The sequence below is a fragment of the Deltaproteobacteria bacterium genome, from assembly GCA_016933965.1.
Classification (GTDB): Bacteria; Desulfobacterota; Syntrophia; order Syntrophales; family UBA2210; genus JAFGTS01.
Genome location: JAFGTS010000013.1, coordinates 1 through 57,671, shown reverse-complemented (window position 1 = coordinate 57,671; position 57,671 = coordinate 1). Strand labels below are relative to the sequence as shown.

Below are 57,671 nucleotides of genomic sequence, written 5' to 3'. Positions count from 1 at the left end.
CGTGAAGGATTCTGGAACACCGGAAGGGACGAGGGTCCGAACCTGGGATATAAACCCCGGTACAAAGAAGGCTATTTCCCCGTTCCACCCACGGACAGCCTGCATAACCTCCGGGCCAGGATGTCAAAGGTCATGAACGATGTGGGCATCCCTGTTCTCCTCCACCACCACGAAGTGGCAACGGCCGGCCAGTGCGAGATCGGTGTCAAGGTCAACACGCTGGTCAATACCTGCGACGTCCTCATGAAATACAAGTATGTCGTCAAGAACGTGGCCCGGGCTCACGGCAAAACGGTGACCTTCATGCCCAAACCGATCTTCATGGACAACGGCTCGGGCATGCACGTTCATCAGAGTCTCTGGAGGGCCGGAAGGAACCTCTTTGCCGATCCCGGGGGATACGGCGGCCTGAGCCGCATGGCGATCAATTATATCGGCGGCCTGCTTCATCATGCGCCGTCGCTTCTGGCGCTCACATCGCCCACGACGAATTCATACCGTCGTCTCGTCCCGGGGTACGAGGCTCCAATCAATCTCGTCTATTCACAGAGGAACCGCAGCGCCTGCGTCCGGATACCCATGTACTCCCAGAGCGAAAAGGCGAAACGGATCGAGTTCCGTCCCCCCGATTGTTCCTGCAATCCCTACCTGGCCCTGGCCGCCATGCTCATGGCGGGACTGGATGGAATCGAGAACGGCATCGAACCCCCTCCGCCCATTGAAACGGACATCTTTGAACTGGCGCCGGAAGAGAAGAAACATTTGAAATCCACACCGGGGTCATTGTCGGAAGCGCTCGACAACCTGGAACGGGACCACGACTACCTGCTCAAGGGCGATGTTTTCACGAAGGACATCATCGGCATGTGGATCGAATATAAACGGAAACGGGAGGAGGACCAGATCCGCCTCCGTCCCCATCCGTACGAATTTGCACTGTATTACGACATATAAGGAGGTTATGACCATGCAGATGGGAATTATCGGTATGTTTCTCGGCGCGGTGGTGCTCATGATCCTCGTCATCTATATCAAGGCGAATATGAAGATCTGCGCCCCCAATGAAGTGATGATATTCTCAGGAAGGCGCTTCAAGGCCGGTGATGGCGGCGCCGGATATCGGGTTATCCGCGGCGGCAGGGCTTTGAGAATTCCGCTCATCGAGACGGTACACACCCTCTCATTGAACACGATGCCGATCGAAATGAACGTCACGGGGGCCCTGACGCGGGGGACCATTCCGGTGAACGTGAAGGCGATGGCGAACGCAAAGATAGCGGGGTCCATGAAGGAAGGCCTGGGAAACGCCATTGAACGGTTCCTCGGCAGAAACCCGGGTTCCATCGGAACCACGGCACGGGAGATCCTTGAGGGGACCCTTCGCGGCATCCTGGCGATGATGGAACCGGAAGAAGCGAATGCTTCGCGGATCGAACTGGCGCGGCGGGTCGCCGCGGAGGCACGCGAGGACATGGAACGGATGGGTCTGCTTCTTGACACGCTCAAGATCCAGGACATCACCGACGACAAGGGATATCTGGAGGCGATCGCCCGGAAGAAGAACGCCGAAGTTCACCGTGATGCCAGGATCGTTGAGGCCCAATCGAATGCCGAAGCAAGCCGGAAGGAATCGGAAGGACGGCGGATCGCCGAGATTGCCGAGATCGAATCACGGCGAGCCGTGGTGGAATCCGAAATGGACTTCCGGGTCCAGCAGGCCCGGTGGGCGGCGGACACGAACCGGGAGGAGGAAAAGGCACGGCTGGCCGGGGAGATATCACGCATGGAGGAAATGACGGTCCTTGAAGGGGAGAAGGTCAACGTTCACCGCCTGAAATACGCCGCAGAGGTCGTTGTGCCCGCCGAAGCCGAGGAACAGGCCATGAAGATGAAGGCTGCCGGAGAGGCGGCTGCCACGCTTGAAGAAGGAAGGGCCAAGGCCGAAGCGATCCGCCTTCTCAGGGAGCAATGGGAGAAGGATGACGGCAAGGACCTCTTCATGATACAGCTTCTTCCCGAAATCGTGGACAAGGTGACCGATGTGATCGGGAAGAATCTCTCCATAGAGCGGCTGACCGTGGTGGACGGCGGAAACAACGGGGGAGGTGTTCCCCATCTCGTGGGAAGCCTGGCGGGCTCGGTACATAGCTTCTTCGAGGAGATCAGGACCCTGACGGGGCTTGACTTGGCACGCATCATCGACGAACGAAGCACCGGCAGCGACAGGAAAAAAGAGGTCTCTCTCCTGTAGGAACCATGGCGCGCGACCCTCCCAGGGTTCGCGCGCCGCACCTTCTTTTTACGAGGTCCCATCATCCTCGGCAGTTCGAGGCCTTTATGATACAGGCCCCGGCACCCGATGTGAACCGGAGGCCAGCAATGAGAATCAGGGCAAGACGGTCCTGATGAAGCAGCCGTCCCCTTCGTCATTTCCACTCCGCACACGGAGCTTCGTTGAAACCATGTTGTCGTCGGCATTCCCCTCGCCCGGTCTTGATCGGACAACGGCATATAATGTGTGTGTTCCCGCCTTGCCGTGCGTCGAGTAGGGAACCTGCACCTGACAGGATCTGCCACCGAACAGGAAGGGGACCAGTTCAATGTCAAAGAGTGTTCCCCCTGACGCGGGGTGCCCGTCATAGAACAACACCAGCGCACGACCCGTTCCATGATCCTCTTCCTCCGCCTTGATCATGAAGGTCACCATCACGGTATCACCCTGGGTGACATTGTCGTCGGAAAGCGCGAGAGGCTCAAGGGCGACAACACCCAGCTCTTTCGATGCCGTCATATCGTCGGCACTGACCACGGCAAGGGGGATACCGAAATACCCTTCATTATTACTGTATTTTTCGCCCAGGTTGTGCCCCGTCACTTCTTTCACGGTATCACCGGGATCGACGATAACCCATAACCGATAATATTTCCCGGCCTTCCCGCTCGTATCAAAGGTTACCTCCGCGAACTTCCAATTCGGTATATCCTGAGGGTTCTGAAAGGCGGGAAGTTCCGCTATCGTATCCTTGTCGATCGTGAAGCGTTGTCCCCAGTTCCTGTTGTCGTCGCTCGCCTGCGCCTCGAAGGCAACTGTCACCTGGTCGGCATCGACGAAGCTGTAATTGTATACCCGTGCCCTGAGCGTGACCAGGTCTCCCTCCTTCACCATGTAACCGATCTCACTTCCTGTATTGTCAAACAGAAAGAGTCCCTTCATCATCTGCAGGTTGTAGCTGCCCTCATTATATTCCCAGGTGACGCCGCCGTCCTTTGATACCCAGCGATAGGGAAGATTGAGGGCCGGATCGGCATTGTCTCCGTAGCCGGAAATATCCGTCCACCACTGCGCGGCCGCCGTGGAAACGGGATCCACGGTGTATCCCACTTTCAGCGCTCCCGTCGGTTCTTTCACCGTGGTCCCGTCTTCCGTGACGTCATGGACGCCCGTGGAAAATATGAGGGGGGTGAATTCGTAGGAACAGGAATCATCCATGTCCGGTTTGGTAATGGTGATGCCCTTTGATTCAGTGCACTCCGTTTCCGATGTGGTCAGCTGCGACCACGTCCGATCATAACTTTCCTTGACCGTAATGGACGTCTTCATATCGACCACCTTTACCGAGCCGGTAATGGAGGAATCCTGCTCGAATTTATGTTCCGTTGACACTTCCTCTTCCTGCTCCTCCGCCTTCGTCCATTCTATGTGAAATTCCGCCTGTCCCCCGCCAACGGCAAAGGTCTCCAGGCCGGTCAGGATCTCGCCCCGCGCAAGGTCTCCGATCTGTTCCTTTTCCCAGGGATAGGAAAAAATATTCCCATTCTCGTGAACCGGCTGATACCATTCCACGGTCCTCCCCTCAAGGTTGCCCTTTGTTTCATCCGAGGGAAGGCTTATCTGAATGTACAGCTGGCCCTTGTTGCCGGTTTTCTGATTTACGATGAGCTTGTCCGCATCTTCCACCATGAAATATGCTGCGGTACCGTCGGTGATTTTCCATCCACCGTCAATCGTTGAAAGAACGGCGTCGGGAGAGAGCGGGTGTCCCGCATCGGTGAACGCCGTCTTCAGTTCCCCGGGAATTATGCCCTGCTCCAGTTCGTATTTCATCTCGTCGCTCAGGTCCATGCCGAAAAGTGACGCCATGGTATCCACATAATGACCCAGGACGGGGTATCGCCAGACATGGACATTCATGATCTTGGCCACCAGGAAATCGTCGCTCGATGCCCGCAATCCCACCCCCATTTCTGTCTTGGTGTAGTTCTTGTTCATTTCTTCCTTGTGCTGGTCGTACTCATAACCCGCGGTGTTTTCCAGCTTGACGCCGACGCTGCCGATCAGGGGCATTTCAAAGTCATCCTCTATGTCCACGCTTACTTTTACCCCGAGACTCCAGGAGCTGGTGGCCGTATTCGACGTAGTGATCACCGTTTCGTTCTCGTCCTTGAGCACTGTCGAGAAGTAATCGTCAGGTGGAAACCATGTGCGGCTGACATTGTACTCCCTCAGATCTCCTTTGGGGTCCTTGATATAATCGATGTGTTTCGGCGGTTCCGTGATGATGGCAGAGGGCTGGTGGTGCTCCTCCGCGACCCAGTGCACGGGCTCTCCCAGATAGAGGCTGTCGCCGTCGAAATCGCCGCTGGCCAGGGTTATCCGCCTGCCCCCCGCCAGAACCAGGCTGCTGTCCTTGCCTTTTGCGGTCAGGATGTCCAGGGTTTTGCTCGGCTGGTATATCCGTACAACACCCTTGTTGTTGTCACCCTGCCAGACCGCCGCTATTTCGTTCCTGAAATCCAGAGTTCCATCGAAATTCCCGACTGCCAGATTCATGTACTGATTGCCGTAAACGGACACTTCGCTGTAACCCTTGCCGGATATGGCGTATTCCTCGCTGATGTCGAACATCTTGATGTATGATTCCGCCACACCGTTCCAGAGCCCCGCCGACCAGCACAGAACGGCCTCATCCGTTCCGTCGCTGTCAAGGTCGCCCACGGCCATGTGAATTCCCGTCGTGTCAACATCCACCCAGGCCCACTGAACGGCATGTCCTTTTTCCACAAGATTGAGATCGGCATCGACGGTGAATACTTTCATGGCTATCTGTTCATCGGAAGCCCCTTCATCGGTCAACTCCAGAGCGGCAGCAATGATATCGTCCCCCGGCTCCCCGTCGAAATCGCCCACGGCAATGGTCTTGGTCTGGCTGTGTCTGTCAATCGCCAGCAACGACACGACAGACCGGCTCTGATAAGTAATGGAAAAATCTGCCGCTACGTCGTAAAGCCGCACCGCGACATAATACCAGGGAACATATCCCGGGCAGTCATCGCCACAGACAACGGCTATTTCAGCCGTTCCGTCATCGTCCGCATCGAGAGCGGCCGTATCGAAATCCTTCACGAGGCCGTCACGAAATTCGAACGTTGTATCCAAAAAATGTGTTTTTTTCTCAAATCCCGATCCCGTGCCATCAATGACGAGGAGATTGAGATAATCACCTCCCCCCTGAAAGCCCACCAGGAGTTCATCCGTTCCGTCACCGTCGAAATCGGCGGCGTCACAGGTCACGTGTTTGTCTCCCGTGGCCGTGATCCCGGACCATGAGGCAGGCCCGAAGTGGCTTCCCGTAGCCGGGTCCCACCCTTCCACAACAATGGAGCCATCGGTCGCAAGAAAAACGACGAAATACTCTTCGTTGCTGGTTGTATGCATTTTGCCCGTAGCAACGGCCACGTCGTCGGAGGCATCCATTGCTTCAGTCTCCGTCGTGTGGGCGGGACCGAGGGCAAGATCTGTATCGGGATAATACGCATTGTTTGAAAAAAAGCCGTCTGATGTGAAGGTGACAACGATCTCATCGTCCGGCAGGCGGCGATCACCCGCCAGCGGTTCCTGTGAAGCCGACTGCCCGGCGACCGCCTGTGCCGGCTGAAGACAGAGTATACCGCACAGGCAGAGGCAAAAAAGACAAATCACAGGCACAACCTCGACATGTTCAGCCATTCTTTTCATAAAAACGACCTCCTTTTCTAATGGATCACAAAACGTACTTATTTTACGATGCTGATCGCTTGATGCGGCAATGTTATATCTGACAGACGTGGGAAAAGCGGGCGAGGTCATCTTCCTGGCCGAGAGCGATCAGCTTGTCCATTTTTTCAATGGGGTAGGATGCCTCCGGGTTGAATATCATCTTTCCCGATTCCTTTTTGATGGCAACGACGATGATGCCGTATTCATGGCGAAGCGCTGATTCAGCGAGGGTCTTGCCCACTATCGGCGACTCTTCACAGACCGTCAGTTCCTCCATGCGCAGCTCCAGGCTCTGCCGGCTCGTGGTCAGCTCGATGAAGTCGAGTATATCAGGTTTCAGTATGGCCAGGGCCATTCTCATGCCGCCTTCCTTGTAAGGTGACATGACCCGGTCGGCGCCGATCTTTGTTAATCGATGCTCGGACGCTTCATCTTCGGCCCGGGAGAGAACGAACACGGAGGGATTGATCTCCTTAGCGGCGAGGATCACGTAAAGATTATGAGCGTCGGTGGGAAGCGCGCAGACAACGCTCGCGGCCCGCTCGACTCCCGCATCCAACAGGGTCTTGTCTTCCGTCGCACTACCCAGGATATGGAGGTACCCGTCTTTGATGATCTCCTGGACCACGGCGGCGTCGTTCTCGATGACGACGAAATCGACCGCCTCGCGGGCGAGTTCCCTGCAGATAAGCCGGCCGATCTTCCCATACCCGCAGATAATATGATGATGGGACAATTTCTTTAGCTGGCGTTCCATCTTTCCCCTCCCAAGAACCTGCTCCAGGCGGCCTTCCAGAAAATATTCCATCGCCAGGGCAAACGTATAGGCCATGGCCCCCACGCCGGTAACGATCAGAAAGACGGCGAAGAGCCGTCCCTCTATGGTGACCGGATAGAAATCGCCGTACCCCACCGTTCCCAGGGTAACAATAGTGGCATAAAAAGACTCAAGGATCGGCCATCCCTCGAGCAAATGATACCCGATCGTTCCGGCGACAATGATCAGGAGGAGCAGAACAAAGGCATATCTGATTTTCCGGGTCTGTGTCACAGGTCTGTCCTTGTGAACCCGGCGGCGTCCGGCGGTCTGACCGCCCGGGTAACGGCCGTCATAGCCGCCGTCAGTCTCCCGCCTCGACCCCTGCAAGTTCAAGGGCGATCTCACTGACCTCCATGGCCGGTGCCGGGAAAACCAGCATGAAAGGAATGCTCTCGCCGGCGGGGATGTTCCTGTTCGAGTGCGTGCTTCCTTCGGGACGCATCAGTTCACCGAACGTTTCTTCGCGGGTGAGGTTGGTCAGTTCATCTTCGCTGAGAATATTCCCGCAGTAGCTGTGCTCTTCCGCCAGTACAGCCCCGTCCCGGTCGAGCAGTTTCCCCCGCACGCTGATCTCCGAAACGAGACCGCTGTTGTTGTTCTGTGCCGATCCCTCGACGACCAGGATGGTACCGATGATCCAGTTTTGAACATACCGCTCCCTGATGTCGGTAAAATCGATGTTCACCAGGGCATCCGCTACGGAAGCGGTCCCTTTCTGAGGCATCAAAAGCGATGAGAGGTATGAAGGAAGCCGGACACGGCTCAGAACATCCTCCCGCAGATCGGGAAGAAGCCACAGGGAAACACCACCCATCAGTACGAGGACCAGCAGAACACCGGCGATCAGGCTGAGTACGAAGCCGACCCTCCTTCCGGATCTTTGATCGCGCCTGAAAACCACCGGTTGAGCGACTTTTTCTTCAGCCACCGGCACAACGGTTTCGGGATGCATCTCCTCTGTTTCATCGACAACGGACCCGCCGGAGTCATCACCGATACCGACTTCCTCGAGCAACCGCGCCAGGTCCTCAATATCTTCCGAGCCGGCATGGATATTATTTTCGCTCAACTCGGCCCGGATGTCGTCGAGAGAGATCTCCTCCACCGCCGGCGTGGGAGGCTCAAGAAAGAAAACACGCCCGCACCGGCTGCACCGCACCCATACACCTTCACCGGTGATCAGCTTTTCATCGAAGCGATAGGTTGTTTTGCAGTCAGGACACTCAACGATCACGCGCACCCCCCTCAAAATGACCGCCTTCAGCGGCCGTTACAGGTCTTCAATAACACAGATATCCGGAAGATACCGGTATTGCTCATCAAAATCAAGTCCATAGCCGACGATGAATCCATCATCCATGACAAAACCGACGTAATCGGCCGGGGCAGGCATCTTCCGTCTGCCCCGTTTATCGATCAAAGTGCATATCTCTACTGAAGCGGGGCCCTGGGCCTCGATCCGCTCCCGCAGAGAGGAAAGGGTCAATCCGGAATCAATGATATCCTCCACAATAATGACGTGCCTGCCCGCAAGAGGAAGCTCGATATCCTTCGTCACCGTCACGGTCCCGGAACTTTCTGAACCGCACCCGTAACTGGCCAGCCTGACGAAATCGATCGCGTGAGGGACTCGCACGTGTCTTACCAGATCGGCGAGAAACATGAAGGCACCCTTGAGAACGCAGATGAACACGATCTCATCACCCTCGTGGCGCCGGGAGATCTCTTCGCCGAGTGATTCGACCCTCTCTAGAATTTCTTCCCTTGAATAGAGTATCCGTCTTCTCTGTTCCTTCACTCGGCCCTCCTGCTCGCCCAAACCTAACGGAAACGGCCAAACCTGTCAATACGGATGAAGCCTGTCGGGCACCGCATATGGACTTTTTACGAAGTCGTCAGCAATTTACGCCTTCAGTGCAACGGCTTCGTAAAAAGCTCCAGAGGCAAGGCGCGCGAATCCTGAGGAATGAGGCGTACTTTTCCGTACGTCGCAGTGACGAAGGATAAAGCGCAACGCCGCATATGGACTTTTTACGAAGTCGTCAGCAGTTCTCACGGTAGCACCCGACAAACTCATCAATATTCGCCTGTATCAGCGCCTCGGCATCCCTGATCTCACGGACGGAGTCAAAACATGATGTCAGGCTGAGAAATATCTTATCGAAACGCGAACGGACGCAACCCATTCCCTCATAATCGATATGACTGATCATGTATTGCGAACCGTCGAAATAGTATTTGCCGAACCGGTTTGTCTCGGGGGAACGGAAGGGCCAGGAGATCTTCATGGAAAAGAAGCGGTGTGCGATATCCTTCAGAGGCCCTTCCCGCAACATTTCCGAACGGGGGACGGCGCCGAGTTCGTCACTGATGAACCGGAAGTATTCCTTGACAAGATCGATGTCGGTAACGCACAGGCCGTACAGATACCAGTCGTCGATGACATTGATGACCGATCGTTTTTCCTCAGCCGTGAGAAAATGATAACTCGGGCAGAAATGACCGTCGCAGAGCTCACGCCCGTAAAATGACACATCCCGCAGGTCCACGCCCTCGTTCTGCATGGGATGGAGCAGACACCCGACTCTTCGCTCTTCCTCGTCGAGAAACCCGAGGTACTCACAACAGTAAATGACCTCGTAGAGCTTATCCGACGGTTCCACTTCCCTGACGGCCCGTGAAAAGCCCGCCAGGTCGTCAGCCCCGCGAACAGTTGCGTGGAACAGGGATGTCCGGTGTCGCAGCTTTTTCAGAAGCGTTTCCCGGCTGCTGTCCGCATAGTTGTACAGACCGCAGCAGGCTCCGCAGGACTTGCCGGCACCGGGTTGGCAGAGATGGATGAATGATCGTTCTTTCACGGTCAGTTCCTGTCGGTCGGTAAATCAGTCTTCTATAGTGAAGGAGGCGTCAAAAGGCAAGAACTATCACGGCAGTGCCGGCACACCTGCAAAGCAGTGAAAAAGTCTTGACATTTTTGAAGAAAGGCAGATAAAGCTTTTTTTTATCTTACGACGAGGGACATAAAAAATGCTCGTACTTGAGAATTTACAGGTAAAAATGGGTGACCGGGAACTCCTCAGGAATATCAACCTCGAGATTCGTCCGGGACAGACCCACATCCTTTTCGGACCGAACGGATCGGGGAAGACATCCCTTCTCATGGCCATTATGGGATACCCCCAGTATCAGGTCACTTCGGGGAAAATTTACTTCAAGGACAAGGACATCACTTACCTGCCCGTCAATGAACGCGCCCGCATGGGCATCGGTATGTCCTACCAGCGGCCGCCCAGCATCCAGGGACTCAAGACCAAACAGATGGTAAGCATCTGCAGCGGCGATCACGTCGATGTCGAGGCCCTGGCCAACCAGATGAACTTTGCCCAGTTTCTCGACCGGGACATCAATGTAGGCTTTTCGGGCGGGGAGATCAAGCGCTCAGAACTGCTGCAGCTCATGGCACAGGACCCGGAGCTCCTCCTGTTCGACGAACCGGAGTCGGGTGTCGACCTGGAAAACATAGCCCTGATCGGCCAGACGATCAGCCGGTTGCTTCAGAGAGATATCCATCCGCGGCCGGGAGAATCAAAAAAGGACGCGATCAAGGAACGGACGAAAATGGGGCTGATCATCACTCATACGGGGTTCATACTGGACTATGTCACCGCCGACAAGGGACAGGTGCTCTTCAACGGGGTCCTGGCCTGCAAGAGCAACCCCACGGCGATCTTCAAGCAAATAAAGGATGAAGGATACGAGCAATGTGTGCGATGCGTGATCTAGATAAAAAGGCCGCTGCGGCCCGGGACAAACAGGCAGCCATCGGCCCCGATATAGATATAGATTCCTTCACGGAAGAATCCCCCCGGCACGAAACCGTGAAACGGGCGGCTGACATCCCCGAGGAAGACCGGGAACAGTTGCTCATGGCCGGTATCGATACCAGCGAGCAGGAAAAATCCGGCACCTATATCCAGAAGGATTCCGTTGCCATTTACTCATTCTCACACGAAGAAGGGCTGGAGGTCATACCCATCCGGGACGCCCTGGAACACCTCCCGTGGATACGGGATTACTATGGAAAGCTGGTGCCCGTCGATCTGGACAAGTACACTTCCCGTGCCCATACGGACCTCCAGGACGGCTATGTGATCCGCGCATTGCCGGGGAAGGCCATATCATTCCCCGTCCAGGCATGCCTCTATTTCCACAAGGACGGATCCGTTCAGAACGTACACAACATCGTCATCGCCGAAGAGGGCTCCGAAGTTCACGTCATTTCAGGGTGCGCGGCGGCGGCACATGTCAGCCGGGGGCTGCACATCGGCATCTCGGAATTTTACGTCAAGAAGAACGCGAAGCTGAGTTTCACCATGATACATCACTGGGCCGACAACATGATCGTACGGCCCCGCTCGGTCACCTGCGTCGAAGAAGGCGGCCTTTTCCTGAGCAACTATGTCAGCATGAAACCAATCCAGTCGATCCAGGCATACCCGACGACCCGCCTCGAGGGCAAGGGATCCGTGGCTCGCTTTTACAGCCTTCTTGTGGGAGCACCCGGGTCCGAGATCGACATCGGCGGCAGGGTACTGCTCAGAGCGGAGGATACCCGGGCGGAGATCGTTTCCCGTGCCATCACCAACGGCGGCACCATCATCGCCCGGGGCGACATCGTGGGTGAGGTACCCGGGGTGCGGGGACATCTCGAATGTCACGGCCTCATTCTCAACGGCGGCCTGATGCACGCCATTCCGGAGCTGAAGGGCATGGTGGACGGCGTTGAAATGTCCCACGAAGCAGCGGTGGGCAAGATCGCCCAGGATGAGATCCTCTACCTCATGTCGAGGGGTCTGACGGAGGAAGAAGCAACGGCGACGATCGTCAGGGGTTTTCTCAGTGTCGACATACCCGGCCTGCCTCCGCGATTGAAGGCCGAAATAGACCGCGCCGTGGAACTCAGTCAGCAGGAAATGATGTAGCAATAGTATTGTGCGATATCCAAACAGCAAGTTCGGATATCGCACATATCGTGCTATAACCTTACAAATAAACCGACCGCATTCATTAAACACAGGAACAACGTTCGATATTCGCACTTTTCTGAAAAGAGCCTCTCGGGCCGAGCGATCCCACATCGGGTGTAGTTGAATCGTCACAAGCATAACCATTCGTTTTTCCGAACTAATTCAGAACATGCTCCCTTACCTGATGCCTTCAGCATCCCTGGCATTTTTCTTGCGAACAAAAAACGGATTTATGTAACACGGGCCTTCAGAAGCACCACATGGATTCCATTCGAAACCGACCCTGTGCGCCCCGAACGGGGACATACGGCCCCATTACAAACACCGCCCACAGATCTTTTATATGAGGAGAAGGAACATGAGTACGTACAGCTATAACGAGGATGCCCTCAGGAACCTCAAGATCGAGGACACCTCGATACTGGATCGTCTGGTGGATTTCGAATCCGCACGGGCAGCCCACCTGAAAAAGGAACGCGGCAAAATCGACAAAAGAATGGATCTGAAAGAAGCGATCGCCACCTTCGTGGATGACGGTGACGTTCTTTCCGATGCCGGATTTGCCTATGTCCGCACTTCCCACCAGGCGTATTTCGAGATAATGCGTCAGGGCAAAAAGGACCTGCAGGTCATCGGTGCACCCAACACGAATCAGAGTTACATGATCAATTACGGTACCGTCCGCTACTCTCACAATTCCTATATAGGCGCCGAGATGCGCGGGACCGACCGTAATTATTCCCGGCAGTTGAAGAACGGCAAGGTGGGCATTTTATCGGAATGGAGCCACGGCGGCGTGGCACTGGCCCTCAAGGCCGCCCAGCTGGGAGCCCCGGGCCTGTTCAGCAAGCAGATGCTCGGCTCGGACATCATCAAATACAATCCTTATGTAAAAGTCATGCAGAACCCCCTGCGGGATGACCCCGACCCGGTGGCCTTTATTCCCGCCATATACCCGGATATCACCATCATTCATGCTCACGCGGCCGACAAATACGGTAACGCCTTTATTTACGGGCCCGTGGTGAATGACACCGCCCTGGCGATCGCCACGAGAAAACTGATCATTACGGCGGAAGAGATCATCCCTGAAAGCTCCTTTCGACACAACGGAAGGAAGGGCGTCGTCATCCCCTTCTTTTACGCCGACGCCGTTGTGGAGCTTCCTTTCGGCGCCGTCCCGGGCAACATGCCGGGATATTACTACTGGTCGCGCCAGTGGTGGGAAAAGACCATGCGCCTGGCCAGTCCCGACGAAGAACGATTCATTGATCATTTCAACTACTGGGTCATGGAGTCAAAGGATCAATTTGATTTCGTCGAAAAACTCGGCGGCGCGAAGTGGATCGCCGAAGCGCGGCGCCAGACCAAATCTGCCGAAGGGGACAACGAGGACATCGATTTCTCATATAAGGAATATAACATCAATGATGACCCGGGCATCTATTATTAATCACCCGGGGACAGAGGAGGAGATAGGACATGAAACAGCAGGGACCAGCAAATCTTCTTGAAATGCTTACATATATCATAGCTGTACAGATCCGGGACCATTCGATCGTCTATGTCGGCACGGGACTTCCCATGGTGGCCGCAATCCTGGCGCGCAAAACCCACGCGCCGAACATCACGCTCGTGTATGAATCGGGAGGACAGGACCCCATACCGGGAGATATGCCCTGGTCGGTGGGCTGCCCGCTGACCTGGCGGAAATCACCGGTTCTGATGGAAATGGCCTATTCTTTCGGACAGAGCTTCAACGGGTACGTTGACATGGCGTTTCTCGGGTTCGCCCAGATCGACATGTACGGCAATGTCAACACCCATCAGATCGGGAAGGACCTTTTGAACCCCACCGTCCGCCTGACCGGTTCCGGGGGGAACAACGACCTTTCTTCGCTGACGGAGAACATGGTCCTCGTCGGCCTGCAGACACCGGAACGATTCCCCGAACGGGTCGACTTCATCACGTCCGTGGGACATCTCGACGGTGGAAACAGCAGGCGGGAGGCGGGTCTTCCCGGGAACGGCCCCATAGCCGTCCTGAGCCAGTGGGGCGTCTACGATTTTGAACCGGCATCAAAGCGCATGCGCGTCAAATCGCTGACACCGGGCGTCAATTTCGACATCGCGCAGCAATCGACGGGCTTCGAACTCCTGCGGCCCGAAGGCGAGATCCCCGCTTCGCCCATGATACCTGACGACATCCTGAACATCCTGAGATCGGAAGTGGACCCGCGGGGTGTTTTCACTACCATGCCCAGCTAAGGGGACCTTCATCGGAGCCGCATAGGGCGTATCCGATTCTTTGCTCTTTAACAGACGAACCTGAGTTGCACACCGATCCGGGGAGCCCGGGCGCCGAACAGCGGTGTCACCCCCAGACCTTCTGAACCCATCCGACAGCAGATCCATTGTGATAAAAAACAAGAAAGAAGGGAGGTTTTCCATGGAGTACGCTGAAACGTCTATCGCTGGAATATTTCACAACAGGGCGGAAAAATACCGACACGAAGCCTGTCTTCGCTGCAAGGAACAGGGAACATACAGCGATATCAGTTGGGATGAAATGCAAAAGAGGGTCGTCGATCTCGGATGCGGTCTGATTACCCTGGGGGTCCGGCCGGGTGATATCGTCTCGATCTTTTCGGAGAACTGCTGGCAGTGGCTGGTGGCTGACCTGGCCATCCTGTCGATCGCGGCGGCCGACGCGCCGATATACGCGACGAACTCCGGAGGAGAGGCCGCCTACATCATCAGGGACTCGGGGTCAAAGATCGTCCTCGTTTCCGACCGGGATCACCTCGAGCGGGTCCTGAGCGTCAGGAACAAAATGGATGGGCTCACAAAGATCATCACCTTCGACCCCATTGCCACCGATGACGCGGACATTCTGTCCCTCGATGAGGTAATGAAACAGGGGGCCGCGGCAGGCAACAGGGAGGAATTTGAGAATCGTCTCAGGTCCATCAGGGGTGATAAGCTGGCAACACTGATCTACACCTCGGGAACAACGGGCGACCCGAAAGGCGTCATGCTGACCCATGATAATTTCGTCGCCAACATCAAGCAGAGTTTCGGCACCCATCCCATGATCGGGCATCATGACACGGCCCTGTCATTTCTCCCCTGGAGCCATTCGCTGGGCAGGACCATCAGTGTTTATCTGATGATCCATATCGGCGCCGTCAATTATCTCGCCGAGAGCTTTCAGACCATACTGGAGGACATGACAGCGGCCCGGCCGACCCTGGTGGTGAGCGTGCCGCGCCTCTTTGAAAAGATCCATTCGGGGATCCTCTCCAAACTGGAAAACGCTCCGCCGTCGAAAAAGAAGCTTTTCGGCTGGGCGACGTCGGTCGCCGACAGGGCGGTCGATTACCGGGTGCAGCACTCGGCGATGCCGCTGGGATTGAAGATACAGTATGGTATTGCGGAAAAGGTCATATTCTCGAAACTGCGGTCCGCCCTCGGCATGGATCGGATTAATATCTTTATCAGCGGCGGCGGCGCTCTCGCCCCCGAGATAGACCGATTCTTCAACGGGATCGGCATCAACGTGCATAACGGATACGGCCTGACGGAAACGTCACCGGTCACGAACGTGAACACCTTCGACGTGTTCCAGTTCGGGTCCGTCGGCCCCGTCCTTCCCGACACGAAAGTCCGGATCGCCGACGACGGCGAGATCCTCATCAAGGGCCCCCAGGTCATGAAAGGCTACTTCAACAAGCCCGACGCGACGGCGTCCGCCTTTACCGATGACGGATGGTTCATGAGCGGGGACATCGGGTTCATCGACGACACGGGATGCCTGCACATCACGGACCGGAAGAAGGACCTGATCGTAACGGCCGGCGGAAAGAACATCTCCCCCCAGAATATCGAGAACACGCTCACCCAGGACCTTTTTATCGAGCAGGCCGTCACCATCGGTGAGGGCAAAAAGTATCTCAGCGCCCTTATCGTTCCCAGCTTCGCCGAGCTGTCATCCTACGCGAAGAACAAGGGCATATCATTTGCCGACAATGAAGAACTGATAAAGAATCCCGAAATAGTCGCGTTCTACGACGGCAGGATCAAGGAACTCATGAAGGATTACGCGCGGGTCGAGCAACTGCGGAAATTCACTCTGCTCCCCAATGAATTCACTATCGAAACAGGAGAGCTCACACCCACACTGAAGCTGAAGCGGAAGGTCATCAATTCAAAATTCTCCCGGGTAATCGACGGCATGTACGAAGGTTGAAACACCCGCACGTACGAAAAAAAAGGCCCGTTCCTGTTCGGGCCTTTTTTTTTGTACGAATAACGAATTGCGAAACCCCAGCGAACCTGCTATGGTTCCCTCGCTTCACAGACCAGCATTTCAGGGGTGATCATGGAGGGTATTCCCGCCGGTATTGTTGATTTTCACGTTCATCTCTTTCCCGACAGGCTTTTTGACGCCATATGGCACTTCTTCGAATCGGACTATGGAATACCTATCATCCACCGGCTTTATTACCGGGAATGCATAGAATACCTGCACGAACGCAATGTCGAGTATATCGCCTATTCGAATTACGCCCACCGTCCCGGTGTCGCCCGCGGCCTCAATGAATGGAACCTGAGCGTGCTGGAAGAATTCCCCCGGCTCTTCTGCTTTGCGGCCTATCATCCCGACGACCGGGATAATCGGTCAATGGTCGCATCTCTCCTGGAACATCCGCGGGTGCTCGGTTTCAAGCTCCAGCTCCTGGTACAGGAATTCCATCCTCTCGATGAGCGGCTGTTTCCCCTCTACGAGCAGGTCATTGACGCCGACAAGCGGATCCTCTTTCACGCGGGAACGGGTCCGGTGGGAAATCCCTACGTGGGTATCGATAATTTCAGAAAGCTTCTGCTCCGCTTCCCGCGGCTGCCGGCTACGATCGCCCATATGGGAAGTCTGGAATACCGGGAATTCATCGACCTGCTCGATGAGTATCCCGACATCATCCTCGACACCGCCTGGGCCTTTCTGCCTGAATCTCCCTTCATGTTCGATCAGCCGCCGGAACTCATCGAGCGCTACAAGGACCGGATCGTCTACGGTTCCGACTTCCCGAACCTCATCTATCCCCGGGAAGACGAGATCGACTGCCTACTGAGCTTCAACCTGTCCGGGGAGTGTTATGAACGGATATTCAGGGAAAACGGCATGGCCCTCCTGAGACGCCACGGGACCGTTTCGCCGGCATGACCGGCGCTTTCGCCGGCGACGCGCGGATGCGCTCCCGGCACGGTCATTCACTGTAATGAAGGGTCAGGTAGTAGTTTATCTTGTCATAGAAAAATATGATCCGGTTGTTCAATTCCAGGGCCGCATAAATTTCCAGCGGCGTGTTGAGTATCTTTTTCCCGACCACGTGCGTCCAGATCGCCTTTCTGCTCAGGGCGGTCGCTGTGAGAATGTCGGACAGAGCGACGTGCTTTCCCCTCAGGATGGGCCCCCTGTCGGCATATTCCATGAAGTCAACGGCGTCGTCACCGCCCTTGAGCCACAGCCTCGCCGATGAAAGTATCCGACGGTTCAACTCCTTCAGGGGTTTCAGGCGCGGGCCGAGATTCGGCCGGATGCTTTGCATGTCCTCCAGCCATCGGCGGGATATCTCCTCACGGTCGCGGTGCAGTACCTGGACGAGGACATTGGAAAGAAGAACGGCCTGCTTCGCATCCTGTGAGTTGAGGTCTTCAAGAATGCTCATTTCGGGAAAGAGGCGACGGAACGAATCTATCATTGCCCAGGTGTCCCGGTACAATCCGACATAGATGTCCACGGCCTTTTCATTGGACGTCCAGGCCAGTTTCGGAAGGTCCGTCACGGGAAAGTAGGATGCTTCCTCGGCATCGTCGCCGGGGCGGAGCTTCCCGCCCGTCTTCCGCACCTCATAGGTGACAATGGCCAGGGGACCATAGAAATAGTTATCCACGGTATCTACATCGATGAGACGGATGACATCCCCCTTCAGGCCCGCCTCTTCCTTCAGTTCCCTGAGAGCGGCATCCCGGATCCCCTCCCCCGTCTCGGCAAATCCCATGGGAAGACACCACATGCCGCGGTAAGGCTCTTTTTTGCGCTTCACCAGCAGCACTTCACGGTCATCATTGACCACCAGGCTGCACGCCACCGGCAGGGGATTCTCGTAGAACACACTGTCGCAATCGATGCAGTAATCGCGATGCTTCCCTTCAACGGGAAGCCTGACAAGTTTTTTCCCGCAATAGGAACAGTACTTCTTCAGCTGTTTCATGCGCCACCCTCTGCAACGGTCAATGCCGGTAACATCGAAATATCCCGTCGTCCTTCGTTACCCTGATCCCGCTGTCCTGAAGAGACTTTTCAAGGATCTTTTTATAAAAACAGTTTCTCACCTCGTCGATCTTCCCCGGAAACCTGTCAAGAACATCTTTCATAATGAGAAATTCCTTCCCCCGGAGATATTCGATGAAGGAATCGATCTCCGAGGGGGAAAAGGTCAGATAGTTGGGAAAGGGAAGCATCTCCACCTGCTTGAAGTGGGGTCTGAGCAACGATTCACCGTTTTCAAGAGAAAAAGCGTCAAAAAGACGGTTGATCGCCATCTCATCCGGCCGCTCGATACCGGCCCGCTCCATGCAGTCCGGGATGAACTTCATTATTTCCTTCAGGGAATGACGGCTGTGGGTGATGGCCACGAAGATCCCTCCCGGCTTCGTGATCCTGGCTATTTCCCCGATCAGGTGGGGAAAGAAGTACAGTGAGTAACTGGCTATGACGAGATCGAACCGGGCGCTTTCCATGTTTCTGATACTCTCAGAATTTCCCGCATGGAATTCACCCCGGCAGCCGATGGAATCAAGGGTTTCGAGAAATGCTTCCCGGTTGCTCTCGACCAGGTCGATGCCGACGATATGGGGATCACCGGCAAGCAGCCCGCCGAGATGTTCCGTAAAGTACCCATACCCGCACCCCAGATCGAGGACCGTTCGCATTCTTTTCAGAGGAAGTCCCTCAAGGGCGACGCTCCTCACATCGGCGGGGTTGTATGAATGCCTCAGGATGATATGCCGTGAACGCTTGTGCTCCCCGATCCTGCGGTAGGAATGTTCAATATCGGTGGAAGTATAAAGATTTCTCTTTTTCATTACCCCCCTCGATCCCCCCGGCAGATGCGCTATTGTACCTCCTCCCACCGGAGAAAACCAGAGCGGAGTGAATGGTCCGGGCGGATGCCCCCGGACGGAGCACTACCGGCTGCCGGCTTGAAAGAACGGGGAAACGGGCCTGCGAGCCACTCGGCCCGACGACGCAGAGGTTATTCGAAAATGATCGTTTTCTTTCCGTACACAAGGATCCGGTTATCCAGATGGAGCCTCAGCGCTCTGGCCAGCACGATGCGTTCCAGGTCTTTACCTTTCAGCATCATGTCGTCCGGGGTATCCTTGTGGGTGATCTTTATCACGTCCTGTGCGATGATCGGTCCCTCATCGAGTTTTTCCGTCACATAATGACTTGTGGCGCCGATGATCTTGACGCCTCGTTCATAGGCCTGCCGGTACGGTTCGCGCCCGGCGAAGGCCGGCAGGAAGGAATGGTGAATGTTGATGATCCGGTTCTGATACCGGTTCACAAAGTCGGCCGTCAGGACCTGCATATAACGGGCAAGGACGACCAAGTCGATCCGGTGACGTTCCAGTTCCCGGATCTCTTTCTTTTCCTGTTCGGCCTTGTTGTCCTGTGTTATCGGGCAGTGGCGGAACGTCAGCCCCAGTTGCTCCGCCAGTGCCTTCAGCTCGAGATGATTGCTGATGACCAGGGGAATCTCCGCCGTGAATTCCCCCATGCGATGCCGCAGAATGATGTCGTGAAAACAGTGAACGTGCTTCGACACGAAGATGGCGATCCGGGGAATATAATCGGAGAAGCGGACCTCCCAGTCCATCTGGAATTCGTCCGCCAGGGGCTTGAAGGCGCTGTTTATCTCTTCACGGGGAATGTGAAACCCGTCGAGGTCCCATTCGATCCGCATGAAGAGCATGTTCTCCCCCTGCGGTGAGTGCTGTTGGGCGCGTATAATATTTCCGTTGTTTTTAAAAATAAAATTGGATATGGATGCCACGATACCCTTTCGATCGGGGCATGAGAGCAGGAGAATCGCATTTTCTTTTTCCATGCCTGTCGGTCCTCGCACCGCGTTATTACCGGAGGGTTATATATCACGAGCATCGAAAGTCAAGCAATAAGCTGAGACAGAAAAGATAACGTTGTGAAAACCGCTGAATGACGCCATGAATCTCATCGAGGAAATATCCCTGCCGAACTCATTGACCCTGCAGGTCTGGGACCGTTCCCGGCGGATCGCCGTCGATACGACCAAGGTCGAACTGCGGGTCTCCGTTACCGTACCCGTCAGGCCTGAATATTTCAGTGACCCCGCGCAGTACGACAAGGTGCGGCGGGTGTTTGGACAGGAGATCACCTACGAATATGGAAAGGAACGAACCTTTGTCGACAGGGATGAAAAAGACGCCGTTTTCACACAGCTCCTGGCCGATTTCAAAAGAGACTCTCTCCCCTATATCGCGAAGCCTTCCTTTCCGTCCCGTTTCGTGCTTTCCAAGCTGCGCGACATCGAGCAGCACTTCTATAAATACCGGCACATCCTGTCCCGACGATGAGAAACCGCCCCGAGCCGGACGGCGCTTTTCACACAATGCCATTTATGCTATGGTTTAACATTATTAAAAAAATGATGCGTCTCTGAGAGCGGAGGGTTCATGAGAGAAAAGGTCACCGTCGTCGGATCAGGGTTCGTGGGAACAATGGTCGCACAGCGAATTGCGGAAAAGAGGCTCGCCGACTGCGTCCTGCTGGATATTGTCGAGGGAATCCCCCAGGGCAAGGCTCTGGATATTATCCAATCGGCGTCGCTTGAAGGATTCGACTGTGTCGTGACGGGAACGAATGATCCCGCCCTGATGGCAGGTTCACGGATCGTCGTTGTTACCGCGGGGTTTCCGAGAACGCCCGGAATGTCCCGGGATGACCTGGCCGCGAAAAACGGCGCCGTCGTAACGTCCGTCGTGGACAACATCAGGACATATGCACCGCAGAGTATCATCATCATGGTCACGAACCCTCTCGATGTCATGACCCACCTCGCGCTGGTCAGATCCGGGTTTCCGGCGGCCCGGGTCATGGGTATGGGCGGGGTCCTTGATACGGCGCGGTACACGGCCTTTCTCGCCCGCGAACTGGGCGTGTCGATAAAGGATGTGAACGCACTGGTGCTCGGCAGTCACGGTGACTCGATGGTTCCTGTTGAAAGCTGCACCACCGTCAAGGGAATACCGATCGATCACTTTATCAAAAAAGAACGCCGTGAAGAAATAATCGAGCGGACCCGTCAGGGCGGCGCCGAGATCGTCAATCTTCTTAAAACGGGAAGCGCCTGGCACGCACCGTCGGCATCGACGACCGTCATGGTCGAAGCGATCCTCGCGGACAGCAAGAGGCTGGTCCCTGTTTCGGCATTTGTCCAGGGTGAATACGGCATCGACCAGACTTATATTGGCGTGCCCGTTATTCTGGGAGCATCGGGCGTGGAAAAGATCTGCGAAATACCCCTTGCCGAAGAGGAACTGACCGCCCTGCGGCGGTCCGCCGCGGTCTCCAGGGCCGCTTTTAACACCCTGAATCGTTCATGACGCAGAAAGAACTTGAAGAACTTCTCCCCTTCGTACAGAAGCCGGGCCGGTATATCGGCGGTGAGGTCAATTCGGTCGTAAAGGATCGTTCCCGCTGTGCCGTGAGCTTTGCTCTCGCCTTCCCCGATACGTACGAAATCGGAATGTCCCACACGGGTCTCCAGATACTGTACGGCCTCCTCAACGACGAACCTGATATCTGCGCCGAACGGGTCTTCGCTCCCTGGGAGGACATGGAATCCCGCATGAGAGAAAGCGGGTACCCCCTGTCCTCGCTGGAATCGGGCACGGCGCTCAACCGCTTCGACATCGTGGGTTTCTCCCTGCAGTATGAACTTTCATACACCAACGTGCTGAACATGCTGGAACTCGGTCGCGTTCCCCTTCGGGCGGAGGAGCGTCGCGAGGGGGACCCCATCGTCATCGCCGGAGGCCCCTGCACGTTCAATCCGGAACCCATGTCCCCCTTCTTCGACGCGCTGGTCATCGGTGAAGGCGAAGAAGTGGTCATCGAAATATCCCGCGCCGTTGCCCGGGCCGGGAAACTCGGGTCCGGCAGGCGGCATGTCCTTGAACTTCTCGCCGGACTTCAGGGGGTCTACGTTCCTTCGCTCCACCGGCCGGGCGATATCATCAGAAAGCGAACCGTGACCGATCTCGACCGATGGCGGTACCCGCTGAGACCGTTGATCCCCCTGATCAGGACTGTCCACGACAGGGCGACGGTTGAAATAGCCAGGGGATGCACCAGGGGATGCCGGTTCTGCCAGGCCGGGATGGTCTGGCGCCCCGTCAGGGAGCGTTCACCCGAACTTCTCATGGACATGGCCGACACCATGCTGTCGGCGACGGGTTGCGACGAGATATCCCTGCTGTCACTCAGTTCGGGCGACTACTCCCGCATCGAACAACTGCTGGAATCTCTCATGGACCGGTATTATGACAGGCGGATCGCCCTGGCGCTTCCCTCGCTTCGCACTGAAACACTGACGGAACGGCTGATCGATCAGATAAAGCGCGTGCGGAAGACCAGTTTCACCCTGGCCCCCGAAGCGGGCACCCAGAGATTGCGCAACGTCATCAATAAGGGAAATTCGGAAGCGGACCTCCTTACGACGGCACGACGGGTCTTCTCCGCCGGATGGAGATCGATCAAGCTCTATTTCATGATCGGGCTTCCCGGCGAAACCGCGGCGGACCTGGACGGGATCGTCGACCTTGCCTACAAGGTGCTTCGGGAAGGTGATAACCGGCGGAACGTCACGGTGAGCATATCCACTTTTATCCCGAAACCGCACACGCCCTTTCAGTGGTGCCGGCAGATAGAACAGGAAGAGATCAAAGAACGTCAGGAGTTTCTCAAAAAACATCTCCGCCACCGGAACCTGACCCTTAAGTGGCATGACCGGCGGATGAGTCTTCTCGAGGGAATCCTTTCCCGCGGCGGAGCAGAAACAGGGGAGCTTATCACCGCCGCCCGGGCACTGGGCTGTCGTTTCGACGGCTGGGGCGACCGGCTTGACTTCGAACGGTGGGAAGAGGCCCTGTTTCACAGTAACATCGATACGGCCCGGTATCTCGCGCAACGGTCGACCGATGAAGCACTGCCCTGGGACCACATTCATGCCGGCGTGGAAAAAACTTTCCTGATCGAGGAATATCGGAAATCGCTGGCAGGGGAAACAACGGAGGACTGCCGTTTCGGTGCCTGCACCCGGTGCGGCGTCTGCGACGGCGCCTTGCAGGTCCGTCTTGCACCGCCGGAGGAAAAACCCGTCTTCGCGCCGGCGGGGGCGGGACAGGAGGCGCCGGAGGGCCCGGTCAGGAAACTCCGCTTTCATTTCGCCAAGACAGGACCGGCCCGCTATCTTTCGCATCTTGAGATGTCGTCTGCCCTTGTCCGGGGCATGTCGCGGTGCGGGATCGCCTTTTCATTCTCAAAGGGATTTCATCCGCATCCCCGGATATCGATGTCCCCGGCCCTGCCGGTCGGGATCGAAAGTATCGACGAATACATGGATGTGGAGATACAAAAGGGGGCACCGGAACCGTTCGGCCTGGTGGATTTTCTGAATTCCTTCCTCCCCCGGGGGCTCGAAATCCTTGACATAAAAGAAATTCCGATAAATAGTGATGCACCGGCCGGGCACATTACGGGGTTCATCTATAAGATCACCCTGCCCGGAGAATACGGGGGCCATGACTTCGGGGAAAAGATCGACTCCTTTCTGCGGGAGGAGACCTTCGTGCTTGCCAGGACCAGGAAGGGCAGGCAGAAGTGGAAAAATATCCGTCCCCTCGTCGGTGATATCACCTTTGACGGGGTAACGGGCACGCTCACCATGGTGCTGCATATTGACAGCGGGGGGGGGGTCAGACCGGCGGACGTGCTCAGCCATGTACTGAAGATCGACGACGAAACGGTGCTGCGGGCCCGCACGGTGCGGACAAGAACACTTTTTCACACAGGATGAAACAATCATGGCCAGAGAAATGATCTTTAACTGCACCGATTATGAGACGAGGATCGCCGTTCTGGAAAACGGCACCGTCTCGGACCTTCATATCGAGCGCATCGACGAACGTTCCATTGCCGGGAACATTTACACGGGACGTGTTGTTCGCGTGCTTCCCGGCATGCAGGCCGCGTTCGTGGACATCGGCCTGGAACGAACGGCTTTCCTTCACGCGGCCGACACACATAACGAGCTTTCTCCCCGGGCGTTCCTGGCCGCCGAGGACACGGAAGAGGAAGAATACGCCGATTACGTGGAGGAGGCGCTCCCCATCGAAGAAATATTGACGGAAGGACAGGTGGTCCTGGCACAGGTCTCGAAGGAACCGCTCGCAACCAAGGGGGCGCGCATTACCACTCACATATCGCTGCCGGGCAGAAATCTCGTTCTCATGCCGACCCTGTCTCATGTCGGTATTTCCCGGAAAATAAAGGACGAAGAAGAGCGGAAACGGCTCCGGGAGATCATCGACGCGCTCCGCGTCGATGATCACGGCATCATTGCGCGGACGGCAAGCGAGAGCAAGGGAGAAAAGGAACTTGGGACCGACTACGAATACCTGGTAAGGCTCTGGAACTCGATCCAGCACAAGCGGGAAACGGCGGGAGTACCTGAACTGGTTCACAAGGACCTGGGCGTCTCGCTCCGCACCATACGCTTCCTCTACACCGAGGACATGGAACGGATGGTCATCGACTCGCCGCAGGAATACAGGAAAATCAAGGAGTTCATGGCCGCATTCATGCCTGACGTACGGTACCGGCTCGACCTGTACGAAAGACCGGAACCGATATTCGATCATTTCGGGATCGAGCCCGATATCGAAAAGATCCTCAGGAAGAAGGTCTGGCTGAAGTCGGGAGGATATATCGTCATCGAGCAGACGGAGGCCCTCTGTTCCATAGACGTCAACACGGGAAAGTACGTAGGAAAACGGGACCTGGAAGACACCATTCTGAAGATAAACCTGGAGGCGGTGAAGGAGATCGCCTATCAGCTCCGGGTGCGGAACATCGGCGGCCTCATCATCATCGACCTGATAGACATGGAGATCGAGGAAAATCGTGAAACCGTTTACAATGCTCTGGTAGCGGAGCTTGAAAAAGACCGCAGCAAGACGAGCATCCAGAAGATATCGGAACTGGGGCTCGTCGAGATGACCCGGCAGCGGCGGGGGAAAAGCCTTCAAGAAACCATGTGTGAGACCTGTCCTTATTGCTCCGGAAGGGGGAGCATCAAATCGAAAACAACGATATGTTTCGAAATATTCAGGGCCCTGGAACGGGAATCACGGACCGGTTCGCCCAAGACCATCTCGGTCCTGGCCCATCCCGACATCACGTCGATGCTGCTGGAACATGAGCGGGGCGTGACGGAAAAACTTGAAAAGAAACTGAACGCAAAAATCCTGATCCAGGCCGAGAAGGATTGCCATCTGGAATATTTCGAGATCATTCCCATGCACTGACGGGCCATCGGATGAATTCCTTTATACCGGCCCGAATCGGTTACAGTCAGTGGCAGGGCGGCAAAGAGATAGAGTGACAAAAGGGCAAAGCGACAAAGGGGCGAAGCAACAAAGTGACAAAGTGAAAAGCCCCCTTTTGACTAAGTGCCAAACCGAAAGCCCCCTTTGATAAAGTGCCAAACCGAAAGCCCCCTTTGATAAAGTGCCATGCTGAAAGCCCCCCTTTGATAAAGGGGGGGGTGGGGGGATTTTACATACGAAAATCCCTCCCGGCCTCCCTTTACAAAGGGAGGAGAAAAACTTTTGAACCTCATAAAACCGTTTCATTGCCGCGTCACAAGGGATTCATCCAACGGGTGCGTGACGTAAGAGATTGTTTGCGGAAAGTACGCGGAGAGATCATGAAAAAACGACACATCGTCCCGGTCCTGTTTCTCCTCCTGGCAGGTCTTATCGCCTGTTCCACGGTCCCACCCGCCGCGCAGAGACCGATCGCCGACCCGGCACAGGACCGGCGGATCGTAACCACCATCTTCAAACTGCTCCTCGATGACGAACTGACGAGGGATCTCTGCCTTAATCCCCGGTGCTACAACGGCCATGCCTGTCTTGTCGGGGAATACGAGGAGGAAGCTCAAAAAACACGGGCCATTGAGATCGCCCGGAACGTGGAAGGGGTTCGCTCGCTCGACACCTTTCTCCTGCCCGCCCGGGAGAACGGTCCCGATGGAGCCGCCGAGGACATGAGGATCTCCTCCGAAGTGAAGGAACTCCTGAAGAAGGAAGAGAACATCGCCTGGCCCTTCTTCGATGTCATCTCGGTGCAGGGAACCGTCGTGCTCGTCGGTATCGTGCGATCGGAAGAAGCGGCGGAACATGCCACCGGCCTGGCCCGGGATATCACGGGCGTACAGCAGGTGATATCCTTTCTTCAGACCATTCAATAGGACGGTCGCTCCCGTCTACCACTTCGCCTCGTGTTCTTCCGTAAAACCCCAGGCGGAGCGAACGCGGTATACCTGACCGCCGTCACCGAGAGTTCCTTCAAAACGGCCGAAAGGCTGGCGGAACCGGCTCATCAGAAATCCCAGGTTGACGTTCTTTTTTCTTTCCCCCTCGGGATAAAAGACAAGGTTTATTTTACCGTCGCGGGACAGCAGGGTCCAGGGTTTCATGAGATCGAGGTCGTCGTAACGGAAATCGACGGTGTCGGTCTTGACCATGCGCCCGTCAACCCAGAACACGTTTTCCGTATAGCCTGTTTCATTCACTCCCTGAACCAGGTTGAAACCGACTCGCTTTCCCCCGGCGTCAAAACCGCCGCCCGACGCCCAGTTCCAGAAGGTCCGCCGCGACAGAAGCCCCAGGGTATAGTCGAGCACCCCAGATGAATCGGCGCGCTCTATCCCGTAACTTCTCCCGTCCAGGACGACGGTCCCCTCCACGGGCATTCCCGATTCCTTGGTGGTGTAATTAAATCCCGCCAGTCCCACGCGACTGACAAGGTTCAGTGATTCCCGATAGCGTTCGAACTTCAAGTCGGCCTTGAACCTGCCCTCAATGTCCGCCTTGAGAAGGATGAATTCCTTCGCATCGGTCATGTCCACTTGTGTCCGGCCTCCCCTGAAACGGGCCCGGCCCGAGGCGGAACTGCCGTCGATGCGAATGCCGATCCCCAGCGGCCGGATACTCTCATGTTCACGCAGTTCACCCTTCGCCCGTTCATAGACATAGGCGAACATCTGTCCGAGATATCCCAGGCTGACGACGGCAATGCCGCAAATGAGCCGCTCGTTGCACACCCCGAGATACTGCCATCTCTTGAACCGGAACAACGAGCAGAACCCCCTGCCGGGGCCGCGCTTGTCCTTCCCGTAAACCCGCAGTTCTCTCACGTCGAGGTCGGTGAGCGGATCCCGGTACAGACCGAACCCGGGTCGCCCCGTCGCTTCTATCAGCCTCGTCCCTTCCCTCAGTTCCATCGTTTCCTCCCCTTTTAACGGGAAACACCGACTCCAGATGGATATCAGTGTTCATCACCGCTTTTTTCGTCCCACTGAAGGGCCTCACCGGCCAGGTTTTTCTTTCTTTCCGATGGGGCGTACAGTGCACCCACGGTTCCCGACTCGAGGTCATAGACCGTTATATGGCGGCGGCCGGTCTGCGATCCCCCGTATATACCGACCTGTGCGATCGTTTCTTCCGTGGAATTCCCCGTTCGATGAATTCCCTCGTTCAGCGGAAGGATGGTGCAGACCTGTCCCGGCAGAAGGACTCTTCTGGCCTTCTCCGTGGGGCCTTTCGCTTCGGCCGTTGAAGCGCTGTCCTCGAGGCGGTATTCCACAACCTCCAGTTTTCCCGCGGCCGCCCCGATGACACCCCAGGAATTATGATCATGCACGGGATTATATTCACCGGGGCCCCACAGGTACAGTCGAAGAGAAAAAAGGCGCTCCGGATCACGGTAGAGGACCACCTCGCCGGGAAACATCGTCGCCGATCGCGGATCGGGATAAAGAGCACCGGCAGCGATGGCGGAAAGTATATTTTTCATGAGGACCCGGTCACGGAGAAGCCGTGGGAGTTCGCTGACCATGTACCGGATGCGAAGCTCGTTGCCGGGCATCATCCTCAGTCTCTCTGCCCACCCGGTACAATAGGAAAGAAGATCGGCTGGAATTCGAGAGCTCTTGTCCATGACACCACCCTCTTTCAGTCGTTCCTAAGCCGGACATGCTGGTCGTAAAAAGGCGCTCCACCCACCATATCGGTCACCGTATCGCCAATGAGCCGGTTGATGCCGCCGCCTTTCATCATGATGAAATGTATGTAAAAAATGCAGTAAAAGCAAGCCTCACATAAGCGTTACCGGCAGAATTTCATCCGGCACCCCTGCTCTGATGCTACCCGTTTCCAAATGCACCCTTGACTTTTTCAGCTCTCCATATTAGACTTATATCAAACTCGAAACTAACTTCGTCAAGTAAGAATTTCTCAGCCAGTCCGCTTGCAGCTGCAGCGGCAGGAGCTACACATTGGAACAAGGAAGTTTAGTTCGAGGGTTTGCCGGCTTGCTTGGGTGTTCGCGATCGACGGCACCTAAGGCAAGCCATTTTAATATGGAGTCCCGGAAATCCGTTTTTCATTCTTCATTCTGTTTCCGGCGATTTCCTGCCATTTTTCTCACCAGGGAATCGGCGATCATTCACCGATGCGAGATACACAGATCACTCTTGACAGCCCCGGAAAAAGTCGCAAAACTGCGATACTAATAGTAACAAAGTGACAAAGGAACAGAGAGACAAAGTGAAAAACTTCTGCCCTCTGATACTGACCGTTGCGTCACGATCGACCTGAAGCGGCGATGAGCGCCATTTCGTAACTGCGATTTTGAAGGTTTGGGGGGAATAACCATCGGGGGGCAACCATGTCGAAAAGGAGGATATCATGATGATCCATACCAAGTGCCGGGAATTGACACCAATATTCAATGACATTTTTCCCGGGGGGCACAGTAACTTCAGGGTCCCCTTTGAAGCAACGCAGAACAGGGTCTTTATCGCCCGGGCCGAGGGATGCCGCCTGTGGGACATAGACGGAAACAAATATATCGACTTCATGAACGCCATGGGGCCCATGATCCTGGGTCACCGGCATCCCGAATACGTGCAGTCCCTCAAGGACTACCTTGATGTCATGTCGACCTCCATCGGTTCGGGGATATTCTACACTCCCGCGGACATCGAGCTCGGCAGAAAGATGACGCAGCTCATCCCCTGCGCCGAAAAGGTCAAACTGTGCCTTTCGGGTACCGAGGCGGTCCAGCTTGCGATCCGGCTGGCCCGCGTCTACACGGGAAGACCGTATTTTCTCCGCTTCGAAGGTCACTATCACGGGTGGCTGGACAACATTCTGGGTGGCGTGTCAAATCCGGACCGGAGCATGAAACCGTATGGCATCGACAATCCGGACATTGACCTGGTCACCTTCACGAAAGGACGGAGCCCCCACGCGCTGGAGGAATCCTTCATACTTCCCTGGAACGATTTCGAGCGGCTTGAAGAAGTGCTCGAACGATACGGCGATGAAGTGGCCATCATCCATTTCGAGGGGATCGTTCTGAACCATTTCGGCATGATGCCGAAGCCGGGTTTTATTGAAAAGATCCGCGAGCTCTGCACGAAATACGGGATCGTGATGAGCATGGACGAGATCATCACCGGTTTCAGGGTCGGTCTTACGGGGGCCCAGGGGTATCTCGGCGTGACACCAGACATCGCTACCTTCGGCAAAGCGATAGCCAGCGGCATCCCCTTCTCGGCGGTCACGGGCCGGGCGGACATAATGAACCAGCTCGAAGACCGCACCGCTCTCGGTCCGGGTACCTTCAACGGACATCCCCTGGGAGTTCAGGCGGCACTGACGACCCTGACGATACTCGAACGCGACGGCGGTGCCTGTTACGATGAAATGTGGCGAATACAGCAGCGGCTCATGGAGGGATTGCGTGAGATCGCAAAACGGCGGGGGATACCCGCCCTTGTTCACGGCATTCCCGGGGCCTTTCACCTCCTTTTCGGTGTTACGAAAGACGGGGTCTATGGTGAAGAAGACCTGGAGGAATTCGACCTGAACCTGCTGTACGCCTTCTGGCCCATGATGCAGGAGGAGGGCGTCATCGTCATGGCCGGCGGCAGATGGTACATGAACATGGCACATACCGACGCCGATATCGACCGGACCCTTGAGGCCGCGGACAAAACCATGGCCCACATGAAATAACGCCCGCGCAGGATCCGGTATTGACAGGAAACGTAAAAAAACGGTAGGTTATCGGCACTTATGGGAAAGGCACCGACCAGTCCCACGGGAAAGCAACCGGCTATGCTTAAAACAGACGTCATCATCATCGGCGGCGGTTCAACGGGATGCGGTATCGCCCGGGACCTGGCGCTCCGTGGCATTTCCCACTGCCTCATCGAAAAGGGTGATTTCGCAGCGGGAGCAACCGGCGCCTGCCATGGCCTCCTCCACAGCGGGGGAAGATACGTGGTGAACGATCCGGAGGCGGCCGCCGAGTGTATCGCCGAAAACATGATCCTCCGCAAGATCGGGCGCAAGTGCGTTGAAGAAACGGGTGGCCTCTTTGTCCGATTGCCCGGTGATTCGAAAAATTTCAGGGACCGGTTCCTGAAAAGCTGTGAAACCATCGGCATAGACACGGAGGTCCTTTCCCCCAGCAAGGCCCTTGATCTCGTCCCGACCTTGAATCCCTCCATAGAAGAAGCGATCAGGGTACCCGACTGCTCCATCGACCCCTTCAGATTATGCCTGTTGAACATCGTTACGGCAGAGAAAAAGGGCGCCCGCATCTTCACCCATCACGAAGTAACGGAAATCATCAAAGAACACGGCCGGTGCGTCGGGGTCAAGGCACGCGAGGAACATACGGGTGACATGAAAGAGATCAGAGGCAAGCTGATCATCAATGCCACGGGTGCCTGGGGGGACAGAACCGCCATACTCGCGGACTGCACGGTGCCCATGACACTTTCCAAGGGAAGCCTGATCATAACAAATCACCGGCTGACGAATATGGTCATCAACCGCCTCAGGCCGCCATCCGACGGAGACATTATCGTCCCCAACGAGGCAGTCTGTCTTGCCGGCACCACATCGGTGCCCGTTCTCGATCCCGGCGCGGTGGAAGTGGATCCCCGTGAAGTGGATATCGTTGCAACGGAAGCGGAAATGATGATACCGGGGTTCGGGACGACACGACTGATCCGAACCTATGCCGGAGTCCGTCCTCTCCTCAAGTCGGAAACGAACGATGACCGGAAGATATCCCGGGGGTTCCGCATCATCGACCACGAAAACGGGCTGTACAGCATCATCGGCGGTAAATTGACCACCTACCGGTTGATGGCGGAAAAAATGTGCGATACCGTCATAAGCGTGTTCGGCCTCAAGACACGGTGCAAGACCGCCGACACACCCCTCGAAGGCCAGGAGCGGCTGAGCGGCTATCCCCTCTCGAAGCGCCTGAAAAAATTGAAGGACATTGTCTGCGAGTGCGAGCTGGTCACCAGGGCTGACGTTGAAGCGGCCCTGTCCAGTGTCGGCTCCCGGCACATCGGGGATATCCAGCATCGTACCCGGCTCGGCATGGGACCGTGCCAGGGGGGGTTCTGCACCTACCGGGCGCTGGGCATCATGCAGGAAGCGGGCCGGATGACGCCGGATGACTCCATGCGGACCCTCAAGGAATTCCTTCAGAGGCGGTTCAAGGGGATCAAACCGGCCCTCTGGGGCGATCAGCTCAGAGAGGAACAGCTTGTGGAAAGCATCTATCTCGGCATTCTGGCTATGGAGCGGGAAGAGTGAGCGGTAACCTTTACGATGCCGTCATAATCGGGGGTGGAATGTCGGGATTGACGGCGGCGATAGCCCTGGCGAAACGGGGAAGAAGCGTTGCCGTGATATCCCGGGGCAATCCCGCCTGCTGTCTCTCAACGGGATGTATCGACGTCCTTTCCGATACTGATGACCCCCTGCGCGACATCGAGCGGCTTCCCGGAAAGCATCCCTATCACATTGTCGGACGGCAGGCCATCATGGAGGCCCTCGAATTTTTCCGTGAGGTGATGGCGCGGACCGGGCTTCCCTATGAAGGTGACATTAACCGAAACAGAACGATCCTTACACCCCTGGGTACGAAAAAAATCACCTGCCTGGTTCCCGTCACCATGGCAGCGGCCGATCCACATGCGGACGGTCCTTTGCATATCGTTACTTTCGCGGGACTCAAGGATTTTTACCCCAGCTACATAACGGCACGCTCCGAAACAACGAGGTATTCGGTCTTCAACGCCGGTGTTTCAACCACGGCGGCGCTCGCGGAGCGCTTCGAAGAAGCACGGTTCCGGGACGAATTCGTCACCTGGCTCAGAGAGCGTTCCCACCCCGATGAAGCCGTCGCCGTTCCTGCCGTTCTCGGCATCCGGACGGCGCCGGCCATACTCCGGGAACTGGTCGAACGGCTGGAACAGGTTATCTTCGAAATACCGACGCTCCCCCCGTCAATACCGGGACAGCGTCTCTTCACCCGGTTGAAGAACGTCTTTCTCGAACAGGGGGGCGATCTTTACTGGGGAAGGGATATCGCGAGTTTTGAAAGGCTCGGCGACCGGATCGAAGCGGTGACCCTTGAAACATCGGGCAGGCCGACCAGGGTCGAGGGGCGGGCATTCATCCTCGCTACGGGTTCCTTCATCAGCGGCGGTCTGTTCGCGTCCATGGAGGGTGTGCGGGAAACGGTGTTCAACCTTTCCACGTACCTCCCCAGTGAGAGAAAACACTGGTTCAACGAAAATTTCTTTACGCCGGGACATCCCGTTGAAAAGGCCGGGATACGGGTCGATTCGACCTTCAGGCCCCTTCATTCCGGTTTTGCGAATCTCTTTGTCTGCGGAAGCATTCTGGCCTTCTCCGAGGTCATGAAATACGGGTGCGGTCACGGCATGGCGATCGCAACGGCGGCGGCGGCGGCGCGCATGTGCGAGAGGCAACTGTAACATGGATTTTGATTTTCAACATTGCATCCGGTGTACGATCTGCGTTGAAAATTGTCCCGTCTACCGGGTCAATCCCGAGTTTCCCGGTCCCAAGCAGGCTGGTCCGGACACGGAGCGCTTTCGCTGCGACGATGAAAAATCCCTCGACAAGTGGATACGCCTGTGCAGCCAGTGCAAACGATGCGAAGTATCCTGTCCTTACGGGGTCAGTCCAGCGGAACTGATCCTGAAAGAACAGATCAGGTACGGAACCCGCCATCTCATGCCCCTGACCTCCAGAATTTTCGCCCGGACCTATTCCTTCGGACTGCTCGCATCATTCATTGCCCCACTGGTCAACAAGGCGCTGTCGCTGAAGGTGATCCGCAGAATGCTCCCCCTCATGGGAATCTCACCCGGAGCGCCCCTTCCTGAATTCCGGTTCTGGACCCTCAAAAGGAGCTGGCGAAGAAAGGGAAGCCGGAAAGCCGTCAAAAAAGTGTTCTTTTTTTACGGTTGTTTTCTGAATTACAACCGTCCCGACATCGGGCGGAACATACGAGACCTGCTGGCATCGCTGGGGCTCAGGGTGGTCATGCCGAAGCAATACTGCTGCGGTCTTCCGGCACTCGGAAACAGCGACTTTGAAAAGGCACGGAGGTATGCCGAACGAAACGCGCGAATCCTGGTCGAATATATTGACAAGGGGTATGATATCCTGTACGCCTGCACGTCCTGCGGCCTTACCCTGACCCGCGATTACCCCGGCATCCTGAAGGCGCCGGAGGGGAAAAAGATCGCGGAGAACACCTATAACATCCACGAGTATCTCCTGAAGCTTATCGACGAAGAAGGGCTTGAGATCGATTTCAAGCCGCTTGAGAAAACCGTGGCCTACCACATACCCTGTCATCTGAAAGCGCTCGGCATCGGGTACCCCGCCGCGAAACTCCTTGACAAGATCCCGGGCCTTCACTGCACCGTTCTCGATGACGCCTGTTGCGGACTGGCGGGAAGTTACGGCTTCAAGTACAAAAACAGGACGACCGCATCCCGGCTCGGGGAGATCGCCGCGGCAGCGATCAAAGAGGTACACCCCGATGTCCTCATCGCAGACTGCGGTGCCTGCCGCATGCAACTGGAGCATTTCTCGGACATCCAGGCGAAGGACCCATTGGAAATTCTCATGGCATCGCTCAATCCTGAACCGGGCGGGAAATAGGAAGCCCCTCGGGACACCGCCGGACAGGAGCGGTCCCTCCCCGGTATCGAAACCTCCGCCTAGGGTGATGTGGTCAAAAGGCTCCTGGATATGACATCCATGATGGCCTTTTTCATTGATTCGTGGGTGAGTTCCGGATTCATGGCCAGAAGATTATCAGCACTTTCCATGATCCCCAGCAGAAGAGCGCTGTACAGTCCCGGATCAACGGATCGGAAGATGCCTATTTCAATACCCTTCTCAATATCCGCCGCGATAGGCTTGCAGATGGAGCGGTAAATGCTTTCGCCCAGGTTCTTCAGCGTCTGGTCGTTCTCCTTCAGGGCTTCCCGGCTCAATTGCAGAATAGTGGTAAACTCACCGATAACAGGAATGCTGACCTCGACCCTCTTGAGAATACGCCGGTACGGGTCCCTTTCCCTGCGGATCTCCTCCCACCCCCTGCTGAAAAACTCTCTGAATATCAGGGGAACGCATTCCAGGAAAAGTTCATCCTTGTTTGAAAAATAAGAATAAAAGGAACCCTTGCCGATGTTGAGATAACTGGTGATGTCGCTGACACGGGTATTCCGGTACCCCTTTTCTCGAAAGATCCTGGAACCCTCCTGAAGTATCCGGTTGCGGGTGATCTTGCCGATCTTCTTACGTGGCTTTCTCAGTTCACCGGACTTTTTCCGTTCCAGAACGAACCGTTCGTCCAGGCGCATACCGAATGTATCACCCTCCGCCTCCCTGCGTTCGATCATCTGCCGTATGGCAACGAGAGGGATCTTTTTCTTTTTTCCATTCTTGATGAACAGCAGCTTCTGGTGATGGGCCTCATCATAATACGCCATGGTTTTGCCCGTTTTTACCGGAGGATGGAGCAACCCCGACTCGACATAGAAAAGGATCGTTCTCCTCGGTACACCAGAAAGGCGTTCCAGCTCACCGATACGATAGAGTCTCTGATTGTTCATACCAATCGTCTCCCGGGGTCATCACGCTCCCCTGTTCATTCCTGTTTTATCATCCAGGACCGGTCTGTTGCCGGAGTCTCTTTGTTTGCCCTTGACAAACCGTTCATATTGTTCATTTACTATACATTTAGCAAGCACAGAACTACCGATGAAAGCGATTACAACGACATTATTTTTGTTTCATTCAACCGTTTTATATATTTATATTAGCAACATGTCAAGAAAGAATATGGCACGCATTCAACTACACAGCGCCTATCCATCAAATATTTTACTTGACTAATTGGTCAAATATGTTTAACTGACGCTCATGGGGGCCTTTTAATCGGATTCATATCTTTTGACACGACCGGTGGGACCATGTGTCATGCACAGTAACAAAATAGGGAAAAAGATACCATGGCGTCTCGAGACGGGGGCCACGGGGTAAAGGAGGACAGTATGGACAGTCGTGAGAGAAAATACTGGAACATGGAAATAGAACCCATGCTGAACACGCCGGAAATTCGCGATCTCCAGTGGAAGAAATTGCGGAAGGCCTTGAAATGGCAGTATGACAACTGCCCCTTCAACCGGAAGCGCTTTGAGAAGGCCGGTGTTCGGCCCGAGGACATCAAGAATTTCGACGACTTCGCCGAAGCGATCCCCATCTGCGGCCAGGCGGAGATCAGGGAAGCCATTGACGAGGTCGGCCTGGACATGTACAAACTCATGACCCACCTCTTCGGTCAAAAGCGCATGGACGACCTCTATCTCATAGCAACGACCTCGGGAACAACGGGGATTCCCACGCCCTACCCGAACTTCAGGGCGGCGCTTGTGGAAGCGCAGGAATTCGCGTCACGGGCGGCATGGCGCATGGGAGTCAGGCCGGGAGACATAATCGGCCAGTGCTTCGGCCTGTCGATGCACGCGGCAGGAACCCCACTTCTGATATGGTACATGAACTATCCCGGCATCAAGATTGTCCCCATCGGAGCAGAGGCCGGCACGGACCGGATCCTCCAGTTCCTGAAGCTTTTCAAGGTCAATGTCTTCGCAGGCACTCCATCCCTGGCCCTGCACCTCATCGAGCGGGCGCCCGATGTCATCGGGGAACCCGTGAAGAACCTGGGCATCAAGATCCTTCTCTGCGGGGCGGAACCGGGCGCCGGCATTCCCGAGGTCAGGGAACGCATAGAATCCGAATACGGAGGAAAGCTTTACGATCTCGGGGCTGGATACGGCGTATCCTGCGACTATCCCGTCTACCAGGGAATGCACTGGATCGCCGACGATTTCGCTTATTATGAACTGGTCGATCCCGAAACGAAGAAAAAGGTCCCCATGGAACACGGTGCGACGGGACTGATGTGCGCCTCTTCCCTCAATCCGGAAGCGGCCGTGTGGTTCGACCTTCGTTTCACCATGAATGATATTCACCAGGTCTTTACGGAGCCCTGTCCCTGCGGCCTGTCGGGGTTCAGGTACAAGATCGTGGGGCGTGCCGACGATATGCTCAAGGTAAAGGGCGTTCCCGTCTATCCCGCCGCCATCGAGGGAGTCATCCATTCCTTCACTCCCCGGGTGACCGGAGCGTTCCGGGTCGTTCTCGAGGAACCGCCCCCCCGGGTGGTACCGCCCATGAAACTGAAGATCGAGCATGGTGAAGAGATACAGGAAAGCGACCTGCCGCAACTGGAACAGGAGATGAAGGAAAAGATGCACAAGATACTGAAGATCTCTCCCGCCATCACCTGGTTGAAACCGAACACCCTGGAACGATCGACCAAGAAAACGCAGCTGCTGGAAAAACTGTACGAAAAGAAATAACCCCCCCCACGCATGTGGGACCACGGTCCATATCCTTCCCCGGTGACGGGGGAGGATAGGATATGGCGCCCGTCAGCGTTTGAACAGGTGGAGCGCCATGGCGGACGCGTCGATGCCGATGATACCGCCTCCGTTGTGGGTCATCCCCACCATCGGGTCCTTGACCTGCCGCTTGCCCGCTTCGCCTTTCAACTGCTTGACGATCTCATAGATCTGACCGCACCCCGTCGCGCCGATGGGATGTCCCTTGGTTACCAGTCCTCCCGATGTATTGCAGGGTATCTTCCCGTCGATCTCGAGATATCCTTCATCAATCCATTTCGGGGCGTCTTCTCCCTTGACGATGTTCAACTGGATCAGTGACATGATCTCCGATGGTGACGTTGCGTCATGAACCTCCACCACGTCGATATCTCCGGGACCGACGCCGCTCTTGTCATACAGAACGTCCGACATCCGCCCGGTGACGGTCGTCTTGCGCGTGACATCACGGGAACCGCTCGCTACGACCGAACCGGCGACCCATACGGGCCTGGTCGTATACCGGGCGGCCATCTCTTTCGAACAGAGGATGGCAGCGGCGCCCCCGTCACCGATGGGGGCGCACATCATCCGGGTCAACGGATAGACAATGTCACCGGAACTGATAACCTCTTCAAGGGTCACTTCCTTTTGATACTGGGCATGGGGATTCATGGCACCGTTCCTGTGACTTTTAACCGAGAGCTTCGCGAAGTGTTCCTGGGTCAGACCGAAATTCTCCATATAGGGGCGGATCACGAAGGCGTACATGTCCATAAAGACGCTCCGGTTCTGCCCGCTCCCTTCCTGAAAGATCTTCATTCCTTCATATTGTTTCGCTATTTCTTCAAGGGATGACTGAAACATATCTATATCGGCGGCCGTGCCGAGCGCCTGGAAGGACTTCATCTTGTCCAGGTCGTACAGCTTTTCGAATCCCACGGCCAGGACACAATCATAGAGACCGGACGCGACACTGAGCCATCCGAGATGGAACCCCGCTGCGGAACTTGCGCAGGCACTTTCCACATTGATTACGGGGATATCCTCTATTCCCATCGCCGTGAGGGTCACCTGCCCCCTGATCTGTTCCTGTCCAGTCATGATGCCGGCGGCGGCGTTTCCCACATAGGCCGCTTCGATAACATCCTTTCGAATTCCCGCGTCACGGATCGTGTCCTCAACGGCTTCCCGGACCAGGTCCTTGATGCCCTTATCGAGGAATTTGCCAAAACGGGTCATGCCGACGCCAAGAACAGCTACTTCACGCATTGTGCTCCTCCTTATCCGATTTGGGATATTACTCAGATGCCGCCATAGTGATATATTACGACTCATTAGTCAAGATAATTGTGAGCGTCAAATATTTTTCCAGGGAACCACACCATAATGAAAACATACTGAGAATCACTGTTTATCAATAAGTTATAGATAATTATAGTTGATTGCAAATATCACTTTCGGTTCACTCGCAGTATAATCAGTATGATCCGATATTATGTAATGTTCAGTTGGTGTACAGTTCTTTGACGCCCGTTCCAATCGGCGCATCTCCACGTGGCGATAGGGGCGCCCCGGTTCCGCAAATGCCCGTCCCGAGAGGCAATGAGAGGACATTTCGCCTCGGGACAAAGGGAAGGGGTAAAGATATTTATTCAGTAACTAATCATACGCTGGAAACATCCATCCGTGTGGCGGCCGGCGGGCGTTCTTTCTTTCTTTCGTTATTACTGCTGATATGATGATAACTCTGCGCGGCAAGGGCGACATTTTTTCACATCCTCCGTTTTTTTCCTTGACTATTCGGTCAAATTCACTATTATAGGAGGTACCGGAAAAGGCATGCATGATCGAATGATCGAAACGGGGCATTATGAGGAGGAAGCATCACCACGCAGAATGCCCCGGGCGGCAATATGGTGCCCTCGTAATAATCAGTATATGGGGCGGCTTCGTAATCAAGTTCAGCGGCACGGCGCTCGGATCCCGGAAATACGGTGCAAAAAGTTGGAAGGAACTTTTGACGAAGCTGCCACGGTATATCCTTTGACAAGACGGGCGACTGTTCGATCTCTCATTTCACATATCCAAAACTGCCGGTCAGGCAGTTCGACAAGACGCTCAAGCTCATCACTCTCAGCCCAGACATACGGTATCACACGGCTTCAAGCCGCGTTCCCGCGTGGAACAATGTGAAGAAACCGGAGAAATCTTTCTGCTCCGGTCCTGTTATCGGCCAATCAATAAGGAGGGATACGGCAATGAAGGATTCCATGTTTCTTGAAAAGTTGAGATACGCTCATTATCCGCCCACCAAGATTCCCAGATTCGAGTTCGATGAGGAAAAATGCAAGAATTGCAAGGCCTGCTACGAAGCATGTCCCACCTCGTGTATCCAGTGGGACGATGAGAAAAAGATCCCCTACCCGACGGGACTGGTTAAAATGGAACTGGCCTGCCTTGCCTGCAACAACTGCGAAGCCGTCTGTCCCACGGGGGCCATCAAGACCAGAGGGGAATACCGCGTTCTGAAAGGCCGATACAGGACCCCCGACGACCGGTCGCCGGAAATGTCATTTCCAATGCCCTTCGGCGAGAAGGATGCCGAAAGAAAATTCGAAGACATAGAAAAGGAACTTACCGAAACGGAACGGGTCATCTACCGGCGCCGCAGCATCCGGCTCTTCAGGGACAAACCCGTACCGCGGGAGCTTTTGGAGCGGATCATCGAAGCGGCCCGCTGGGCGCCGTCAGGGGGCAACTGTCAACCCTGGAAATTTTCCGTCATGACCGACAAGGCACGGATAGAGGAGCTTGACCGGCAATGCGCGAAGATCCTGTATCTCATCGGGGGCATCTATACGGGAACAAGCTGGTGGAACAGGGCCCTCGTCCACTTTGTCAGTTACCTCATGGTCAACAAGATGGATCAGCGGCCTATCGCCGCCATTGAAAAGGTAAAATTATCGAACGGCTCGATCACCTTCGGCGCACCGGCCGTCATTCATGTCCTGGCCGACGTCCGGGGCATCGGCGATCCGCTCTTCGACACCGGCCTCGCCTGCCAGAATCTGGTCCTGGCGGCGCATTCACTCGGTCTTGGGACGGTATACATCGGCCTGATAAAGAACGCTCTCAAGTACCTGCCGAAAAAGACCAGGCAGTCATTGGGCATCGGTTATCCCTATGACCTGGTGACCAGCATCTGCGTCGGGTACCCGCGGGGGAAGCTCGACAACCCCGTGGCGCGCACCCGCTGTCCCGTGGAATGGGTATAGCACGATAAGCCCGGCAGCGGCGGGTAAAGGGGGCGCCGTTCCGGGTCATCGTTTCAAAGCGTGTAAAAGGAGGGAACCTATGGATTTTTTTACCCTGAAGTACGGTCTCTTTTCCGACACATCCGATCTGCTCCACAATGTTCCACTGCTGCTCAAAATGAAGGACCGCTTTCCGCGTTACGTGGCCCGCGCTGAAAAGGCCCAGATGATGGGAAGGCGGATCGCACGGGAAGTCCTGCTGCCGAAAGTCCTCGAGATCGACACGAAATGCCAGGAAGACCCATCCTATCTGGACTGGGAACTCTTCAGCGAGCTCAACAAGAGAAAGGCGCTGACGGGGTTTGTCCCGGAGAAGATGGGCGGGCTGGGATGGAGCGCCCTTGACTGCTTCGCCTTCATTGAGGAATCCTTCACAGCCTGTGTCGGTCTTTCGGCATGGTACCTTTTCAATCTCTTCGGTGTGGCCTGCGCCTTCGTGGAATTCAAGCCGGAGATCTGCATCAAGATATTGCAGGATATGGCAAAAGCGCAGGACGAGGGACGGCCGCTTTCCTTCGCCTGGAGCATCACCGAACCGAGCGCCGGCACCGATGCCGAAGATCCCGTCGCCATGTCGACAATGAAACCGTCGGCCTTCGCGAAGAAGGTACCCGGCGGTTACATCATCAACGGCAGGAAACAGTTCATCACCAACGGCGATCTCGCGCACTACGTGGTGGCCACCATCAGTACCGATCCCGAACGGCCGGCGTCCGATGTCATGGGAACGTTTTTCATTCCCACCACGTCAAAGGGCTTCTCCGTCGAACGCCTCGAGCACAAATGCGGTCACAAGGCCAAGCACACGGCGGCGCTGGTCTTTGACGACGTCTTTGTTCCCGACAAACATATATGGGAAGAGCCCGGGCGAGGGCTGCGGCACACCCGTGAGATACTGTCCATCACGAGAGGCGTGGTGGGCATGCTCGGTCTGGGAAACGCTCGGGGAGCGCTGGAACGGTGCATTCAATTCGCCTATCAAAAAAAGGTGGGGGGACACCGCCTCATCGACGAGAACTGGGTCCAGATCGCCATTGCCGATATGCTCAAGGACATTATGGTGATCCGCACCAAATGTTTTGAGTTCGCCATCGCCCTTGACAAGCTGCACGTGTTCCGCATTCTCGAGAACATCCCGGCAAAGGCCGCCCTCAAAATTCTCCCGGGGTCGCTCCTGATGAACGAATCCCTCCAGGGTCTTGTCAGCCCCGCCTGGATATCCCGTGCGATCAGCAGATTCAAACATTCCCTCGTCACCGACGAAATCATGGAATACTTCGCCAGTCAGGGGTCGGCTCTCAAGGCCGCAGGGACGGACATGGCCATGGACGTGGCTTCCCGCGTTCTCGACATCACCGGCATTGAAGGAATGGCATACCGGTTCGGCATGGAAAAGATATACCGGGACGCCAAGGCTTCACAGATATACGAGGGGAGCAACCAGGCGAACAAAATAGATCTTTTCATCCATGAGATCGGGGAGGTGATCGGATCATGTTAACGGAAGAGCTCAGAGACATACTTGAATTAAGCCGTAAGTTCGCCGCAAAGGAGATCGGGCCTCACATGCCGGATATCGATCTCACCCCGTCGCCGGATTGGACGAGATCCCTGTGGACCAAAAGCCGGGATGTCGGCTTTCCGGGGCTCCTGATCCCTGAGGAATTCGGCGGCTTCGGGCAGTCAGACCTTTGCGCCGCCCTGGTCGTGGATGTTCTCGCCGGGGAATGCGCCGGTGTGGCCAGTGTTTTCGCTCACCATTTCGCCGCGGCCCGGTGCATCGCCTCGGGCAGCGACGAACAGAAAAAGACCTTTCTCCCAATGCTGGCGAACGCCGATGGCGCTGAACCGGTCATCGGTACGGTGACGCCCCTTCCCTATCTCGATGAGAACCGGCTCACTCTCGCCGAACGGGACGGAAAACTGTATCTCTCGGGAACGAGCCAGCTGACGGGGAACGCCTTTCTCGCGCGGCACTTCTGCGTTTTCTTCGATGAAGGCTCCGCGGGTGCGGATATTACCTGTATCGTTGCCGAGCCGGGAAAGCCCGGCTGCCGTGTCGGCGAAACGGCCGGGTTCACGGGACTCAAGCTGAATCCTTTCGCGCCGGTCATATTCGAAGACATGGAAGTCCCTCCCGGCGCCGTCATCGGTGAGCGGCGCGGCGCCGCTCCCATTCTGCAGGCAACGGAAGATCTCTTTTACAACCTGCTCTCCGCCGCCGCCATGGGCGCCGCCCGAACGGCCTACCGGAAGGCCCGGGCATACGCGGAAGAACGATACCAGTTCGGGAAAATGATCGTCCGCCACCAGGAAATACAGCGCATACTGGGAACCATCCTGATGAAACTCAGCGTCGGGACATCCGGGTACCTCCGGGCTATAACCCATAACGACTCGGAACTTCCCTATTCTTCCGCCGACCCGCGATTTGCCAAGTCCTATTGCACCGACGCGGCCGTCGAGATCGTTCTCGACGCGATCCAGGTACACGGCGGATACGGCTACATGCACGATTACGGCGTCGAAAAGATCATGCGGGACGTCAAGGTCCTCAGCCTGCTGGGCGGCAGCAGCCCGCGGCTGCACATACAGGCCGTCGCGAAGGACCTGGAATAGCCCACGGGTTTTTTCACGCACCAGGGGAGGATGAAATGAACGGCACCCCGGAAAGAGCGGCACGGCTCTTCACGACTGAGGAACTCGCCGAGCTGCCGGTTCCACTTCCCGACAGAATTCGAAAGCGGATAGAGGCGGGAGATATTCAGGAAGCACTGCAGCTCACCCGTCGAATGAGTGAGTCGAGGGTCGATCTCCACGATTTCTTCGCCGATTCCTGCACGGTCCTGTGGAGCTGGACGGGGAAAACGCTGGGCGAGGGAGCGGTGGAAGACCTCTTCCGCTATGTCTTCGAACATTCCGCCCGGCGACAGCTGTATACCATCGGCATCCTGTTCCGCCTCTACCAGCGGTTCGCCGTGTCACTCCTCGCCGAATCGGGATGGCGCGCTCACAGTTGCTTCGGTTCGGGAGAACATCCCGCCCGGTTTTCGGTGACGGAAGACGCCGAAAAGTTCAGCTTCCATATGAAACCCTGTGCCAGCGGCGCCCGCCTCTGGTTGCGGGGACTGTATGAACCGGGGCGGGGAGGAACGCTGTCGGAGGAGGCCCACTGGTGGACGTGGAACCGGACCGGCTTTCCCACCTACTGCATGCATTGCCCGTTCCTGAATGAAGTGCTGCCTTACGAAACCATGGGGTATCTCCTGTGGCCGGTGGATGAGCTCCAGTCCCCCGACGATGTCTGTACCTGGCATCTTTACAAGGATCCGAACGCCATCCCCCACCGGTATTACGCACGGCTCGGCCTTACAAAACGCCTGATGATGCCCGTGAAAGCCAAGCGCCAAAAGGACCGGTACTTCACCGACGAAGAACTCCGGGACCTCTCCCGGCCCGTGACGGACCGCATCATCGAGGCACTCCAGGACGGGAATCTCAAGGAGGCGAAAAAACTCTGCGCCATGGTCAAGGATGAATTTCTCTTTCTCCACGACCTGTACATGAACATGCTTCTCGCCACGCTCACCTTCATAGCCGAACACGGCGGCGAGGACGCACTGGGAGAAGCGCTCCGTGTTCAGTATGAGACCTGCGTGGCGAACCGGCTCCTGCCCAGGATAAAGCAGATGACACCGAAGGAGCGCGCCGGTTTTCTCGCCGTCAATATTTTCGGTACCGACGCATGCAACGGTACGGGGTTTCCGCCGAGAGCCTCATTCACCGTCCGGGAGACGGAGCAATCCGTCATATTTACGCTGGACCCCTGCGGGAGCGGTGGAAGACTGCTGAGAGGCGGCGCCTACCGGCCGATGAGTTTCCTGAAAAAACAACGGGAACGTCTTGAAGACCGGATCGTCGTCACCGCCTCGAAACTGTTTCCCCTCCCCGACGCGTTCCTGGAGCTGGCCTTTTCCCTGACCGGGGGGTACGTCTGCCAGCGCAAGCCTTACGGGCAGGGAAGAACGCGTCATCAGCACACCTGGTCATTCGGGCGGGAGGACATGCCCTACTACTGCTGTCAATGCGGCACCCTTCAGGAGCATCTGGACAACGACATCCTCACCATCTCTCCGCCGCGGCACGGAAAGGACCCCTGCGTCTGGATACTGAGCAAAGACATCCGGTCATAGCCGTTCCGGGGCGGTCGAGGGGGCGTTCACACAAGAAAGGAAGCATCCAATGAAGCTGCTTGAAAAGGGATTCATCGGAAAAATGGAACTGAAGAACAGGATGGCCTATCCCCCGGTCACAGCAGGGTTCGGCGCCATCGAAGGCTGTTTCGGACAGGAAGAGATCGACTACATGGTGGAGCGCGCCAGGGGCGGTGTCGCCCTGATCTTCACCGATGCCGTGTCGGTGGCCCGGGACCATCAGCTTTCCGTGGGCATGCCCCTGCCCTATCTCGACAGCGACGACCTCATCGCCCGGTATACCAGATTCGTTGACGCGCTGCACAACGAGGGGGCAAAGACCTGCATTCAGCTCTATCACGCGGGCAGGCAGACAACGCTCGCGAAACGCGGGGGAGAGGAGCCGTGGGCCCCTTCACCCTTCTCTTCGCTCTTTCTGGGAAGGATTCCCTTCCCCGACGCCATAGCAATGAAGGAGGAAGACATCGAGCGGGTCATCCTGCAGTTCGCCCTGGCGGCAAGCCGGGCCAAATGCGCCGGCTTTGACGCGGTGGACATCGACGGCGGCGCGGGATACCTGATCGCCCAGTTCATGTCGCCCTATACGAACCATCGGAAAGACCGGTGGGGAGGCACTCTGGAGAACCGCATGCGCTTCCCTCTGGAAATCGTGAAGAAGACCCGCGATTTCGTCGGAACCGACTATCCCCTCATCTTCGATCTTCCCATGGATGAATACGTGGAAGGCGGCATCAGGCCCGATGAAGCGTGCGTCATGGCGGAAATGCTCGAACAGGCGGGGATACAGGCATTCAGGATCCATCCATCAACCTTTGAAACCTATCACCGCACCTTTCCCACCATGGCCGCCCCGCGGGGAATCAACGCGCCCCTGGGCCGCATGCTCAAGAAGCGGGTCACAACCGCCCAGGTCATGCTGGGGCAGCGGATCAACGATCCCGACGTCGCCGAAGGACTGCTCCAGGAGGAAGCCGCCGATTTCGTCCTTCTCGGGCGGGCGCTGATCGCCGACCCCTTTTTCCCGGCAAAGGTCGCGAGGGGCAAAAAAGAGGAAATACGCAAATGTGTCGGCTGCTGCCAGTGCCTTGACAATCTCGCCTCATACAAGCCGGTCCGGTGCAGCATCAACGCCGTTGTGGGATATGAGCGCGATTACCGGTTGGCCCGGACGGAAGACCCGAAAACGGTGCTGGTCATCGGCGGTGGTCCCGGAGGAATGGAGGCCGCCCGGGTCGCCGCGACGCGCGGGCACCGGGTTGTTCTCTGCGAAAAGAACGAGCGCCTCGGGGGTCAGCTCCTGCTGGGGACCGTCCCCCCTCATAAGGAAGAGCTGAATAATATTCTCGAGTATCTGACGGTACAGATGAACATACTCAAGATCGATGTCCGCACTGGTACCAGGGGCGATGAATCCATGATACGGGAAATAGCTCCCGACATCGTTATCCTCGCCACCGGGGCCGTGCCCCTGGAACTTCACATACCGGGCGTGAAAAACCCCAACGTCCACAATGCCGAGGATGTCCTGAGAGATCCGGACATCGTCAATGGAACCAGGGTCGCCATCATAGGGGGAGGAACCGTTGGCGCCGAGATCGCGGAACTCCTGGCCAGTCGGAACAAGGAGGTAACCATACTGGAAATGCTCGACGCCATCGCACCGGACATGGGGACCCTTCTATCCCTCGATTTTCACCCACGGCTGGATTCCCTCGGGATTACCCGTCTGACCCGGGCACGGGTGACGGAGATCACGGATGATGCCGTTCACTACCTCGACCGGAACGGGAATAATATCTCACTGTCCGTGGATTCCGTCGTCATCGCCGCGGGATACCGGGCGGACGACGCGCTCGCGAAGGCCCTGGAGCAAGGGGACAGAGAGGTGCGGGTCATCGGCGATTGCCTCGAACCCCGAAAAATCTACAACGCCATCCATGAAGGATTTCATGCGGCGCGAAGGATCACATGAGAATCAGGAGGAACCATGAAGCCGGACAAGCTCGTTGAAGCCATCGTAACGGCAAACACGACCATCGGGATGCAACTGGAGGCATTTTCAAAAAACACGACCAATCCCGAAGCGGTCGCCATCGACCTTTCCGTCCCACTCTTCGGACTTCCCGACAAGGAGCGCACCTTTGCCGAACTGGAAAAGGAACTGACCATGCTGCTGGTAAAAAAACTCGGGGTCCTCGGCATCATGAAAGCCATGGGGAAAGGACTTTTCAGCAGAAGCGGGCCTCTCCAGGGAATGCAGAAGGTCCTGATCGCCGACGCGTGCCGGAAGATGGGAATGGTGATACCGGTAAAAACACTGTAGCTTTGTCACCTGCGGAGTGCTTTCCACAGCTCTGTCGAACCGGATGCTTCCCTGCGCACGGAGGGTAACGGGATCGCACATCAACATACAACAAATCAGGATCATTCATAATTATCACTTCCTTCCATCATTTTTATTGACGGACATCCATTGCTCCCATATACTCCTTTTTTTTCAAGGAATCCTTTTGGGGAGAGGACCTCGGTGTACCCATGCTGAAGCGGGAATCCGCAGAAGAAAGCTGTTACAGAGTAACCCTGAACGAGCAGGATTTTCAAGGGATCGGCACGTTCAGCTGGCCTGACGGCAGCATGTACGAAGGTCAGTTTTCAGGCGGCACCTTCGAAGGCCATGGTGTGTTTACCTGGCTCGATGGAAGCAATTACCGCGGAGTATGGAAAAACAGTCTCCCCCATGGGCGTGGCGCCTTCACCGGGACCGACGGAAAGCAATTCGAGGGTCTATGGGATGAGGGAAACGCACGAAAGGATGAAAGCAGGGAACAGGCTGAGAAAGCAAAGAAACAATCTGAAGAGATAGCCCGCAAACTTGCCGAAGAAGAAGCCCACCTGAAAGAACAAGCCGAGGAGCTTCGGAAAAAAGCCGAGGAGGCCCGCCGGAGGACCGAGGAGGCGGCCCGGAAGATAGCCGAGGAGGAAACCCGGCTGCGGGCCGAAGAAGAGGCACGTCAGAGAGCCGAAAAAGCGCGGCGGGAAGCCGAGGAAAAGGCGCGACGGATAGCAGAGGAAGAAGCCCGGCTGCGGGCCGAGGCTGAGGAACTGAAAAGAAAAGCCGACGAGGCACGCAAACGAACGGAAGAAGCCGCGCAGAAACTGGCCGTTGAACAGGCACGACTCCGGACTGAAGAGGAGGAACACAAAAAAGCGGAAGAGGCACGCCTGCGGGCCCAGGAAACTATTAAAAGCCTTGCCGATGAAAAGGCCCGGCTTGCCGCTGAAGAAGAGGACCTGAGAAAAAACGCGGAAGAAGCGCGATTGAAAACGGAGGAACTTGCGAATCGATTGGCCGAAGAGGAAGCCCGTCTGCAGGCCGAAGAAGAATCTCTCAGGAGAAAGGTCGAGGAGTCAAGGCTCAGGACCCAGGAAGCGGCACGGAAGATAACTGAAGAAGAGGCACGACTCAGGGCGGAAGAAAAGGAAAGTATTCTGGCTGAAGAGGAATTGAAAAAACGTGCCGCTGAAACGCGGCGGAAAGCTGAAGAAACCGCCGTAAGGATGGCCGAGAAAGAAGAACGCCTCCGGGCCGAAGAAGAAGAATTACGAAAAAAGGTCGAAGAAGCGCGGTTCAAGACGGAGGAGACGGCACGAAAAATAGCCGAGGAAGAATCACGACTGAAGGCCGAAGAGGAATCATTGACACTGGTTGAGGCCGAGCTGCTCAAGAAAACGGAGGAAGCACGGACCAAGTCCAGTGATGCCGCTGAGCGTCTGAAGGAAATCGAAGCCCGGCTCCGGACCGAGGAAGAAGACCTGCAGAAGAAGATCGAGGAGGTCGGTCAAAAATCCCGGGAAGAAGCGAGGCTCCGGACCGAAGCCGAGGAACTGAGGAAAAAGGCGGAGGAAGCACGGGTAAAAACTGAAGAAGCCGCCGCGAACCTCGCAGAGGAAGAAGCACGGCTCCGGACCGAAGAAGAGGAACTGCGAAAAAAGGTTGAGGGAACACGCCTGAAAACTGAAGAAGCGGCACAGAAGCTTGCCGAAGAGGAAGCGCGGCTGAGAGCAGAAGAAGAAGCCGGCCGGGCCGCCGAAGAGGAGTTGAAGAAAAAGATCGCCGACACCAAGAGAATGACCGAAGAGGCGGCACAGCGGCTTGCCGAAGAAGTAGCGCTGTTAGAAGCGGAAGAAGAAAAAAGCAGACGGACCGAGATCGAACTGAAGAAAAAAGGCGAGGAAGCACGGCAAAAGACAAAGGAGGCTGCTGATCTGCTTGCCGCCGCTGAAGCGAGATTACGTTCCGACGAGGAGGAACTGAAACAAAAAACCGAAGAAGCACGCCGGACAATGGAAGAGGAGGAACGGCTCAGAAACGAAGAATCGGCCCTTCGGAAAAAAATGGAGGAGGCACGACTCAAATCTGAGGCAGCAGCGGGGCGGCTCGCGGAGGAAGAAGAACGCCTGCGTGTAGAAGAAGAAGACTTTGGGCGTCGAGTACAGGAGGCCCAACTGAAGCGGGAAGAAATGGCCCGTAAACTCGCCGAAGAAGAAAGCCGGCTTACCGCAGAAGAAGAGGAACTAACCCGGAAAATCGCTGAAGCGCAACAAAAGACGGAAGCTGCCGCCAGCAAGGCCGAAGAAGAAGAAAGTCGCCTTGTGGCCGAAGAAGAGGAACTGAAGAAAAGGGCAGTAGCTTCGCGGCAGAAAAAAGCGGAGACGGCGCGAAAATTTGCCGAAGTTGAGGAACAGCTCAGAATCGAAGAAGAGGAACTGAAGAAAAAATTCGAGGTTGTGAGGCGCAAATCCGAAGAGCAAACAGAGCTCAAGGCAGCCGAAGAAGAACTGAAGAAAAAAGCTGAGGAAGCACGAACCAGGACTGAGGAAAGAGCCCGGCACCTTGCCGAAGAAGAAGAGCGACTCAGAAAGGAAGAAGCGGAATTACGGAAAAGGGTCGAAGATACCCGCCGGAAAGCGGACGAAGCGGCTCGAATACTTGCCGATGAGGAAGAACGCCTCGTTCGCCGGCAGGAAGAAGGAGAAAAAGCCGAAGAAGAGCTCAGGAAAAGAGCCGAAGCTGCCCGTCTCAAGAAAGATGAAGCTGCCGCAAAACTCGCTGAAGAAGAAACCCGCCTGCGGAAGGAAGAGGAAGAACTTCACGAAAAAACCGAAGAGGCGCGACGTCGCGCAGAGGACACCGCAAGGAAAATCGCCGACCAGGAGGCCCTCCTGCAACGGGAGGAGGAAACCCGCGAAAAGGCTGAGAGCGAATTGGCCGAGCGGATCGAAGAGGCACGACGTAAAACGGAAGCAGCCATCAAACGCATGGCCGAGGAAGAAGAACGGCTCAAAACGGGTGAACAGGAATTACAAAAGAAAGTGGAAGAAGCCCAGCTGAAATCGGCGGAAGAAGAGCGGCTCAAGGTTGAGGAAGAAGAGCTGAAGAGAAGAACTGTCGAAGCACGTCATTACCGTGAAGCAGCCGTCAAAAAGCTGAGCGAGGAAGAAACGCGCCTCCAGGCGGAAGCCGAGGAATTGAGGCAACGGGCCGAACGGGCACGTCAGCGGTCTCAGGATGCCGCTGCGAGACTTGCAGAGCAGGAATTGAAGCTCGGGGCGGAAGAACAGGCGTGCGAGCAGGCCGAGGAAGACCTGAAACAGCGGGTCGTTGAGGCTCGAAAACGGCTCGAAGAAACAGCGGCCAGGATGGCGCAAGAAGAAACCCGGTTGAAGGAGGAGGAAGGAGAACTTCAGAAAAAGGCAGAGGATGCCCGGCAGCGGGCCAAGCAAGCCGCCATGAGACTTGCCGAGGAAGAATCACGCTTCAGGACCGAAGAAGAAAAAAGGACGGCGGCCGAAGAAGAACTGAAGAAACGGATCGACGAAGCACGGAATCAGGCAACCGAAGCCGCCAGAAAGATGGAGGCCGAGGAGGCGCGGCTCAAGGTGGAGGAAAAGGAACTGCGGGGAAAGGCCGAAGATTCACGGCGAAGGGCTGAGGAAGCCGCGGCACGGCTCGCAGAAGAAACGGCACGGCTCAGGTCGGAAGAAGAGGCAACGAAGCAGGCCGAAGAAGAACTGCGCAAGCGAGCCGATGAAATGCGCAAGCGGGCCGATGAAACGGCACAGAGGCTGGCGGAAAAAGAAGCCCGGTTACAGGAAGAGGAACAGGAACTCCTTCAGCGGGAGCAGGCGATCCTTCAGGCGGAAGAGGAAAAAACGAGAACCCGGGGGGAAGAGGCGAAACGGCTGGAATCTGAAGAGGCTGAGCATCTCAGGACCGAGGAGGAACTGCAACGAAGGATTCGGGAGGCTCGAAAGCGGGCCGAAGAAGCTGCGCAAAGGGTGACAGAAGAGGAGGCCCGGTTCAGGAAAGAAGAGGAAGCGGCACGGCAGGTCGAGGAAGAACTGAAAAGACGGTCTGAGGAGGTTCGAGAGCGTGCCGAGGAAGCCGCGAGAAAAATCGCCGAAGAAGAAGCCCGCCTTCAGGCCGAAGAACTGGAATGGCAGAAAAGGGTGGAAGAACTCAGGGTAAGAGCCGAAGAAACTGCCAGCAGGATGGCTGAACAGGAAATTACCATATCGGTCGCAGGAACGGCGCTGAAAAAACCACTCGAGGATGTGCCGGTACGGCCTGATGAGAAGCAGGAGGCTCTGCCTTCAGGCCAGCCAGCTGTCACTCTTTCCGACGGAAGCCGTTACGTCGGCGAAACGATCAATGGCACACCCGACGGCCAGGGAATCCTGAAATATGCCGACGGCAGCCGCTACGTCGGCGAATGGAAAAATGGTGTCCGCGAAGGACACGGCATCCTGAACATGGCCGATGGTTCAACCTACATCGGACAGTGGAAGAAAGACAAAAGGAACGGCCACGGAACAGCAACCATGCCCGATGGAAGAAAATATATCGGGGACTGGGTCGATGACCGGTGTGAGGGGCTGGGCACGGAAACATTTTCCGACGGGATGAAGTACAGCGGACACTATCGCAAGGGTAAATTTAACGGAAAGGGAACATTGGTATTGCCGGATGGAAGGAAGTACGCCGGCGAATTCAAGGATTTTCTATTCAACGGAACCGGGGTGCTGATCTATCCCACGGGTGACAAGTATGAGGGCCAGTTTCAGGACAATAAGTACCATGGGCAGGGAACGATGACCATGGCAGATGGAAGAAGGTACTCGGGCCAGTTCGAAAACGGTCTTCCCCACGGCTGGGGCATTATGGAATTCTCAAGTGGCAAGCGATATGTTGGAGAATTCAGAAACGGCAAGTACGCTGGTACAACGGAGGTCGATCAGTGAACCGTAAAAATGTTCCTCTCGTGAAATCTTCCCGGAAAACCAACGGCCACGAGGTTGTTGATTTTCGATGGCGCGAAAGCGTGTCCGAAGCCGAGGGCATGCTGACCTTCAACAGTGGGGCACGGTACAGCGGAACTGTCATGTCAGGCATGTTTCACGGCAACGGCACCTTTATCTGGCCCGATGGAAGCCGCTATGAGGGACAGTGGAAGAACGGCGTGCCTCACGGAACGGGAATCATGCTCCTTGCCGACGGGTACCGCTATGAAGGACAGTGGGAGAACGGAGAGGCCCACGGAGAGGGACGGGAAACGCTGCCCGACGGAGGGCGTTACAGCGGACAATGGGGGAAAGGCCTCAAAAACGGTACGGGCGAAATGATATCGGCCGATGGAAACAAATATAACGGTGAATGGGAAAACGGCATGTGCGAAGGCCCTGGGGTTCTTCTCTTTTCGGACGGCTCGAAATACGAAGGAATTTGGAAGGAAGGCTCCATGTTCGGCGAGGGTGTGCTGACGGCAACCGACGGCACACAGTATCGCGGAGAATGGATAGAAGGCAAGTTTACCATCAAGCAGAATTCCAACAAGCACTGATTCAGCCGGTGGACAGCTCCTCCTCCGCTTCCGAATCAAAATCAGCGTCCCTGATGGTCAGGTCGAAGGTATATTCCCTGATGAAGGTATCCATGATCTCCTGGATGGGAACATCGGCGAGTTCCCCCCGATACCTCAGATATTCCATATGCCGGTTCCCTTCAAGGTCGAAGGGCTGGTAGATCGAGTCGCTGCGCCCGTCGAAATCGAGCGGCGCTATCCTGAACCGTTCACAGAGTTCGATATTGAAGGCGGGGGTCGCCTTGACCCAGGTCCCGTCAAGGTGGATCGACGTATAGCCGTGCCAGAAGAAGACATCGGTATTCATGGCCTCCCGCATGCGCTTGGTGGCCAGATGGTTCCGAACATCGGCGAATCCGAGCCGGGCGGGGATCCCGAAGAGGCGGCAGCATCCGGCAAGCACGATCGCCTTGGCCACGCACCACCCCCGGCGGGTCCGCAATGTGGTGCTTGCCTGGAGCCCTTCGACGGAGAGCTCGCAACTGTAGGGATCGTAACGGATACCGTCCCGGACGGCATAGTACAGGCTCACGGCCCGTGCCACCGGGTCGGACGACGTCCCGGCGTTGGCCCTGGCGAAGGCGGCCACGGAGGACTCATCGTAATTGATAATGGGCGTCGGTTGCAGATACTGTTTCATGTCTTCGTTCATAGCGTGGAAACGTTCCTTTCCATGAAATGGGGAAGCGGCATTGTTACGCCGGCAATCAAACATATCAGCGGTAACTCCGGCATCCGGTCCGGCACCGGCCCCTCGCATGCACAGGAATATCCCTGCCGTATGCCGGTAAAAAAGTAATGTGCGAAAAAACAATACATTTTTCGCAACACTTGTCAATGATTTAAAACAGCTTGGTGCTCCGGGACCCGCACCACTTCTTTTTTTCATTCCGGAATCCACGCCACTTCTCTTTGTCATTCCGGAATCCGCGCCACTTCTCTTTGTCATTCCGGAATCCGCGCCAGCGGATATCCGGAATCCATATTTTCACAAATCTGCATACCCATTAATATGCGAACTTACAATCCCATGAACCGTTCTCGTAGTTGCCCGATCCATCGGGCGTCCTTTAAAAGCCACAGCGGGGCAAAGCGACAACGCGACATGGTGAAAAGCATGAATCATTCACGGATAACGAATCACGCACTCAGGAACTCAGGCACTTTTCTCCTAATCCGTAATCCTACTAATCCGTAATCCGAAATCCCTACTGTATCCCTGTCACCTCGACGAGCCAGAGGCTCAGGGCGGGGACATAAGTTATCACCAGGAGGCCGATGAGCAGGATGATGATGAAGGGGACAGCCGCCCGGTAGAGGGTGACGACCGTTCTGCCGAATCTGATGCAGGAGATGAAGAGGTTCATTCCCACGGGAGGCGTGGAATATCCGATCTCGAGGTTCGTCAGAAAGATGATCCCCAGGTGAACGGGATTGATGTCGTAACTCGTCGCGATGGGCACGATCAGGGGAACGACCACCACGAGCGCGGAATAGACATCCATGATGCAGCCGACGACGAGCAAAAAGATATTCAAGGCGATGAGAAAGACGAGCTTCGACGATATGTGGGACTGGATGAAATCCAGCACGGCAAGCGGTATCTCAGCATCGACCAGGTAGGTCGTCAGGGCAAGGGCGGAGCCGAAAATGATAAAGATTGCCCCCACCAGTACCATGCTCTGATGCATTATTTCCGGGAGGTCGGCCGGCCGTATGTCACGATGGATAAGTATTTCAACAATGAGCGCGTAGGCGGCGATAATGGACGCGACCTCACCCAGGGTGACGAAACCGCCGAATATTCCCACGATGAGGATGACCGGGATGAGAAGCTCCCACTTGGCCACCCAGGCCGTTTTCATGATCTTCGCGACGGAAAACGTCTCTCGTACAACACGGGACCGCGTGCCGACAAAAATACTGTAGGCCGAGAGGATAACGATGAGAAATACCCCCGGCAGAAGGCCGGCGGCAAAGAGCTTCGGAATGCTCTCCTCGGCTACGACGCCGTATATGATGATGGGTAGGCTTGGAAAGAAGAGAAGCCCCAGGCTTCCCGACGAGGTCAGGAGCCCCAGGGAAAATCTTTCCTGATACCGTTCCTTGATAAGCGCCGGAAAGAGAAGCCCGCCGAGAGCGATGATGGTCACCCCCGATGCCCCGGTGAAGGCGGTGAAGAAGGCGCAGGCCACCAGGGAGACAATGGCAAGCCCCCCCGGCATCCACCCGAAGAGGGCCTGGGAAAAATGTACGATCCTGATGGAAGCCCTGCTTTCAGCGAGGATATACCCGGCGAAGGTAAAGATCGGTATCGTGTACAGGACGGGGTTGTTGGAAAATTTGCTGTAGATGTCGACAATGAGGACGGCAAAGCGGATGTCCGAGAGGAAGAACCCCAGGATGGCAAAGGAAGAGAGCACCACGAAGACCGGGGCTCCCATGAAGGCCATGAGGACAATGAGGATGATCGCAGCGATCGTCAATCCCGTTACTCCCCCTTGACCAGTGAGCGGACGTTCTCCACGAAGCGCAGGGTGAACCGCAGGGTGATCACCGCGAAACCGACAGGGATGATCACCTGGAGTATCCACACCGGGACATTGAAAAAGGCAATGGCACCCCCGCCCTGATAATCGACGTATACGAAGGTAATTGATGCGTAAAACAGAATGCTGCAGATGATGACCGAAAACAGCCCGGTGACGAGTTCAAAGAAACGGTGCGCCGTGGGGGTTACCAGGTGTCCCGCCAGTTCGATCTTGATATGCTTCCGGTCACGTGCGGCAATGCCGGCGCCGAGAAAGGCGACCCAGAGCACCAGGTGACGGACCACCTCGGCCCCGCCGGGAATCCCGATGGAAAAGAAATTCCTCAGAACGATCTGCGTCAGGACCAGGAGAACCATTGCACCCAGGGCCGCGGAAACCAGGAACTCCTCGCATCGCGCGATGCAGGCAAGAATGATCTCACCACGTGCCCTGCGGCGCATAGCCGTTTCTCCTACTGAATTATTTCGATGGTCCTGTTTTCAGGATGACTCGCCCGGTATTCCTCGACAAGTGAGAGGGTCCTGTCCAGGAGCTCCCGGCTGTAGAGTTCCCCCACCAGGTTTTCCCTGGCCTTCTCCGCCGCTTCGAAGATATACTGCATCTCTTCCGGGTTTTCGATGTCCCGCACGACCTGGATCCCTTCTCTCACCAGAATTTCAAGGCATTTTGCGTCCTCCCGGCGGGTGGCCTGAACGATCCTCTCATGGGCTTTCTGGGATACGTCAAGGACGACCTCCCGGCTTTCGGGGCTGATCCGGTCCCAGATCTCCCGGGTCACCACCGTCGCTCCCAGGATATTCGACGAGGGATACTCGCCCATGTATCCGAACCTGGTGTACCACTGAAAGGCTACGGCACCATAGGGTGTTGATGCGGCACAGTCGATCAGGTTCGTGGACAGCGATGTCGCCACATCGGCTATGGAAAGAGATATGGGTGATATGTCCAACGCCTTGAACACCTCCCGCCCGATGGGATCACCTTCCAGGGTCCACCATTTCTGCTCCCTGGCAACTGCGAGAGACGTCAGCGGCACTTTTGAAAAGGTATAGATAAAGCCCAGATTCATCCATCCCAGGACGATGAATCCCTGCTCTTCAAAGAGCCGGTTCATTGTTCCCTCCAGGCGGGAACGGACATAATCGACCTCGTCGTAATTCCTGAAAAAGTATGGTATCTCGGTCACCCGCACGGCCGGAACGATCTGACCGAGGCCGGACCCCATGAAGCCGCCGCCGTGCAACTGCCCCAGCCTGATCTTTCTCAGCACATCCTTTTCGTCACCCTGCACACCGCCCCAGTAGACCTTGAAAATCACCTCGCCTCCGGTCCTCTCCCTGATCTCCGCCGAAAGCTCGTCAAAGATGTTCATAATGGAAGAACCCTTCGGCGCCAGGGTCGCCATCTTGACCGTGACCGGGCTTTTCGCCGCCGCAAAGCCGGAACCGCACAGAAGCCCTGCTACCAACAGCAGGGCCGGTATCGCGATCATACATCTTTTCATGGTAACTTCCTCTTCACTGTTCCTCATCAAATGAGCTGCGTCCTTGTGCATACGTTGCGGTGACAAAGGATGAAACGAAACGTCGTACCAGAACCTTTTACGAGACCGTCAAAAATAGATGTCCACCTGTTCCAGAAGTTCCCGTGCCTTCCTCTTGGCAACCTCGTTGGCGAAATTCTTCTCGGGGAAATAGTCGACGGGGGTTGCGATCACACGCTCCAGTGTCTCCACAAAGATGTCCCTGTCCTGCATCTGGTAGGCGTAATACTGGGCGTAAAGCAGGTGCACGAAGAGCAGCCGTGACCCCGATATCTCAAAGGCCCGGTCAAAATGATATTTCGCCCTTTCGGGGTCCCCTCCCAGGACCTTCGATCGCGACGCGTAAAAGGCACCGAGAACGGCATGGGCGCCTCCGTAATAGTATGTGTCGTCCAGCTCGACGGACCGCAGCAGCATGGCCTCGACCTTGGGAATATCCAGCAGGACCTCCGGGTCTTCAAGGTTCAGGGCGATCCAGGCCATCCATGTGTTGGCCGCCCAGTACAGGGCCGGAACGTCATCCCTGTCAAGTCCCTCAAGGGATTCCCTGAAGGCGTCGATGCCGCAGTTGAAATTGTCCCTGACCTCCTCATTTTCGAAGAGTACGCGGAGCGCGTAATCACGGGCCTTGAGATAGAGCATCCGCGCCCGTTCCCTGTCTTCCTTTTCGACAAAGGCGAAGGTGTAGCCGAAATAGGCCTCCGACGCCCGCAGGAGCAGCGTCGGGTTGGGGGAGGCCTCTATGAACCCGTCCAGCTGGAGCAGTGTCGCAGGCAGGGCGTCACGGACCATGTCGACATCGGGATTTTTGTTCACGGCGGTGTTCATGCTCGCCATGAGGGGGTCCATGGATCGCACGATGTACTGTGTCGGCGAGCAGCCAATCAGGTTCACGGCAAGGACAAGCAGCAGCAACGCCACGATGCGGGTTGTTTTTCCGTCCATGGTCCCTCCTTGTGGTACGGCATTGTATC

General features: G+C 56.0%; 43 protein-coding genes (1 of these 43 running past the window's edge). 26 read left to right on the top strand and 17 right to left on the bottom strand.

Annotated features, from left to right (window positions below; genetic code table 11):
* Together glnA and JXO48_02805 are read left to right on the top strand one after the other, a co-directional pair.
* Window positions 1-954, top strand: partial view of a type I glutamate--ammonia ligase gene (gene glnA / locus JXO48_02810; GenBank protein MBN2282800.1) — the 3' portion only. It extends 462 nt beyond the left edge of the window; 954 of the gene's 1,416 nt are visible here — the last part of the coding sequence; the start codon falls outside the window, past its left edge; the stop codon is at window positions 952-954.
* Between the two features lie 13 nt (window positions 955-967).
* On the top strand, window positions 968-2,251 hold the full coding sequence (locus JXO48_02805; protein ID MBN2282799.1) for a hypothetical protein: 1,284 nt from the start codon (window positions 968-970) through the stop codon (window positions 2,249-2,251).
* 135 nt (window positions 2,252-2,386) lie between these two features.
* On the opposite strand, the gene JXO48_02800 is transcribed toward JXO48_02805, so the two are convergent.
* The 5 genes from JXO48_02800 to JXO48_02780 all read right to left on the bottom strand — a co-directional run bounded on the left by JXO48_02800 (window position 2,387) and on the right by JXO48_02780 (window position 9,715).
* Window positions 2,387-6,016 (bottom strand): hypothetical protein, encoded by a 3,630-nt coding sequence (locus JXO48_02800; GenBank protein ID MBN2282798.1) that lies wholly within the window; start codon window positions 6,014-6,016, stop codon window positions 2,387-2,389.
* Between the two features lie 73 nt (window positions 6,017-6,089).
* Window positions 6,090-7,190: a potassium channel protein gene (locus JXO48_02795; GenBank protein MBN2282797.1), complete on the bottom strand. Its 1,101-nt coding sequence runs from the start codon at window positions 7,188-7,190 to the stop codon at window positions 6,090-6,092.
* On the bottom strand, window positions 7,159-8,091 hold the full coding sequence (locus tag JXO48_02790) for a zinc-ribbon domain-containing protein (protein ID MBN2282796.1): 933 nt from the start codon (window positions 8,089-8,091) through the stop codon (window positions 7,159-7,161). Before JXO48_02790 ends, JXO48_02795 begins: the two co-directional genes overlap by 32 nt.
* 36 nt (window positions 8,092-8,127) lie before the next feature.
* Window positions 8,128-8,655, bottom strand: coding sequence for a hypoxanthine phosphoribosyltransferase (gene hpt / locus JXO48_02785; GenBank protein MBN2282795.1), 528 nt, complete (start codon window positions 8,653-8,655; stop codon window positions 8,128-8,130).
* A gap of 244 nt (window positions 8,656-8,899) precedes the next feature.
* The gene (locus JXO48_02780; protein MBN2282794.1) at window positions 8,900-9,715 is read right to left on the bottom strand and encodes a hypothetical protein; all 816 of its coding nucleotides are present in this window, start codon (window positions 9,713-9,715) and stop codon (window positions 8,900-8,902) included.
* 169 nt (window positions 9,716-9,884) lie between these two features.
* Here JXO48_02780 and JXO48_02775 point away from each other — a divergent pair, with 169 nt between their 5' ends.
* The 6 genes from JXO48_02775 to JXO48_02750 all read left to right on the top strand — a co-directional run bounded on the left by JXO48_02775 (window position 9,885) and on the right by JXO48_02750 (window position 17,108).
* Window positions 9,885-10,640, top strand: a complete 756-nt coding sequence (locus JXO48_02775; GenBank protein ID MBN2282793.1) for an ABC transporter ATP-binding protein — start codon at window positions 9,885-9,887, stop codon at window positions 10,638-10,640.
* Window positions 10,619-11,839: a SufD family Fe-S cluster assembly protein gene (locus tag JXO48_02770; protein ID MBN2282792.1), complete on the top strand. Its 1,221-nt coding sequence runs from the start codon at window positions 10,619-10,621 to the stop codon at window positions 11,837-11,839. Before JXO48_02775 ends, JXO48_02770 begins: the two co-directional genes overlap by 22 nt.
* 403 nt (window positions 11,840-12,242) lie before the next feature.
* The gene (locus JXO48_02765) at window positions 12,243-13,337 is read left to right on the top strand and encodes a CoA transferase subunit A (protein MBN2282791.1); all 1,095 of its coding nucleotides are present in this window, start codon (window positions 12,243-12,245) and stop codon (window positions 13,335-13,337) included.
* A gap of 29 nt (window positions 13,338-13,366) precedes the next feature.
* Entirely contained in the window at window positions 13,367-14,152 is a 786-nt protein-coding gene (locus tag JXO48_02760) for a 3-oxoacid CoA-transferase (protein MBN2282790.1), read from the top strand.
* 181 nt (window positions 14,153-14,333) lie between these two features.
* A complete protein-coding gene (locus JXO48_02755; GenBank protein MBN2282789.1) occupies window positions 14,334-16,133 on the top strand; it encodes a long-chain fatty acid--CoA ligase in 1,800 nt (599 codons plus the stop codon).
* 132 nt (window positions 16,134-16,265) lie between these two features.
* Window positions 16,266-17,108 (top strand): amidohydrolase family protein, encoded by an 843-nt coding sequence (locus JXO48_02750; GenBank protein MBN2282788.1) that lies wholly within the window; start codon window positions 16,266-16,268, stop codon window positions 17,106-17,108.
* 43 nt (window positions 17,109-17,151) lie between these two features.
* On the opposite strand, the gene JXO48_02745 is transcribed toward JXO48_02750, so the two are convergent.
* The 3 genes from JXO48_02745 to purU all read right to left on the bottom strand — a co-directional run bounded on the left by JXO48_02745 (window position 17,152) and on the right by purU (window position 20,061).
* On the bottom strand, window positions 17,152-18,159 hold the full coding sequence (locus JXO48_02745; protein ID MBN2282787.1) for an NUDIX hydrolase: 1,008 nt from the start codon (window positions 18,157-18,159) through the stop codon (window positions 17,152-17,154).
* A gap of 19 nt (window positions 18,160-18,178) precedes the next feature.
* A complete protein-coding gene (locus JXO48_02740; GenBank protein MBN2282786.1) occupies window positions 18,179-19,033 on the bottom strand; it encodes a class I SAM-dependent methyltransferase in 855 nt (284 codons plus the stop codon).
* Between the two features lie 170 nt (window positions 19,034-19,203).
* Complete coding sequence (gene purU / locus JXO48_02735; GenBank protein MBN2282785.1) at window positions 19,204-20,061, bottom strand: formyltetrahydrofolate deformylase; 858 nt, start codon at window positions 20,059-20,061, stop codon at window positions 19,204-19,206.
* A 115-nt stretch (window positions 20,062-20,176) separates the two neighbouring features.
* Between purU and JXO48_02730 the strand changes: the two genes are divergently transcribed.
* From JXO48_02730 to JXO48_02710, 5 genes are all read left to right on the top strand, one after another.
* Entirely contained in the window at window positions 20,177-20,566 is a 390-nt protein-coding gene (locus JXO48_02730; GenBank protein MBN2282784.1) for a hypothetical protein, read from the top strand.
* A gap of 99 nt (window positions 20,567-20,665) precedes the next feature.
* Window positions 20,666-21,595, top strand: coding sequence for a malate dehydrogenase (gene mdh / locus JXO48_02725; GenBank protein ID MBN2282783.1), 930 nt, complete (start codon window positions 20,666-20,668; stop codon window positions 21,593-21,595).
* Complete coding sequence (locus tag JXO48_02720; protein MBN2282782.1) at window positions 21,592-24,069, top strand: TIGR03960 family B12-binding radical SAM protein; 2,478 nt, start codon at window positions 21,592-21,594, stop codon at window positions 24,067-24,069. The genes mdh and JXO48_02720 overlap by 4 nt, the downstream gene beginning before the upstream one ends.
* 7 nt (window positions 24,070-24,076) lie before the next feature.
* Window positions 24,077-25,579 (top strand): Rne/Rng family ribonuclease, encoded by a 1,503-nt coding sequence (locus JXO48_02715; GenBank protein ID MBN2282781.1) that lies wholly within the window; start codon window positions 24,077-24,079, stop codon window positions 25,577-25,579.
* A 401-nt stretch (window positions 25,580-25,980) separates the two neighbouring features.
* Window positions 25,981-26,526, top strand: coding sequence for a BON domain-containing protein (locus JXO48_02710; protein ID MBN2282780.1), 546 nt, complete (start codon window positions 25,981-25,983; stop codon window positions 26,524-26,526).
* A gap of 15 nt (window positions 26,527-26,541) precedes the next feature.
* Here the strand turns inward: JXO48_02710 and JXO48_02705 are convergent, their stop codons facing one another.
* Both JXO48_02705 and JXO48_02700 read right to left on the bottom strand, forming a co-directional pair.
* Window positions 26,542-27,561 carry a DUF2804 domain-containing protein gene (locus tag JXO48_02705; protein MBN2282779.1) on the bottom strand — a complete coding sequence of 340 codons (1,020 nt, stop codon included), beginning with the start codon at window positions 27,559-27,561 and terminating at the stop codon, window positions 26,542-26,544.
* 44 nt (window positions 27,562-27,605) lie between these two features.
* The gene (locus JXO48_02700; protein ID MBN2282778.1) at window positions 27,606-28,277 is read right to left on the bottom strand and encodes a hypothetical protein; all 672 of its coding nucleotides are present in this window, start codon (window positions 28,275-28,277) and stop codon (window positions 27,606-27,608) included.
* Window positions 28,278-29,026: 749 nt separating this feature from the next.
* Between JXO48_02700 and JXO48_02695 the strand changes: the two genes are divergently transcribed.
* The 4 genes from JXO48_02695 (at window position 29,027) to JXO48_02680 (ending at window position 34,357) form a co-directional block, all read left to right on the top strand.
* Window positions 29,027-30,361: an aminotransferase class III-fold pyridoxal phosphate-dependent enzyme gene (locus JXO48_02695; GenBank protein MBN2282777.1), complete on the top strand. Its 1,335-nt coding sequence runs from the start codon at window positions 29,027-29,029 to the stop codon at window positions 30,359-30,361.
* A gap of 102 nt (window positions 30,362-30,463) precedes the next feature.
* Complete coding sequence (gene glpA, locus JXO48_02690; protein ID MBN2282776.1) at window positions 30,464-31,966, top strand: anaerobic glycerol-3-phosphate dehydrogenase subunit A; 1,503 nt, start codon at window positions 30,464-30,466, stop codon at window positions 31,964-31,966.
* Entirely contained in the window at window positions 31,963-33,156 is a 1,194-nt protein-coding gene (gene glpB / locus JXO48_02685) for an anaerobic glycerol-3-phosphate dehydrogenase subunit B (protein MBN2282775.1), read from the top strand. The genes glpA and glpB overlap by 4 nt, the downstream gene beginning before the upstream one ends.
* Before the next feature lies 1 nt (window position 33,157).
* Window positions 33,158-34,357 carry an anaerobic glycerol-3-phosphate dehydrogenase subunit C gene (locus JXO48_02680; protein ID MBN2282774.1) on the top strand — a complete coding sequence of 400 codons (1,200 nt, stop codon included), beginning with the start codon at window positions 33,158-33,160 and terminating at the stop codon, window positions 34,355-34,357.
* 59 nt (window positions 34,358-34,416) lie between these two features.
* On the opposite strand, the gene JXO48_02675 is transcribed toward JXO48_02680, so the two are convergent.
* Window positions 34,417-35,316, bottom strand: a complete 900-nt coding sequence (locus JXO48_02675; protein MBN2282773.1) for a MerR family transcriptional regulator — start codon at window positions 35,314-35,316, stop codon at window positions 34,417-34,419.
* A 441-nt stretch (window positions 35,317-35,757) separates the two neighbouring features.
* Between JXO48_02675 and JXO48_02670 the strand changes: the two genes are divergently transcribed.
* Entirely contained in the window at window positions 35,758-37,128 is a 1,371-nt protein-coding gene (locus JXO48_02670; protein ID MBN2282772.1) for an AMP-binding protein, read from the top strand.
* A 72-nt stretch (window positions 37,129-37,200) separates the two neighbouring features.
* Here the strand turns inward: JXO48_02670 and JXO48_02665 are convergent, their stop codons facing one another.
* Window positions 37,201-38,421 (bottom strand): thiolase family protein, encoded by a 1,221-nt coding sequence (locus JXO48_02665; protein MBN2282771.1) that lies wholly within the window; start codon window positions 38,419-38,421, stop codon window positions 37,201-37,203.
* Between the two features lie 989 nt (window positions 38,422-39,410).
* On the opposite strand from JXO48_02665, the gene JXO48_02660 reads away from it, so the two are divergent.
* The 8 genes from JXO48_02660 to JXO48_02625 all read left to right on the top strand — a co-directional run bounded on the left by JXO48_02660 (window position 39,411) and on the right by JXO48_02625 (window position 52,581).
* Window positions 39,411-40,427, top strand: coding sequence for a nitroreductase family protein (locus JXO48_02660; GenBank protein ID MBN2282770.1), 1,017 nt, complete (start codon window positions 39,411-39,413; stop codon window positions 40,425-40,427).
* 79 nt (window positions 40,428-40,506) lie between these two features.
* Window positions 40,507-41,967: an acyl-CoA/acyl-ACP dehydrogenase gene (locus JXO48_02655; GenBank protein ID MBN2282769.1), complete on the top strand. Its 1,461-nt coding sequence runs from the start codon at window positions 40,507-40,509 to the stop codon at window positions 41,965-41,967.
* The gene (locus JXO48_02650) at window positions 41,961-43,085 is read left to right on the top strand and encodes an acyl-CoA/acyl-ACP dehydrogenase (GenBank protein ID MBN2282768.1); all 1,125 of its coding nucleotides are present in this window, start codon (window positions 41,961-41,963) and stop codon (window positions 43,083-43,085) included. Before JXO48_02655 ends, JXO48_02650 begins: the two co-directional genes overlap by 7 nt.
* A gap of 35 nt (window positions 43,086-43,120) precedes the next feature.
* Window positions 43,121-44,659: a hypothetical protein gene (locus JXO48_02645; protein MBN2282767.1), complete on the top strand. Its 1,539-nt coding sequence runs from the start codon at window positions 43,121-43,123 to the stop codon at window positions 44,657-44,659.
* Window positions 44,660-44,708: 49 nt separating this feature from the next.
* Entirely contained in the window at window positions 44,709-46,652 is a 1,944-nt protein-coding gene (locus tag JXO48_02640; GenBank protein MBN2282766.1) for an FAD-dependent oxidoreductase, read from the top strand.
* 15 nt (window positions 46,653-46,667) lie between these two features.
* Entirely contained in the window at window positions 46,668-47,003 is a 336-nt protein-coding gene (locus tag JXO48_02635) for a hypothetical protein (protein ID MBN2282765.1), read from the top strand.
* Window positions 47,004-47,215: 212 nt separating this feature from the next.
* Window positions 47,216-51,982, top strand: coding sequence for a hypothetical protein (locus JXO48_02630; GenBank protein MBN2282764.1), 4,767 nt, complete (start codon window positions 47,216-47,218; stop codon window positions 51,980-51,982).
* Entirely contained in the window at window positions 51,979-52,581 is a 603-nt protein-coding gene (locus JXO48_02625) for a hypothetical protein (GenBank protein ID MBN2282763.1), read from the top strand. Before JXO48_02630 ends, JXO48_02625 begins: the two co-directional genes overlap by 4 nt.
* A 1-nt stretch (window position 52,582) precedes the next feature.
* Here JXO48_02625 and JXO48_02620 read toward each other — a convergent pair whose 3' ends face one another.
* From JXO48_02620 to JXO48_02600, 5 genes are all read right to left on the bottom strand, one after another.
* Window positions 52,583-53,242 carry a transglutaminase family protein gene (locus JXO48_02620; GenBank protein MBN2282762.1) on the bottom strand — a complete coding sequence of 220 codons (660 nt, stop codon included), beginning with the start codon at window positions 53,240-53,242 and terminating at the stop codon, window positions 52,583-52,585.
* A 568-nt stretch (window positions 53,243-53,810) separates the two neighbouring features.
* Window positions 53,811-55,088, bottom strand: coding sequence for a TRAP transporter large permease subunit (locus JXO48_02615; GenBank protein ID MBN2282761.1), 1,278 nt, complete (start codon window positions 55,086-55,088; stop codon window positions 53,811-53,813).
* 5 nt (window positions 55,089-55,093) lie between these two features.
* Window positions 55,094-55,594 carry a TRAP transporter small permease gene (locus JXO48_02610; GenBank protein MBN2282760.1) on the bottom strand — a complete coding sequence of 167 codons (501 nt, stop codon included), beginning with the start codon at window positions 55,592-55,594 and terminating at the stop codon, window positions 55,094-55,096.
* Between the two features lie 11 nt (window positions 55,595-55,605).
* Window positions 55,606-56,658 (bottom strand): TRAP transporter substrate-binding protein DctP, encoded by a 1,053-nt coding sequence (gene dctP / locus JXO48_02605; protein MBN2282759.1) that lies wholly within the window; start codon window positions 56,656-56,658, stop codon window positions 55,606-55,608.
* Window positions 56,659-56,766: 108 nt separating this feature from the next.
* Window positions 56,767-57,671, bottom strand: a 905-nt coding sequence (locus tag JXO48_02600) for a hypothetical protein (protein MBN2282758.1), incomplete at its 5' end; no start/stop codon positions are given.

Coding starts and splice junctions, on each gene's coding strand:
- JXO48_02710 (MBN2282780.1), top strand. CDS start 25,981: ATGAAAAAACGACACATCGTCCCGGTCCTGTTTCTCCTCCTGGCAGGT.
- JXO48_02720 (MBN2282782.1), top strand. CDS start 21,592: ATGACGCAGAAAGAACTTGAAGAACTTCTCCCCTTCGTACAGAAGCCG.
- JXO48_02800 (MBN2282798.1), bottom strand. CDS start 6,016: ATGAAAAGAATGGCTGAACATGTCGAGGTTGTGCCTGTGATTTGTCTT.
- dctP (MBN2282759.1), bottom strand. CDS start 56,658: ATGAAAAGATGTATGATCGCGATACCGGCCCTGCTGTTGGTAGCAGGG.
- JXO48_02760 (MBN2282790.1), top strand. CDS start 13,367: ATGAAACAGCAGGGACCAGCAAATCTTCTTGAAATGCTTACATATATC.
- JXO48_02770 (MBN2282792.1), top strand. CDS start 10,619: ATGTGTGCGATGCGTGATCTAGATAAAAAGGCCGCTGCGGCCCGGGAC.
- JXO48_02705 (MBN2282779.1), bottom strand. CDS start 27,561: ATGGAACTGAGGGAAGGGACGAGGCTGATAGAAGCGACGGGGCGACCC.
- JXO48_02610 (MBN2282760.1), bottom strand. CDS start 55,594: ATGCGCCGCAGGGCACGTGGTGAGATCATTCTTGCCTGCATCGCGCGA.
- JXO48_02755 (MBN2282789.1), top strand. CDS start 14,334: ATGGAGTACGCTGAAACGTCTATCGCTGGAATATTTCACAACAGGGCG.
- JXO48_02675 (MBN2282773.1), bottom strand. CDS start 35,316: ATGAACAATCAGAGACTCTATCGTATCGGTGAGCTGGAACGCCTTTCT.
- JXO48_02650 (MBN2282768.1), top strand. CDS start 41,961: ATGTTAACGGAAGAGCTCAGAGACATACTTGAATTAAGCCGTAAGTTC.
- JXO48_02660 (MBN2282770.1), top strand. CDS start 39,411: ATGAAGGATTCCATGTTTCTTGAAAAGTTGAGATACGCTCATTATCCG.
- JXO48_02805 (MBN2282799.1), top strand. CDS start 968: ATGCAGATGGGAATTATCGGTATGTTTCTCGGCGCGGTGGTGCTCATG.
- JXO48_02740 (MBN2282786.1), bottom strand. CDS start 19,033: ATGAAAAAGAGAAATCTTTATACTTCCACCGATATTGAACATTCCTAC.
- JXO48_02665 (MBN2282771.1), bottom strand. CDS start 38,421: ATGCGTGAAGTAGCTGTTCTTGGCGTCGGCATGACCCGTTTTGGCAAA.
- JXO48_02765 (MBN2282791.1), top strand. CDS start 12,243: ATGAGTACGTACAGCTATAACGAGGATGCCCTCAGGAACCTCAAGATC.
- JXO48_02640 (MBN2282766.1), top strand. CDS start 44,709: ATGAAGCTGCTTGAAAAGGGATTCATCGGAAAAATGGAACTGAAGAAC.
- JXO48_02670 (MBN2282772.1), top strand. CDS start 35,758: ATGGACAGTCGTGAGAGAAAATACTGGAACATGGAAATAGAACCCATG.
- JXO48_02645 (MBN2282767.1), top strand. CDS start 43,121: ATGAACGGCACCCCGGAAAGAGCGGCACGGCTCTTCACGACTGAGGAA.
- JXO48_02730 (MBN2282784.1), top strand. CDS start 20,177: ATGAATCTCATCGAGGAAATATCCCTGCCGAACTCATTGACCCTGCAG.
- JXO48_02695 (MBN2282777.1), top strand. CDS start 29,027: ATGATGATCCATACCAAGTGCCGGGAATTGACACCAATATTCAATGAC.
- JXO48_02620 (MBN2282762.1), bottom strand. CDS start 53,242: ATGAAACAGTATCTGCAACCGACGCCCATTATCAATTACGATGAGTCC.
- JXO48_02715 (MBN2282781.1), top strand. CDS start 24,077: ATGGCCAGAGAAATGATCTTTAACTGCACCGATTATGAGACGAGGATC.
- JXO48_02750 (MBN2282788.1), top strand. CDS start 16,266: ATGGAGGGTATTCCCGCCGGTATTGTTGATTTTCACGTTCATCTCTTT.
- JXO48_02630 (MBN2282764.1), top strand. CDS start 47,216: ATGCTGAAGCGGGAATCCGCAGAAGAAAGCTGTTACAGAGTAACCCTG.
- JXO48_02635 (MBN2282765.1), top strand. CDS start 46,668: ATGAAGCCGGACAAGCTCGTTGAAGCCATCGTAACGGCAAACACGACC.
- JXO48_02745 (MBN2282787.1), bottom strand. CDS start 18,159: ATGAAACAGCTGAAGAAGTACTGTTCCTATTGCGGGAAAAAACTTGTC.
- JXO48_02775 (MBN2282793.1), top strand. CDS start 9,885: ATGCTCGTACTTGAGAATTTACAGGTAAAAATGGGTGACCGGGAACTC.
- JXO48_02655 (MBN2282769.1), top strand. CDS start 40,507: ATGGATTTTTTTACCCTGAAGTACGGTCTCTTTTCCGACACATCCGAT.
- JXO48_02700 (MBN2282778.1), bottom strand. CDS start 28,277: ATGGACAAGAGCTCTCGAATTCCAGCCGATCTTCTTTCCTATTGTACC.
- purU (MBN2282785.1), bottom strand. CDS start 20,061: ATGGAAAAAGAAAATGCGATTCTCCTGCTCTCATGCCCCGATCGAAAG.
- JXO48_02680 (MBN2282774.1), top strand. CDS start 33,158: ATGGATTTTGATTTTCAACATTGCATCCGGTGTACGATCTGCGTTGAA.
- glpA (MBN2282776.1), top strand. CDS start 30,464: ATGCTTAAAACAGACGTCATCATCATCGGCGGCGGTTCAACGGGATGC.
- mdh (MBN2282783.1), top strand. CDS start 20,666: ATGAGAGAAAAGGTCACCGTCGTCGGATCAGGGTTCGTGGGAACAATG.